Origin of the sequence: Cryobacterium sp. Sr8, from assembly GCF_004403225.1 — a bacterium.
Lineage (GTDB): Bacteria > Actinomycetota > Actinomycetes > Actinomycetales > Microbacteriaceae > Cryobacterium > Cryobacterium psychrotolerans.
The window spans coordinates 1-55,089 of the sequence record NZ_SOHO01000026.1; the positions used below are offsets into that span (position 1 = coordinate 1).

General features: G+C 68.2%; 59 protein-coding genes, 1 pseudogene and 1 riboswitch (1 of these 61 only partly in view). Of the genes and pseudogenes, 37 read left to right on the plus strand and 23 right to left on the minus strand.

The window, feature by feature from the left end; genetic code table 11:
• Nucleotides 1–650: 650 nt before the first annotated feature.
• Nucleotides 651–758: pseudogene (locus tag E3T54_RS03830) on the minus strand (integrase core domain-containing protein); the annotation flags it as partial.
• Between the two features lie 64 nt (nt 759–822).
• The gene (locus tag E3T54_RS03835; protein ID WP_134474646.1) at nt 823–2,028 is read right to left on the minus strand and encodes a winged helix-turn-helix domain-containing protein; all 1,206 of its coding nucleotides are present in this window, start codon (nt 2,026–2,028) and stop codon (nt 823–825) included.
• 176 nt (nt 2,029–2,204) lie between these two features.
• Here E3T54_RS03835 and E3T54_RS03840 point away from each other — a divergent pair, with 176 nt between their 5' ends.
• Genes E3T54_RS03840 through ilvA form a run of 6 tightly spaced genes read left to right on the plus strand, consistent with a single transcriptional unit; the run spans nt 2,205 to nt 8,555 of the window.
• Entirely contained in the window at nt 2,205–3,317 is a 1,113-nt protein-coding gene (locus tag E3T54_RS03840; RefSeq protein WP_092321340.1) for an ABC transporter substrate-binding protein, read from the plus strand.
• A gap of 43 nt (nt 3,318–3,360) precedes the next feature.
• Nucleotides 3,361–4,167: an ABC transporter permease gene (locus E3T54_RS03845; protein ID WP_370254803.1), complete on the plus strand. Its 807-nt coding sequence runs from the start codon at nt 3,361–3,363 to the stop codon at nt 4,165–4,167.
• The gene (locus E3T54_RS03850; RefSeq protein ID WP_134474647.1) at nt 4,164–5,015 is read left to right on the plus strand and encodes an ABC transporter permease; all 852 of its coding nucleotides are present in this window, start codon (nt 4,164–4,166) and stop codon (nt 5,013–5,015) included. Before E3T54_RS03845 ends, E3T54_RS03850 begins: the two co-directional genes overlap by 4 nt.
• The gene (locus E3T54_RS03855) at nt 5,012–6,079 is read left to right on the plus strand and encodes an ABC transporter ATP-binding protein (RefSeq protein ID WP_134474648.1); all 1,068 of its coding nucleotides are present in this window, start codon (nt 5,012–5,014) and stop codon (nt 6,077–6,079) included. The genes E3T54_RS03850 and E3T54_RS03855 overlap by 4 nt, the downstream gene beginning before the upstream one ends.
• Nucleotides 6,076–7,323: an AI-2E family transporter gene (locus E3T54_RS03860; RefSeq protein WP_241977039.1), complete on the plus strand. Its 1,248-nt coding sequence runs from the start codon at nt 6,076–6,078 to the stop codon at nt 7,321–7,323. Before E3T54_RS03855 ends, E3T54_RS03860 begins: the two co-directional genes overlap by 4 nt.
• The gene (gene ilvA / locus E3T54_RS03865; protein ID WP_134474649.1) at nt 7,320–8,555 is read left to right on the plus strand and encodes a threonine ammonia-lyase; all 1,236 of its coding nucleotides are present in this window, start codon (nt 7,320–7,322) and stop codon (nt 8,553–8,555) included. The genes E3T54_RS03860 and ilvA overlap by 4 nt, the downstream gene beginning before the upstream one ends.
• Nucleotides 8,556–8,559: 4 nt before the next feature.
• Here the strand turns inward: ilvA and greA are convergent, their stop codons facing one another.
• Both greA and E3T54_RS03875 read right to left on the minus strand, forming a co-directional pair.
• Nucleotides 8,560–9,051, minus strand: coding sequence for a transcription elongation factor GreA (gene greA, locus E3T54_RS03870; RefSeq protein WP_092321257.1), 492 nt, complete (start codon nt 9,049–9,051; stop codon nt 8,560–8,562).
• A 97-nt stretch (nt 9,052–9,148) separates the two neighbouring features.
• Entirely contained in the window at nt 9,149–9,568 is a 420-nt protein-coding gene (locus E3T54_RS03875; protein ID WP_166804816.1) for a DUF4307 domain-containing protein, read from the minus strand.
• A 69-nt stretch (nt 9,569–9,637) separates the two neighbouring features.
• On the opposite strand from E3T54_RS03875, the gene mca reads away from it, so the two are divergent.
• Together mca and E3T54_RS03885 are read left to right on the plus strand one after the other, a co-directional pair.
• A complete protein-coding gene (gene mca / locus E3T54_RS03880) occupies nt 9,638–10,501 on the plus strand; it encodes a mycothiol conjugate amidase Mca (protein ID WP_174844383.1) in 864 nt (287 codons plus the stop codon).
• Nucleotides 10,498–10,758, plus strand: a complete 261-nt coding sequence (locus E3T54_RS03885) for a hypothetical protein (protein WP_134474652.1) — start codon at nt 10,498–10,500, stop codon at nt 10,756–10,758. The genes mca and E3T54_RS03885 overlap by 4 nt, the downstream gene beginning before the upstream one ends.
• Nucleotides 10,759–10,774: 16 nt before the next feature.
• Here E3T54_RS03885 and E3T54_RS03890 read toward each other — a convergent pair whose 3' ends face one another.
• A complete protein-coding gene (locus E3T54_RS03890; protein WP_134474653.1) occupies nt 10,775–11,542 on the minus strand; it encodes a hemolysin III family protein in 768 nt (255 codons plus the stop codon).
• A gap of 69 nt (nt 11,543–11,611) precedes the next feature.
• Here E3T54_RS03890 and E3T54_RS03895 point away from each other — a divergent pair, with 69 nt between their 5' ends.
• The 3 genes from E3T54_RS03895 (at nt 11,612) to E3T54_RS03905 (ending at nt 15,142) form a co-directional block, all read left to right on the plus strand.
• The gene (locus E3T54_RS03895; RefSeq protein ID WP_134474654.1) at nt 11,612–12,397 is read left to right on the plus strand and encodes an isoprenyl transferase; all 786 of its coding nucleotides are present in this window, start codon (nt 11,612–11,614) and stop codon (nt 12,395–12,397) included.
• A gap of 61 nt (nt 12,398–12,458) precedes the next feature.
• On the plus strand, nt 12,459–13,583 hold the full coding sequence (locus tag E3T54_RS03900; RefSeq protein WP_092321261.1) for an aminotransferase class V-fold PLP-dependent enzyme: 1,125 nt from the start codon (nt 12,459–12,461) through the stop codon (nt 13,581–13,583).
• Between the two features lie 209 nt (nt 13,584–13,792).
• Nucleotides 13,793–15,142, plus strand: coding sequence for a PhoH family protein (locus E3T54_RS03905; RefSeq protein ID WP_370254809.1), 1,350 nt, complete (start codon nt 13,793–13,795; stop codon nt 15,140–15,142).
• An 85-nt stretch (nt 15,143–15,227) separates the two neighbouring features.
• On the opposite strand, the gene E3T54_RS03910 is transcribed toward E3T54_RS03905, so the two are convergent.
• The 5 genes from E3T54_RS03910 to xseA are packed head-to-tail and all read right to left on the minus strand — an operon-like array spanning nt 15,228 to nt 19,418.
• Nucleotides 15,228–16,640 (minus strand): class II fumarate hydratase, encoded by a 1,413-nt coding sequence (locus E3T54_RS03910; RefSeq protein ID WP_370254811.1) that lies wholly within the window; start codon nt 16,638–16,640, stop codon nt 15,228–15,230.
• A gap of 40 nt (nt 16,641–16,680) precedes the next feature.
• Nucleotides 16,681–17,322 (minus strand): carbonic anhydrase, encoded by a 642-nt coding sequence (locus tag E3T54_RS03915; protein WP_134474656.1) that lies wholly within the window; start codon nt 17,320–17,322, stop codon nt 16,681–16,683.
• Complete coding sequence (locus tag E3T54_RS03920) at nt 17,319–17,981, minus strand: DUF4245 domain-containing protein (RefSeq protein WP_134474657.1); 663 nt, start codon at nt 17,979–17,981, stop codon at nt 17,319–17,321. Before E3T54_RS03920 ends, E3T54_RS03915 begins: the two co-directional genes overlap by 4 nt.
• Nucleotides 17,978–18,214: an exodeoxyribonuclease VII small subunit gene (locus E3T54_RS03925; RefSeq protein WP_134474658.1), complete on the minus strand. Its 237-nt coding sequence runs from the start codon at nt 18,212–18,214 to the stop codon at nt 17,978–17,980. Before E3T54_RS03925 ends, E3T54_RS03920 begins: the two co-directional genes overlap by 4 nt.
• A gap of 1 nt (nt 18,215) precedes the next feature.
• Complete coding sequence (gene xseA / locus E3T54_RS03930; protein WP_134474659.1) at nt 18,216–19,418, minus strand: exodeoxyribonuclease VII large subunit; 1,203 nt, start codon at nt 19,416–19,418, stop codon at nt 18,216–18,218.
• Between the two features lie 92 nt (nt 19,419–19,510).
• On the opposite strand from xseA, the gene E3T54_RS03935 reads away from it, so the two are divergent.
• On the plus strand, nt 19,511–20,527 hold the full coding sequence (locus E3T54_RS03935; RefSeq protein WP_092321346.1) for a 4-hydroxy-3-methylbut-2-enyl diphosphate reductase: 1,017 nt from the start codon (nt 19,511–19,513) through the stop codon (nt 20,525–20,527).
• Nucleotides 20,528–20,535: 8 nt separating this feature from the next.
• Here the strand turns inward: E3T54_RS03935 and E3T54_RS03940 are convergent, their stop codons facing one another.
• On the minus strand, nt 20,536–21,093 hold the full coding sequence (locus E3T54_RS03940; protein WP_134474660.1) for a DUF6264 family protein: 558 nt from the start codon (nt 21,091–21,093) through the stop codon (nt 20,536–20,538).
• Between the two features lie 9 nt (nt 21,094–21,102).
• A complete protein-coding gene (gene fbaA, locus E3T54_RS03945; RefSeq protein ID WP_134474661.1) occupies nt 21,103–22,128 on the minus strand; it encodes a class II fructose-bisphosphate aldolase in 1,026 nt (341 codons plus the stop codon).
• Nucleotides 22,129–22,390: 262 nt separating this feature from the next.
• Between fbaA and glpX the strand changes: the two genes are divergently transcribed.
• The gene (glpX, locus tag E3T54_RS03950; RefSeq protein ID WP_134474710.1) at nt 22,391–23,323 is read left to right on the plus strand and encodes a class II fructose-bisphosphatase; all 933 of its coding nucleotides are present in this window, start codon (nt 22,391–22,393) and stop codon (nt 23,321–23,323) included.
• Nucleotides 23,324–23,552: 229 nt separating this feature from the next.
• Here glpX and rmuC read toward each other — a convergent pair whose 3' ends face one another.
• Together rmuC and E3T54_RS03960 are read right to left on the minus strand one after the other, a co-directional pair.
• A complete protein-coding gene (rmuC, locus tag E3T54_RS03955) occupies nt 23,553–24,887 on the minus strand; it encodes a DNA recombination protein RmuC (protein WP_134474662.1) in 1,335 nt (444 codons plus the stop codon).
• A 56-nt stretch (nt 24,888–24,943) separates the two neighbouring features.
• Nucleotides 24,944–25,561, minus strand: coding sequence for an exonuclease domain-containing protein (locus E3T54_RS03960; RefSeq protein WP_134474663.1), 618 nt, complete (start codon nt 25,559–25,561; stop codon nt 24,944–24,946).
• Nucleotides 25,562–25,636: 75 nt separating this feature from the next.
• Between E3T54_RS03960 and ychF the strand changes: the two genes are divergently transcribed.
• Entirely contained in the window at nt 25,637–26,710 is a 1,074-nt protein-coding gene (gene ychF / locus E3T54_RS03965) for a redox-regulated ATPase YchF (RefSeq protein ID WP_092321271.1), read from the plus strand.
• Between the two features lie 162 nt (nt 26,711–26,872).
• A complete protein-coding gene (locus E3T54_RS03970; RefSeq protein ID WP_134474664.1) occupies nt 26,873–27,547 on the plus strand; it encodes an SDR family oxidoreductase in 675 nt (224 codons plus the stop codon).
• A 249-nt stretch (nt 27,548–27,796) separates the two neighbouring features.
• Here E3T54_RS03970 and E3T54_RS03975 read toward each other — a convergent pair whose 3' ends face one another.
• Nucleotides 27,797–28,228 (minus strand): SRPBCC family protein, encoded by a 432-nt coding sequence (locus tag E3T54_RS03975; RefSeq protein ID WP_198414428.1) that lies wholly within the window; start codon nt 28,226–28,228, stop codon nt 27,797–27,799.
• A gap of 236 nt (nt 28,229–28,464) precedes the next feature.
• On the opposite strand from E3T54_RS03975, the gene E3T54_RS03980 reads away from it, so the two are divergent.
• Nucleotides 28,465–29,874, plus strand: coding sequence for an MBL fold metallo-hydrolase (locus tag E3T54_RS03980; RefSeq protein WP_134474666.1), 1,410 nt, complete (start codon nt 28,465–28,467; stop codon nt 29,872–29,874).
• 9 nt (nt 29,875–29,883) lie between these two features.
• On the opposite strand, the gene E3T54_RS03985 is transcribed toward E3T54_RS03980, so the two are convergent.
• Entirely contained in the window at nt 29,884–30,375 is a 492-nt protein-coding gene (locus E3T54_RS03985; RefSeq protein ID WP_134474667.1) for a histidine phosphatase family protein, read from the minus strand.
• A 151-nt stretch (nt 30,376–30,526) separates the two neighbouring features.
• Between E3T54_RS03985 and E3T54_RS03990 the strand changes: the two genes are divergently transcribed.
• The 7 genes from E3T54_RS03990 (at nt 30,527) to E3T54_RS04020 (ending at nt 33,885) form a co-directional block, all read left to right on the plus strand.
• Nucleotides 30,527–31,102, plus strand: coding sequence for an HhH-GPD-type base excision DNA repair protein (locus E3T54_RS03990; protein ID WP_134474668.1), 576 nt, complete (start codon nt 30,527–30,529; stop codon nt 31,100–31,102).
• Nucleotides 31,099–31,320 carry a PLDc N-terminal domain-containing protein gene (locus E3T54_RS03995; RefSeq protein WP_092321277.1) on the plus strand — a complete coding sequence of 74 codons (222 nt, stop codon included), beginning with the start codon at nt 31,099–31,101 and terminating at the stop codon, nt 31,318–31,320. The genes E3T54_RS03990 and E3T54_RS03995 overlap by 4 nt, the downstream gene beginning before the upstream one ends.
• Nucleotides 31,321–31,423: 103 nt before the next feature.
• Nucleotides 31,424–31,834: a VOC family protein gene (locus tag E3T54_RS04000; RefSeq protein ID WP_134474669.1), complete on the plus strand. Its 411-nt coding sequence runs from the start codon at nt 31,424–31,426 to the stop codon at nt 31,832–31,834.
• A gap of 92 nt (nt 31,835–31,926) precedes the next feature.
• On the plus strand, nt 31,927–32,376 hold the full coding sequence (locus tag E3T54_RS04005) for a hypothetical protein (protein WP_134474670.1): 450 nt from the start codon (nt 31,927–31,929) through the stop codon (nt 32,374–32,376).
• Nucleotides 32,377–32,439: 63 nt separating this feature from the next.
• Nucleotides 32,440–33,315, plus strand: a complete 876-nt coding sequence (locus E3T54_RS04010) for a hypothetical protein (protein WP_134474671.1) — start codon at nt 32,440–32,442, stop codon at nt 33,313–33,315.
• Between the two features lie 53 nt (nt 33,316–33,368).
• Nucleotides 33,369–33,635, plus strand: coding sequence for a hypothetical protein (locus tag E3T54_RS04015; RefSeq protein ID WP_174844384.1), 267 nt, complete (start codon nt 33,369–33,371; stop codon nt 33,633–33,635).
• A gap of 70 nt (nt 33,636–33,705) precedes the next feature.
• Complete coding sequence (locus E3T54_RS04020) at nt 33,706–33,885, plus strand: hypothetical protein (protein WP_134474672.1); 180 nt, start codon at nt 33,706–33,708, stop codon at nt 33,883–33,885.
• A gap of 17 nt (nt 33,886–33,902) precedes the next feature.
• On the opposite strand, the gene trxA is transcribed toward E3T54_RS04020, so the two are convergent.
• From trxA to E3T54_RS04035, 3 genes are read right to left on the minus strand one after another with little or no spacing between them, the layout of a single operon-like run.
• Complete coding sequence (gene trxA / locus E3T54_RS04025) at nt 33,903–34,280, minus strand: thioredoxin (RefSeq protein WP_134474673.1); 378 nt, start codon at nt 34,278–34,280, stop codon at nt 33,903–33,905.
• 38 nt (nt 34,281–34,318) lie between these two features.
• Nucleotides 34,319–35,581, minus strand: coding sequence for an MFS transporter (locus E3T54_RS04030; protein ID WP_370254823.1), 1,263 nt, complete (start codon nt 35,579–35,581; stop codon nt 34,319–34,321).
• Nucleotides 35,582–35,606: 25 nt separating this feature from the next.
• On the minus strand, nt 35,607–35,891 hold the full coding sequence (locus E3T54_RS04035) for a metal-sensitive transcriptional regulator (RefSeq protein ID WP_092321283.1): 285 nt from the start codon (nt 35,889–35,891) through the stop codon (nt 35,607–35,609).
• A 211-nt stretch (nt 35,892–36,102) separates the two neighbouring features.
• Here E3T54_RS04035 and E3T54_RS04040 point away from each other — a divergent pair, with 211 nt between their 5' ends.
• From E3T54_RS04040 to E3T54_RS04050, 3 genes are read left to right on the plus strand one after another with little or no spacing between them, the layout of a single operon-like run.
• Nucleotides 36,103–36,705, plus strand: a complete 603-nt coding sequence (locus tag E3T54_RS04040; RefSeq protein WP_174844385.1) for a hypothetical protein — start codon at nt 36,103–36,105, stop codon at nt 36,703–36,705.
• A complete protein-coding gene (locus tag E3T54_RS04045) occupies nt 36,695–37,207 on the plus strand; it encodes a hypothetical protein (protein ID WP_092321284.1) in 513 nt (170 codons plus the stop codon). The genes E3T54_RS04040 and E3T54_RS04045 overlap by 11 nt, the downstream gene beginning before the upstream one ends.
• The gene (locus E3T54_RS04050; RefSeq protein ID WP_092321285.1) at nt 37,204–37,578 is read left to right on the plus strand and encodes a rhodanese-like domain-containing protein; all 375 of its coding nucleotides are present in this window, start codon (nt 37,204–37,206) and stop codon (nt 37,576–37,578) included. Before E3T54_RS04045 ends, E3T54_RS04050 begins: the two co-directional genes overlap by 4 nt.
• Nucleotides 37,579–37,683: 105 nt before the next feature.
• Here E3T54_RS04050 and E3T54_RS04055 read toward each other — a convergent pair whose 3' ends face one another.
• Nucleotides 37,684–38,040 carry a LysR family transcriptional regulator gene (locus E3T54_RS04055; RefSeq protein WP_134474674.1) on the minus strand — a complete coding sequence of 119 codons (357 nt, stop codon included), beginning with the start codon at nt 38,038–38,040 and terminating at the stop codon, nt 37,684–37,686.
• Nucleotides 38,041–38,212: 172 nt separating this feature from the next.
• On the opposite strand from E3T54_RS04055, the gene E3T54_RS04060 reads away from it, so the two are divergent.
• The 3 genes from E3T54_RS04060 to E3T54_RS04070 all read left to right on the plus strand — a co-directional run bounded on the left by E3T54_RS04060 (nt 38,213) and on the right by E3T54_RS04070 (nt 40,962).
• Nucleotides 38,213–38,842 carry an LON peptidase substrate-binding domain-containing protein gene (locus E3T54_RS04060; protein ID WP_241977040.1) on the plus strand — a complete coding sequence of 210 codons (630 nt, stop codon included), beginning with the start codon at nt 38,213–38,215 and terminating at the stop codon, nt 38,840–38,842.
• 12 nt (nt 38,843–38,854) lie between these two features.
• Nucleotides 38,855–40,519: an ABC-F family ATP-binding cassette domain-containing protein gene (locus E3T54_RS04065; RefSeq protein ID WP_134474675.1), complete on the plus strand. Its 1,665-nt coding sequence runs from the start codon at nt 38,855–38,857 to the stop codon at nt 40,517–40,519.
• A 230-nt stretch (nt 40,520–40,749) separates the two neighbouring features.
• Nucleotides 40,750–40,962 carry a hypothetical protein gene (locus tag E3T54_RS04070; protein ID WP_134474676.1) on the plus strand — a complete coding sequence of 71 codons (213 nt, stop codon included), beginning with the start codon at nt 40,750–40,752 and terminating at the stop codon, nt 40,960–40,962.
• Nucleotides 40,963–40,971: 9 nt separating this feature from the next.
• On the opposite strand, the gene E3T54_RS04075 is transcribed toward E3T54_RS04070, so the two are convergent.
• Entirely contained in the window at nt 40,972–41,211 is a 240-nt protein-coding gene (locus E3T54_RS04075; protein ID WP_134474677.1) for a toxin-antitoxin system YwqK family antitoxin, read from the minus strand.
• A gap of 68 nt (nt 41,212–41,279) precedes the next feature.
• Nucleotides 41,280–41,377, plus strand: a riboswitch (glycine riboswitch).
• Nucleotides 41,378–41,553: 176 nt separating this feature from the next.
• On the opposite strand from E3T54_RS04075, the gene gcvT reads away from it, so the two are divergent.
• From gcvT to gcvP, 3 genes are all read left to right on the plus strand, one after another.
• Nucleotides 41,554–42,699: a glycine cleavage system aminomethyltransferase GcvT gene (gene gcvT, locus E3T54_RS04080; RefSeq protein ID WP_241977041.1), complete on the plus strand. Its 1,146-nt coding sequence runs from the start codon at nt 41,554–41,556 to the stop codon at nt 42,697–42,699.
• A 60-nt stretch (nt 42,700–42,759) separates the two neighbouring features.
• Nucleotides 42,760–43,131 (plus strand): glycine cleavage system protein GcvH, encoded by a 372-nt coding sequence (gcvH, locus tag E3T54_RS04085; protein WP_092321289.1) that lies wholly within the window; start codon nt 42,760–42,762, stop codon nt 43,129–43,131.
• Between the two features lie 80 nt (nt 43,132–43,211).
• Nucleotides 43,212–46,097 carry an aminomethyl-transferring glycine dehydrogenase gene (gcvP, locus tag E3T54_RS04090; protein WP_134474678.1) on the plus strand — a complete coding sequence of 962 codons (2,886 nt, stop codon included), beginning with the start codon at nt 43,212–43,214 and terminating at the stop codon, nt 46,095–46,097.
• A gap of 81 nt (nt 46,098–46,178) precedes the next feature.
• Here the strand turns inward: gcvP and E3T54_RS04095 are convergent, their stop codons facing one another.
• Nucleotides 46,179–46,937, minus strand: a complete 759-nt coding sequence (locus tag E3T54_RS04095; protein WP_241977042.1) for a CPBP family intramembrane glutamic endopeptidase — start codon at nt 46,935–46,937, stop codon at nt 46,179–46,181.
• 23 nt (nt 46,938–46,960) lie between these two features.
• Nucleotides 46,961–47,353, minus strand: coding sequence for a thiol-disulfide oxidoreductase DCC family protein (locus tag E3T54_RS04100; RefSeq protein ID WP_092321292.1), 393 nt, complete (start codon nt 47,351–47,353; stop codon nt 46,961–46,963).
• 226 nt (nt 47,354–47,579) lie between these two features.
• Between E3T54_RS04100 and E3T54_RS04105 the strand changes: the two genes are divergently transcribed.
• The 5 genes from E3T54_RS04105 to E3T54_RS04125 form a co-directional block, all read left to right on the plus strand.
• Complete coding sequence (locus E3T54_RS04105) at nt 47,580–49,196, plus strand: ABC transporter substrate-binding protein (RefSeq protein ID WP_134474680.1); 1,617 nt, start codon at nt 47,580–47,582, stop codon at nt 49,194–49,196.
• A 126-nt stretch (nt 49,197–49,322) separates the two neighbouring features.
• Nucleotides 49,323–50,252 (plus strand): ABC transporter permease, encoded by a 930-nt coding sequence (locus E3T54_RS04110; RefSeq protein ID WP_092321294.1) that lies wholly within the window; start codon nt 49,323–49,325, stop codon nt 50,250–50,252.
• A complete protein-coding gene (locus tag E3T54_RS04115; RefSeq protein ID WP_092321295.1) occupies nt 50,242–51,189 on the plus strand; it encodes an ABC transporter permease in 948 nt (315 codons plus the stop codon). The genes E3T54_RS04110 and E3T54_RS04115 overlap by 11 nt, the downstream gene beginning before the upstream one ends.
• A complete protein-coding gene (locus tag E3T54_RS04120; RefSeq protein WP_134474681.1) occupies nt 51,186–52,961 on the plus strand; it encodes an ABC transporter ATP-binding protein in 1,776 nt (591 codons plus the stop codon). The genes E3T54_RS04115 and E3T54_RS04120 overlap by 4 nt, the downstream gene beginning before the upstream one ends.
• A gap of 334 nt (nt 52,962–53,295) precedes the next feature.
• Nucleotides 53,296–55,089, plus strand: partial view of an ABC transporter family substrate-binding protein gene (locus E3T54_RS04125; protein WP_241977043.1) — the 5' portion only. 18 nt of this gene lie beyond the right edge of the window; the window shows 1,794 of its 1,812 coding nt (coding positions 1–1,794); its start codon is at nt 53,296–53,298; the stop codon falls past the right edge of the window.

A 55,089-nucleotide genomic window follows, 5' to 3' on the forward strand; every position in this document is an offset into this window, starting at 1 on the left:
GCTCGAATTTGGTCAACGACCGATTCCGCCCAGAGACCCCACCCTGCTCGACGGCGGGCCACTCGTCCGGGACGTGCTCCGAGGCATCAGGAGCGATCTTGAGGCGTGACCGGGCATGTCGAAGAGGCATTCCGACAGACTGCCGCCACCACACCGTCGCCGTGTTGACCGACGCGCCCACACTGGCGCCCGCTTCTCGCAAACCCACCCCCGCGCACACCAAGTCAACGAACTCATCACGAGCAGCCTGCGGAAACAACTTGACCATAAAACGCTCCATCAATCAGAGCGTTGCTTTGACCCTATGACTTTGCCNCATCAATCAGAGCGTTGCTTTGACCCTATGACTTTGCCCGCTCGGGAAGGTGCCAAACTCACAGTTCGGCGGAGGGGACCAGGGGCCAGGGGGCCAGGGGGCAGGGGGCCAGGGGGCCAGGGTGCCAGGGTGCCAGGGTGCCAGGGTGCCAGGGTGCCAGGGTGCCAGGGTGCCAGGGTGCCAGGGTGCCAGGGCTAGGGCGTGTCTCCCAATTCGTTGGTGTGGGAACGATGCGCTCGTAGTACGCCGCTTCGCGGGCGATGCGCCACCTGCGCAGCGGCGCACCACCCGCGCAGCTCAATTCCGCGCGAAGTCCGGCTTTGGGAGACACGCCCTAGGTGTTGTTCCCACTGACGTTGTGAACGCGGTCGATGGGTGATTTGCCGCCGATGCCGGTATGGGGTCTGTGGTGATTGTAGCTATGGATCCAGCCCTGGTAGGTGTNCCCAACGAAGGTGCCAAACTCACAGTTCGGCGAACCGTCCGGTGGTCGAGATCGTCGAGGGCTAGCGGAGTTCGGCGGCCAGCCCGGGCGCCAGCGTGCCGCGCCGCACGACCTCGATCTCGCCGAGCCCCTGCCAGCGCGCCGCGTCCCGGAGCACCCCGGCCAGGCGCGCGGCCGTGTCGGCCGGCGCGCCCTCCTCGGCCCAGGCCGCCTGCACGCGCAGCACACCGGCCTGGCGGTCGTTCTTCAGGTCGACCCGGCCGACGATGGTGTCGCCGAGCAGCACGGGCAACGAGTAGTACCCGAAGATGCGTTTCGGCTCCGGTGTGTAGATCTCGATCCGGTAGTGGAAGTCGAACAGGCGCAGGGCGCGCGGGCGCTTCCAGACGACCGGGTCGAACGGCGAGAGCACGGCCGCGGCGTCCATGCTGCGGGGCAGCCGCGCGTCCCGGTGCAGCCAGGCGGCGATGGGTTTTCCGGCCCGCGTCCAGCCGGGGACCTCGACCGGGATCAGCTCGCCCGCGTCTTCGAGCTCGCGGATCGCGGCCAGGGTCGGCGGGGTCTTCAACCGGAAGTAGTCCGCGAAGTCCCTGGCCGTGCCGATGCCGTGCGCGCGCGCTGACCGGCTCACCAGCTCGCGGTGCGCGTCGTGGCGGCTCACCTCCCGCCCGAGCAGCGCATCCGGGAACACCTGCTCCGGCAGGCCGTAGATGCGCTCGAAACGCTCGCGGCCGGCGCTCACCACATCGCCCCAGCGGAACAGGGTTTCGAGCCCCGTCTTCACGTCCGACCAGCCCCACCAGGGCCCGCTGCGCTTGTTGGCGTCGTGCTCGATCGCGCTCGCCCGCATGGGACCGTTCTCGGCCAGTTCAGCCAGCAGCCAGTCGAGCATCGGACGGTTGGCCGCCGACCAGGCGTCCGGTGTGCGCGCCGAGAGGTCGCGGTAGGCCTGCATGCGCCACCGGAACAGCGGCCACGACTCGAGCGGCAGGAACGACGCCTCGTGCGCCCAGTACTCGGTGAACCGCGCCTCGCGCCCGGTCGTCAGCCGGTCCAGTTGCTTCTTGTCGTAGACGCCCAGCCGGCTGAACGCGGGCAGGTAGTGGCTGCGCTCGAACACGTTGACCGAGTCGATCTGGAGCAGGCCGAGCCGGTTGACGAGCGCGTCCAGCTGACGGATGCCGGGCGCCTCGCCCGGCGCACGGCCGAAGCCCTGCGCCGCCAGCGCGATGCGGCGAGCAAGGGCGGGGGCGAATGACTGAGGCATCGATTCGAGCGTAGTGCCGCCGCCGGACGTTCACTGCCCGTTCAGGTGGCTCCGCCCGTCCCGTCGCCCGGCGTCCGTATGGTCACCCATGACCGCATTCCGGCACTCAACAGTTCGCCCACCGGCGGGCGGCCGGGCGCGGTCACGACGGAGGATACGTGTTCACCACGCGCACCATGATCGCCGGGATCGCCGCCACCGCGGCACTCGCTCTCACCCTCACGGGCTGCTCGGCAGGCGCAGCGCCCGCCGCCGGCGGCGTCGACGCGGCCACCGCGACGAGCCTGGCCGCGTTCGGCGACCTGGCCGGCCTGGAGAAGGCAGCCAGGGCCGAAGGCGCGCTGAACGTCATCGCCCTGCCCCGCGACTGGGCCAACTACGGCGCCGTGCTCGACAGGTTCGCCGAGAAGTACCCGGAGATCACCCTCACCGAGGCGTCCCCGGACGGTTCGAGCGCCGAGGAAATCCAGGCGGCGGACAACCTCAAGGGCCAGGACACCGCGCCGGACGTCTTCGACCTCGGCCTGCCCGTCGCGCTCTCGAGCACGGATCGCTTCGCGCCGTACAAGGTCGCAACCTGGGCGGACATTCCGGATGCCCTCAAGGAATCGAACGGCCTCTATACCGGCGACTACGGCGGATACATGGCCGTCGGTTACGACCCCGCGGAGGTCCCCGCGCCCACGCAGCTGAGCGACCTCCTCGGCTCGAAATACAAGGGCAAGGTGGCAATCAACGGCGACCCGACCCAGGCCGGCGCCGCCTTCGCCGCGGTCGGGATGGCCAGCGTGCAGAACGACGGATCCGTTGACGACTTCCAGCCGGGCATCGACTTCTTCGAGAAGCTCAATCGGAGCGGGAACTTCCTCAAGGTCGACCCCACGCCCGCCACCATCGCCTCGGGCGAGACGCCCGTCGTGCTCGACTGGGACTACCTCAACGTCGGCTACGGCAAGACGCTGGCGGGCCAGCGCGACTGGAAGGTCGTGGTCTTCCCCGGCACCGGCTACGCCGGCTACTACAACCAGGCCGTGAGCAAGGATGCCCCGCACCCGGCCGCCGCACGCCTGTGGCAGGAGTTCCTCTACAGCGACGAGGCGCAGAACCTGTGGCTCGCCGGGGGAGCCCGCCCCGTACGCGCCGAGGCGATGGCTTCGGCCGGAACCATCGACGCGGCGCTGTTCGACGCGCTCCCGAAGGCACCGGAGACGACGGTCGTCCCGTCCGGCAAGCAGAGCGAAACCGCCGCGAAGCTGCTCGGCGAGAGCTGGGCGGCCGCTGTCCAGTAGGGTCCGCGGAACGGCGGCAGCCTGGGGGCTGCTGCCGTTCGCGGTGTACGTGCTGCTGTTCCTCGCCGTGCCCACCATCATCGCCGTCGGCACGGGCTTCGTCGACGAATCGGGTTCCTTCACCTGGCACACGGTGGCGGCGCTGGGCAGTCCGGAAGTGCTGACCACGTTCGTCAATTCGTTCTGGCTGTCGGCGCTGACCGCGGTGGTCGGCGCCCTGGTCGGCGGACTGGCCTGCTACGCGCTGCTCGGCGCCCGGCCCGACGGGGCCCTCCGTTCCGCGGTCGACTCGCTCAGCGGCGTGCTCGCCCAGTTCGGCGGCGTCATGCTCGCCTTCGCGTTCGTCGCGACCATCGGCATCCAGGGCATGGTGACCCTGTTCCTGCGCGACGCCTTCGGCCTCGACATCTTCGAAGACGGCGTCTGGATCTACGCGATGCCCGGCCTGGTGCTGCCCTACCTGTACTTCCAGGTGCCCCTGATGATCATCACCTTCATGCCGGCGCTCGAGTCGCTGAAACCGGCCTGGGCCGAGGCGAACGCCACCCTCGGCGGCACGGCGGCGAGCTACTGGCAGCGCATCGCCTTCCCGGTACTGGCGCCGTCGTTCTTCGGCAGCCTGTTGCTTTTGTTCGCGAACGCGTTCTCGTCGTACGCCACCGCCGCGGCTCTGATCAGCCAGGGGTCACAGATCGCGCCCCTGCAGATCCGCGCGGCGCTCACCAGCGAAACCATGCTCGGACAGGAGAACCTGGCCGGGGCACTGGCGCTGGGGATGATCCTGGTGATGGCCGTCGTCATGCTCGGCTATTCCGCGCTGGCGTCCCGGGCCGCGAGGTGGCAGCGATGAGCGCCGGCCTCCGCAGGAGCGGCGGAGTGGCGCACGCGCCCGCTCGGGGCATCCGGATTGCCATCCTCGGTGCCATCGGGCTGCTCTTCGCGGTGCCGATCGTCGCCATGGTCGAGTTCACCCTGCGCAGGGGACTGGGCGGAGGCCACGACTTCTCGCGCTGGATCGCCCTGTTCCAGAGCGGGTTCACCGGCCAGTACCGCCCCCTGCTCGTCGCCGCCGGCAACTCGGTCGCCCTGGCGATCGGCACCGTCCTGATCGTGCTCCTGCTGCTCGTTCCGACCATGATCCTGATCCAGCTGCGGTTCCCCCGGTTGCGCCGGCCCATGGAAGTCATCTGCATCCTGCCCGTCAGCATCCCGGCGATCGTCCTGGTCGTCGGCCTCGCCCCGGTGTATTCGATGGTCGCTAGGCTCTTCGGCAGCGGCGTCTGGACCCTGGCCTTCGCGTACGGCGTCACCGTCCTGCCCTACGCCTACCGGGCGATCCAGTCCAACCTGGATGCCGTCGACGCGCGCACGCTCAGCGAGGCCGCCCGCTCGCTCGGGGCGGGCTGGGGAACCGTGCTCCTGCGGGTGCTGCTGCCGGGCTTGCGCCGCGGCATCCTCGCCGGGGCGTTCATCTCGGTCGCGGTCGTGCTCGGCGAGTTCACCATCGCGTCGCTGCTCAACCGGGTCAACCTGCAGACCGCGCTCGTGGTCGTCAGCAAGAGCGACCCGTACACGGCCGTCATCCTGTCCCTCCTCGCCCTCGCGTTCGCCTTCCTGCTGCTGCTGACCATCGGCCGGCTGGGTGCGGCGCGCACGCGTTCCCCGCGGCGGCGTTCCCTCTCGAAAGGCTTGTCATGACCCAGGCACACTCAGGCGCCGGCCCCGGCGCCGTCGTCGAATTCCGCGGCGTGGTCAAGACATTCGCCGGACACCGGGCGCTGGCCGGCCTCGACCTCACCCTGCAGGCCGGAGAATTTGTGGCCCTCCTCGGCCCGAGCGGCAGCGGGAAAACCACGGCCCTCCGTGTGCTCGCCGGGCTCGAATCGACGGATGCCGGCAGCATTCTGCTGAACGGAGCCGACGTCTCGAGGCTGCCGGCGAGCAGACGCGACATGGGGATGGTATTCCAGGCATACTCGCTCTTTCCTCACCTCAGCGCCGGGGAAAACGTGGAGTTCGGTTTACGCATGCGCAAGGTGAACCCGGAGGAGCGCCGGAGCCGCGCGCGTGCCGCTCTGGCCCTCGTCGAGCTGGACGCCCACCACGACCGGTACGCCCACCAGCTGTCCGGGGGGCAGCAGCAGCGCGTTGCGCTGGCCAGGGCCCTCGTCACGCAGCCGCGCGTCCTGCTGCTCGACGAGCCGCTTTCGGCCCTGGACGCCCGGGTGCGTGTGCAGTTGCGCGAGGAGATCCGGCGGATCCAGACCGACCTCGGCATCACCACCTTGTTCGTCACCCACGACCAGGATGAGGCCCTGGCCGTGGCGGACCGGGTCGCGGTCATGCGGGCCGGCAGCATCGAGCAGATCGGTACGCCGGAGGACCTCTACGCCCGGCCGGTCTCCCCGTTCGTGGCCGATTTCGTCGGTCTGAACAATCGCGTGGCCGGCGTCGTGCGGCACGGGTTCGCTCAGGTGCACGGAACGGCGCTGCCCCTGGTCGACCCGTCACAGGCGGACGGAGGCGTGCAGGTCTTCGTGCGCCCCGAAGACGTTGAATTTGCCGCCGCAGGGGTCGCAGGGGTGGTCACCTCGTCCAGCTTCCTCGGGTCGCTCAGGCGCACGGGGGTGCGTTTGGAGGACGGCACGACCCTGGTCACCCAGCACAGCGTGCGCCTGAATCCTGCCCTCGGCGCGCGGGTGCACCTCGCCTTCACCGGTGCGCCGGTAACGGTCGAGACCAGTCCTAGACTGGGTGAGTGAAGGAACCCACGGACAAGCCAGGCCTCGGCGGACTCTTCCGCGGCCGCGTTCGACGCGCTCCCGCCGACCTGCCCCGGCACGTGCCGAGGCACGAGCACAACGGCGTGGACGAGAACATTCCCCCCGGCATCCGGCTCGCAGGGGCGTGGTCGTGGCGCCTGCTGGCCATCGCGGGAGCGGCCGCCGTCCTCATCTTCCTGATCATCCAGCTGCGGCTCATCGTCATCCCGCTGCTGGTCGCCGTGCTGGTCTCGGCCCTCCTGGTTCCGTTCGTGTCCTTCCTGGTCCGCCACCGGTGGCCGAGGGGCCTCTCCGTCGCGCTCGCCCTGCTGGGCACCCTGGCGGTCGTCGGGGGACTCATCGCACTCGCGGCCTCGCAGATCGCCGCCGGGTCCTCTGACCTGACCCAGAGGTTCGAGGCGTCGGTCGAGAAGCTGAAGGCCGCGCTGCTCGCGTCGCCGCTGCAGCTCACCGAGAGCCAGCTCAACGACTACCTCGACCAGGCGAATCAGGCAATCCAGTCCGACAGCCAGGTCTTCATCACCGGCGCGTTGTCCGTGGGGTCCTCGGTCGGGCATCTCGTTGCGGGGTTCCTGTTGGCCCTGTTCAGCCTGCTGTTCATCCTGATCGACGGGAAGGGCATCTGGGACTGGATCGTGCGGATCTTCCCCCGCCGTGCCCGCGCCGCCGTCGACGGGGCCGGCATCGCCGGCTGGTCGACCCTGGGCAACTTCGCCAAGGTGCAGATCCTGGTGGCCTCGATCGACGCGGTCGGAATCGGCGTCGGCGCCGCCCTGCTCGGCGTGCCGTTGGCCGTCCCGATCGGCATCCTCGTCTTCCTCGGCTCGTTCATCCCGATCGTCGGAGCCGTGGCCACCGGAATCGTCGCCGTGATCATCGCCCTCCTTTTCAACGGCCCCGGCTACGCCCTGGCCATGCTCGGCGTCGTTCTGCTCGTCCAGCAGGTCGAAGGGCATGTGCTGCAGCCCCTGATCATGGGAACCGCCGTGAAGGTGCACCCGCTCGCCGTCGTGCTCGCCGTCGGTGCCGGGTCGTTGCTCGCCGGCATCCCGGGCGCACTCTTCGCCGTGCCGGTGGCCGCGGTGCTCAACGTGATGACCAACTACATTCACAGCGGCGTCTGGCGCACCATTCCGCCTCCCGCGGGCGACCTGCTCGGTTCTCCGCTCTGGCAGACTGTGCCGCGCCGCCCAGGATTCCGCCGAACGGAGAACCCGGAATGACCAGTGTTTCCCGCGTGGGGCCCAGCCTGGCCGACTTCGAAGCGGCGCGAGCGGTGGTCGCGCGCGTCGCCGACGTGACGCCGATGGAGAGCTCACGCTACCTCGCGACCATCCTGGGCGCACCGGTGTTCCTCAAGTGTGAGAACCTGCAGCGCACCGGCTCCTACAAGATCCGCGGCGCCTACAACCGGCTCTCCAAGCTCACCGACGAGGAGAAGGCCCGCGGCGTCGTGGCGGCGTCGGCCGGCAACCACGCCCAGGGCGTCGCGTTCGCCGCCAGGGAACTGGGCATCAAGGCGACGATCTTCATGCCGGTCGGCGTGGCCCTGCCGAAGCTCCAGGCCACCCGCGACTACGGCGCCGACGTCATCCTCCGCGGGCACACCGTGGCCGAGCCGCTGATGGCCGCCGCCGCCTACGCCGCCGAGACCGGCGCGATCCTGATCCCGCCCTTCGACCACGTGGATGTCGTGACCGGGCAGGGCACCCTCGGCCTCGAAATCCTCGACCAGGTCCCCGATCTCGCCACGATCATCGTCCCCATCGGCGGGGGCGGACTCATCTCCGGCGTCGCCAGCGCGCTCAAGCAGCGAGCCGCTCAGGACGGGCGCGTCATCCGCGTCATCGGCGTGCAGGCGGCCAACGCGGCGGCCTACCCGGCCTCCCTCGAGGCCGGCGAGGCCGTCGAGGTCACCATCGTGCCGACGATCGCCGACGGGATCGCCGTCGCGAGGCCGGGCCTGCTCAACTTCGAGATCATCCGCGACGTCGTGGACGAGATCGTCACGGTCAGCGAGGACGACATCGCCCGGGCCCTCCTGGTGCTGATGGAACGCGCCAAACTGGTGGTCGAACCGGCCGGGGCCGTCGCGGTGGCGGCCATCCTCGCCGGCAAGGTCACCGCGTCGGGGCCGACCGTCGCCATCCTCTCCGGAGGCAACATCGACCCGCTTCTCATGCAGCGCGTGATCAGCCACGGGCTTGCCGCATCGGGGCGCTACCTCACCCTGCGGATCATGCTGCCCGACCGTCCGGGCCAGCTCGCGCGGATCGCCGAACTGCTCGCCGAGGCGCAGGCCAACGTGATCGAAGTGCTGCACACCCGCCATGGCGTGAGCATGCAGCTGAGTGAGGTGGAACTGGACATCAGCGTCGAGACGCGCGGGCCGGAGCACGGCAAGCACGTCCTCGACCTGCTGCGGTCCGCGGGCTACGACCCCCAGACCGACTGACGGGCTAGTTGCCGGTCCAGGTTTCGACGAGGGAGATCAGCACGGTGATCTCCTTGCCGCTCGGGGTCTCGTAGGTCGTCGACGCGCCGACGCTGAGGCCGATGATCGCCAGGCCCAGCGGGCTCTGCTCGCTGTAGACGTCGAGGTCGCTGTCGCCGGCGATTTCACGGCTGCCGATCAGGAAGCGGCTCTCGTCGCCGGCAATGATCGCGGTGATGACGGTGCCCGGCTCGACGACGCCGTGGCTCTCGGGGGCACTGCCGACCTCGGCCGTGCGCAGCAGCAGGGTGAGGGTGCGGATGCGCGCCTCCATCTTGCCCTGCTCCTCCTTGGCGGCGTGGTAGCCGGCGTTCTCCTTGAGGTCGCCTTCTTCGCGCGCCGATTCGATCTTCTTGGCGATGTCATCGCGGCCGATGGTGCTGAGCGTGTGCAGCTCCGCAGCGAGGCGGTCGTAGGCCTCCTGGGTCAGCCAGGTGACAGTTGTGGGGGTCGTCACGGATGCTCTCCTTCAGTGCACTCGGCCCGCGGAATTGGTCTTCACCGGGGGATATAGGGGTCGCCCCGACGATTACCGTCAGGGCGAATACGTCAGTCTAGGTCAGCCAGCAACGGTAAATCAAACCCGTGTTGCTTAATTCCGTCGTGCGTACAATCTCCGTGACCGCGCGGGTGTAGCGGTCGGAGGGCGGAAGGTCAACGACCTTCCAGCCCACGATGGTGAAGTTTTCGTTCAACGCCTCGACGGCGCAACTGGCCGCGGTTCCCGTCGGCATCGACACCTCGAAGGTCACGCTGACGCTGTGCTCGTCGATGATGCTGTGCGCGGTGTCGCGCGCTTCGATCAGCGGTTTGGTCCCGTCCAGGCCGGCCCAGATGACCCAGGAGCCCAGGACGAGCGCGAAGGCGCCGGCCACGATCCAGAGGATGCGGCGGTCGCGGACGCGCCGGTTCGGCGTGCGCCCGTACCGAGCGTCGAGGCTGGCGTTCACGGCCTCCGGGGACTCCACACTCACGCGACTCCACACTCTTGTTTCAACGATTAGTCTTGTACTCAAGGTTATCCGCCATTCCTGAGGAGTTTTGTGACGCTGCGACTGTTGGCGGTCCACGCCCATCCCGACGACGAGTCGAGCAAGGGCGCGGCGACCTACGCCCATTACCGAAGCCGGGGCGTGCAGGTGCTCATCGTGAGCTGTACCGGGGGCGAGCGGGGCAGCATCCTCAATGAGGCGCTGGTCGGCAATCCGATGGCCGAACGCGACATGGCCGGGCTCCGCCGCGGGGAAATGGCCGAGGCGCAGGCTCACCTCGGCGTGGAGCACCGCTGGCTGGGTTATCAGGATTCCGGCATGAACGATGACGGCTCGGTGCCCGCGCACTCGTTCGCCGACATCCCCGTGCAGATCTCCGCGGAGCCGCTCGTGCACGTGATCCGCGAGTTCCGTCCGCAGGTGCTGATCACCTACGACGAGAACGGCGGCTACCCGCACCCGGACCACATCCGAACCCACGAGGTGTCGCTCGAGGCCTACCGGGCCGCCTCCGACGGGGGCCGGTACCCGGAGGCCGGTGCCCCCTGGCAGATCGACAAGCTCTACTACGACCGCATCTTCAACCTGGAGCGCATAGACGCGATGTTCCTGGAGCTGAGCGTGAAGGAGCCGGACTCCCCGCTTCTCGAGCCGCTCGGTGCGGCCAGGGACTGGATGAAGGATTACCCCAAACTGGCCACGACGCACGTGCCGGTCGGCGACTTCCTCGAGGCCAGGGACGCCGCGTTGAAGTCGCACGCGAGCCAGGTTTCGCCCACCAGCAGCTTCTTCTTCTGGCCCAATGACCTCATCCGCGAGGCCTGGCCGTTCGAGGACTTCCAGCTCGTCGAATCGAAAGTGGACACCGTCATGCCCGAATCCGACCTCTTCTCCGGTGTGAAGGACGTGTCGTGAACGTGCTCTTCGCCCCCCTGCTCGTCGATTTCGTGCTCGCGAGCACCCCTGAGCCGGAATTCAACCCCGACACGGTCACCCCTGGCGCCTGGGGCTTCGCGGCGATCTTCCTCGTCGCCGTCGCCACGCTGCTGCTCGGGCTGGACATGGCCCGCCGAGTCCGGCGCACGACCTACCGCGCGCAGGTGCAGGAAAAGCTGGAAGCCGAGGCGGCGGCCAGGGACGCCGGCGACGGCGACCGCGACCGCCCGGAGTAACCGCGAGCGCCTCGGGTCAGGGGTAGAGCGGGTGCGTGGCGATCATCACGATGGCCACCCAATGGCAGAGGAACGCCAGCACGGTGAGCGTGTGGAAGATCTCGTGGAATCCGAACACGCCCGGAACCGGGTTGGGCTTCTTCAGGCCGTAGACCACGGCGCCGATGCTGTAGAAGATGCCGCCGACCAGGATGAGCGTCATCATGACGGGGTCTGCCCGGAAGAAGTCGCCGATGAAGATCAGCGCGCCGTAGCCCAGCAACAGGTACAGCGGAACGTAGAGCCAGCGTGGCGCAGTGATCCAGAAGACGCGGAACGCGATGCCGAGAATCGCGCCGCTCCACACCAGCCAGAGCAGCAGCGTCGCCTTTTCGGGCGGCAGGGAGAGCACCGTGATCGGGGTGTACGAGCCCGCGATCAGCAGGAAGATGTTGGCGTGGTCGATGCGCTTGAGGATGACCTTCGTGCGCGGCTGCCAGTCGAAGCGGTGGTAGAGCGCCGAGTTGCCGAACAGCAGCATGGAGGTGGCGACGAAGACGGCTGAGCTCCACGTGGCCGCCGGACCCTCGGCGAGCACGAGCAGGATGATCCCGGCGACGATGGTGACCGGGAACGTGCCGGCGTGGATCCAGCCCCGCCAGGTCGGACGGAGATCCTCCGGTCGCGGTTCGTCCTCTTCGAGGAGCGGCAGGTTGGCGATCTCCTGCTCGGCGTCGTGCTCGGCGTCGTCGGGAAGGCCTGCGCCGTCCCGGTGCTGTGCGTCTTCGGAGTGCTCTGCGGCCATGCAGCCAGAATACGGCAGTCGACGGGCCGGGCTTGCCGCTCCCGGAGCGGAGTGGGCTAGCGTGACTGTGTGCAGAATCGGCGAATACCCCTGGGGCGTGACTTCCTCTACAGCGTGTACCAGCGTCGGCTCCGGCGCAGCCTGTCCCCGAGCCAGCTTCCCCGCCACGTGGCCATGATCATCGATGGAAACCGGCGCTGGGCCAAACAGCTGGGCTTCGATTCTGCCGCGCACGGGCACCGGGCCGGCGCCGCCAAGATGCGCGAGTTCCTCGAGTGGTGTGACGACCTGGGCATCTCCGTGGTCACCCTGTACCTCTTGTCGGCCGACAACCTCACCCAGCGGCCCAGCGAGGAACTCGCGGACCTGGTCGAGATCATCGCCGAACTGGCCGAGGAACTCTCCCACTACCGCAACTGGCGCGTGCAGCAGGTTGGCTCCAGGGACAAGCTCCCCGAGCCGCTTGTGGCGGCGCTGGAGGCCGCCGAGGCGCGTACGGTGGGCAACAAGGGGCTGCACATCAACCTGGCCGTCGGCTACGGCGGAAGAACCGAGATCACCGACGCGATGCGGAGCATCGTCGCCACCCACCTCGCGCACGGCGGCACGCTCGAGGACCTGGCCGAGACGCTCACCCCCGAACTCATCGGGCAGCACCTGTACACCGGCGGGCAGCCGGACCCCGAGCTCGTGATCCGCACTTCGGGGGAGCAGCGGCTCAGCGACTTCATGCTCTGGCAGAGCGCGCACAGCGAGTTCTACTTCGTCGAGGCACTCGGGCCCGACCTTCGCGAGGTGGACTTCCTGCGAGCCCTGCGAGATTTCGCGAAGCGGCAGCGCCGTTTCGGAGGCTAGTGCGACAATGACCGTGATCGAGCCGGTCGAGATCCCCCCCAGGCCTCGGAAAGGAACGCAGGTGACCTCGCTTCAGCGCTTCATCGACGGATTCCTCGAGGACCCCGGCTACCTGGACTACGGGCGGGTCGGCCCGTTGGCGTCCGTCGTCGTCGCCGAAACCCTCGGTCAGACCGAGGTGCTCTCGCGCGCCCGGTTCGGCAGCCTCGACCACCTGATCGAGCAGGACGAACGGCTGCGCGCCGCCGTGGCCGCAGCGACCGGCTTCCGGGCCGACCAGGTCGTGTCCCAGCCCAACACGAGCACCGGGCTCATGCAGGCACTCTTCGGCCTGACCGGCGACGTGCTGCTCTCGCCGCACGATTTCCCCAGCCTGCCCTTCGCCGCGGTGCGTGCGGCCGAGGCGCTGCACGTGGTCACCCCGCTCTGGCTCGACGGTGAGCATGAGCGCGTGACGCCCGGCCTGGTCAGGGAACAACTCACCGCCACGACCGCCGCGGTGGCCGTGTGCCTGGTCGATGCCCGCACCGGCTATCGCACCGACCTCGAGGGCATCCGGCAAGTGATCGGAGACCGGCTGCTCATCGTCGATGCGATCCAGGGCTTCGGCGTCACGGATGCCCCGTACGAGGTCGCCGATGTCGTCGCGTCCGGCGGTCAGAAGTGGGCCCGCGCGGGCTGGGGCACCGGCTTCCTCGCGCTCAGCGACCGCGCCGTCGAGATGCTCACCCCGGTGTTTTCCGGGTTCAGCGGCACGGACTCGCCGGACCTGCCCTGGGACGAGGTCCTGCCGCCCGGCTGCGGCGCGGGCGCGTTCCAGATCAGCAACCCGGACAGCTCGGCCCAGGCTCGATTCGCCGCAGCGCTCGAGGAGATCACCGCGGTGGGAGTGGCCGGGATCGAGGCCGCCGTCACCGAGAATGTCACGCGACTGATCGACCTCGCCGATGAATTCTCAGTCCCGCTCGCGTCGTCGCGGGACGAACGCGAACGCGCGGGCATCATCGTGCTCGAGCCAATGGCCGAGCAGCTCACGCTGCTCACCGCGGCGCTGTACAACCACGGTGTGACGGCGACGACGAGGGGCGGCCGGGTGCGGCTGAGCGTGCACGCGGCGCTATCGCCGGAGACCATCGAGATGTTGCGGGCCGCGTTCACGTCCTACTCCACCGCGGCCAGCTACTGACCCTCCCGAGGCGGCGCGGTACCCCCCGAATGTGACCGGTGGATGACGGCAGGCGTGTCGCTCTTCCCTTTGCCGCCCGGGGGACGTAGCGTCGTCCACATCAGGTATGGCGCCTGATCGAGACGGCCACATAAGTACGGCTCGAGAACCGCTCGTGGCCAGCTCGCCAATGGAATCCGCGCCCGTCATGGGCGTGGGGGGGAGTGGTTGTGACCGCTAATCAGACCGACCGGCGCAGTGCAGACCAGCCGGCGTCGCCCGTGAACCAGGCCGAACGCACCTACGTGCTGGACACCTCGGTGCTGTTGTCCGATCCGAAGGCGATCTTCGCCTTCGCCGAACACTCCGTTGTGCTCCCGGTCGTGGTGATCACCGAGCTGGAAGCCAAACGCAACGACCCCGAGATCGGGTACTTCGCGCGCCAGGCGCTCCGCAACCTCGACGAACTGCGGATGAAGTACGAGCGTCTCGACTTCCCGATCCCGGTCGGCGACGGCGGGACCCTCCGCGTCGAGTTGAACCACTCGAACATGTCGGTCCTGCCGTCCGGGCTGCAGCTGGGCGACAACGACTCCCGCATCCTCGCGGTCGCGATGAACCTGTCCAACGATGGGATGAACGTCACCGTCGTCTCGAAGGACCTCCCGCTGCGGGTGAAGGCGTCCTCGCTCGGCCTGGCAGCGGAAGAGTACCGGCACGAACTCGCCGTCGATTCCGGCTGGACCGGGATGGACGAGATCACCCTGAACGGGGCCCAGATCAACGAACTCTACGAGCACGAGGTGATGACGACCCGGCTTGTGCAGGACATGCCCGTCAACACGGGCCTGGTCATCCACTCGGAGCGCGGGTCCGCCCTCGGCCGGGTCACCGGCAGCGGCGAGCTCAAGCTCGTGCGCGGCGACCGCGACGTGTTCGGCCTGCACGGGCGCTCCGCCGAGCAGCGCCTGGCGATCGACCTTCTGCTCGACCCGAGCATCGGCATCCTTTCGCTGGGAGGTCGAGCGGGGACGGGGAAGTCGGCGCTCGCCCTCTGCGCCGGACTCGAGGCGGTGCTCGAGCGCCAGCAGCACCGCAAGATCATGGTGTTCCGGCCGCTCTACGCGGTCGGCGGCCAGGAACTCGGCTACCTGCCCGGCGACGCGAGCGAGAAGATGAACCCCTGGGGACAGGCGGTCTTCGACACGCTCGGAGCCCTCGTCTCGGAGAACGTGCTCGAAGAGGTCGTGGAGCGGGGGATCCTCGAGGTTTTGCCGCTCACGCACATTCGCGGGCGTTCGCTGCACGACGCGTTCGTGATCGTCGACGAGGCCCAGTCCCTGGAGCGGAACGTGCTGCTCACGGTGCTCAGCCGGATCGGGCAGAACTCGCGGGTGATCCTCACCCACGACGTCGCCCAGCGGGACAACCTTCGGGTGGGCCGCTTCGACGGTGTCGCGTCCGTGATCGAGACGCTCAAGGGGCATCCGCTCTTCGCCCACATGACGCTGACCCGCTCGGAGCGCAGCGCCATCGCGGCCCTGGTCACCGAGATGCTCGAGGGCAACGGCCCTTCCTGACCGCCGAAATTGACAGTTCCGGTCGAGTTTGCCCCGCGGAACAGGGCAACTCGACCGGAACTGTCAAACTCGAGGGCTGGGCGGGCTACCTGGCCTGGGGCGGGCGGGTCATGCTCAGCACGTCCAGGGCCACGTCGAGCTGCTCGAGGGTGACCTCGCCGCGCTCCACGAAGCCGAGGGCGATGACGGATTCGCGCACGGTCAGCGCCTCGGACACGGCGTGCTTGGCGACCTTCGCGGCCGCCTCGTAGCCGATCACCCGGTTGAGCGGGGTGACGATGGCGGGGGAGGACTCGGCGAGGGCGCGGGCGCGCTCCAGGTTGGCCTCGAGGCCGTCGACGGTCTTGTCGGCGAGCACGCGGCTCGCGTTCGTGAGCAGCCGGATCGACTCGAGCAGCGCGGTCCCCATCACCGGGATGGCGACGTTGAGCTCGAACGAGCCCGAGGCGCCGGACCAGGCGATCGTCGCGTCGTTACCGATGACCCGCGAGCAGACCATGAGCACGGCCTCCGGGATGACCGGGTTGACCTTGCCGGGCATGATCGAGGACCCCGGCTGAAGGTCGGGGATGTGCAGCTCGCCGATGCCGGCGTTGGGGCCGGAGCCCATCCAGCGGAGGTCGTTGCAGATCTTGGTCAGGCTGACCGCGATCGTGCGCAGGGCGCCGGATGCGTCGACCAGGCCGTCGCGGTTGGCCTGGGCCTCGAAGTGGTCCCTGGCCTCGGTGATCGGGAGTTCGGTCTCGGAGCAGAGCAGCTCGATCACGAGCTGCGGGAAGCCGGCGGGCGTGTTGATGCCGGTACCGACCGCGGTTCCGCCGAGCGGGACCTCGGCGACACGGGGGAGCGCGGAGCGCACGCGCTCGATGCCGAGGCGCATCTGGCGGGCATAGCCGCCGAACTCCTGGCCGAGGGTGACGGGCGTGGCATCCATCAGGTGCGTGCGCCCGGCCTTGACGGCGCCGGCCCACAGCTCGGCCTTGGCCTCGAGGGACACGGCGAGGTGGTCGAGTGCGGGGATGAGGTCGTCGATGAGCGCGCTCGTGACGGCGATGTGCACCGAGGTGGGGAACACGTCGTTTGAGGACTGCGACGCGTTGACGTGGTCGTTCGGGTGCACCGGGCGGCCGAGGGAGCGGGTGGCGAGGGTCGCAATGACCTCGTTCATGTTCATGTTCGAGGAGGTCCCGCTGCCGGTCTGGTAGACGTCGATCGGGAACTGGCCGTCGTAGCGGCCGGTGATGACCTCGTCCGCGGCATCGGCGATGGCGGTCGCGATGGCGCCGTCGAGCACGCCGAGCCGTGCGTTGGCAAGCGCCGCGGACTTCTTGATCCGGGCGAGGGCCGCGATCTGCGCCGACTCGAGCACGGAGCCCGAGATCGGGAAGTTCTCGACGGCACGCTGCGTCTGGGCGCCGTAGAGCGCATCCCGGGGCACGCGCACCTCGCCCATCGTGTCGCGTTCGATCCGGTAGCCGGCGTCTGCGGAGTTGTCCACCACTGTGTGTTCCCTTTCGGTTTTTGTGTGCGCGGGCGCGCTAAACAATGCCCACGACGATGTCGGGGTCAGCGCGCCCTTCGAGGAGGCTGTAATTCGCTCCGACGATAGCCAATGTACCTTCTGCGACGGCGGCGCTGATCATCTCGGAGCGTTCGAGCAGTTCGGCGACCGTGTCGCGAAGATGTTCCCGTCCGACCGCCAGCTCGTCGATCGTGTCCCGGTCGATTGGCACGTCCGCGGCCAGCCCGCTCACCCGGCGGACGGCCGGCACGATCTTTTGGATGATCGAATTGATGTGGGGAGGCAGGGGGATGGCGTCTTCGGCCTGGGACTCAATGGCCGCGCGCACGGCCCCGCAACGGTCGTGGCCGAGCACGAGGATGAGGTGCACGTGCAGGATTTCCACGGCGTATTCGAGCGAGCCCAGCACGGAATCCGAGATGACCTGCCCCGCGTTGCGCACGACGAACAGGTCGCCGAGGCCCTTGTCGAAGATGATCTCGGCGGCCAGGCGCGAGTCGCTGCACCCGAACAGTGCCGCGACCGGGGCCTGGGTGAAGGCGATCTCGGCGCGCCGGTCGACGTCCTGGCGCGGGTGGCTCGGCTCGCCGTTGACGAAGCGTTCGTTGCCCCGGCGGAGCTCGTTCCAGACCTTCGAGGGAGACGATGCCGGGCTCATCCCTGGTCTCCGTTCGTGTTCCGCGCGATGGTGTCGGTCAGCGCGCCGGCGAGCACCGTGAATTCGGCCTCGGCGGCCGTGCCGATGAGCAGGAAGGTGCTTGTCCCGGCGGTCGTCACGAGGGCATAGTCGAAGTTTCCGCGCTCGTCCTCCGGCGCGGTGTTGCGATAGACATCCCACTGGATGCCGTCGAGGGTGACGGTTTCGGCGGCGGGGGAGCCCTGCAACTGCTCGCTCACCCAGCTGGGGTTGGCGTCGATGCCCTGGTTGAGGCCGATGTAGGCGTCGGCGGGGGTGAGCAGGCCGATGTACCAGGAGGCGACCTTGTCGCTGCCGCCGGAACGCCAGGTCGCGGCGTTCGCGCGCCAGCCGTCCGGCAGGCGGGGGCTGGCCAGCGGCTCCTCGACGCCGGGCTGCACCTGGCCGGCAACGGCGCGGTAGTCGACGGTTCGGTCGATGGGCGTGTCGCTGCGCGGGACGATCATGACCAGTACCACCACGGCTGCGACGGTGACCAGGAGGGACAGGACCAGGTTGTTGACGGTCTTCCGGGCCCGGTATGCGCGGGTGTTCTCGGCCTTGCGGGCGGCCGTCTCCTCCGGGGTTTCCGGTCGTCCGAGCTCGGCGACGATCCGGGGCTCGCGCCTGGCGGCGCTCATGCGTCGGATGCGGCGACCTGGCCGGCGCGGGCGGCGTCCAGCCGCGCCTTCGCGCCGATCAGCCACTCTTCGCAGCGGCGCGCGAGCGCCTCCCCGCGTTCCCACAGGGCGAGCGACTGCTCCAGGGTGGACGATCCCTGCTCGAGTTCGTTGACCACCCGAATGAGTTCGTCGCGGGCCTGCTCGTAGCTGAGGGCGCTGATATCGTCTGCGGGCTGGGTCATGACATCCATTCTATTTCGACACGGCCCTCAGGGATCCGCGGGCGAGGGTGAGGCGCAGCTCCGTGCCGCCGGGCGCCTGGTCCGGGGCGCGCACGACGTGCCCGTCCGGCAGTTGCACGATGGCGTAGCCGCGGTCGAGGGTGCCCTGCGGGGAGAGGGCGCGCAGCTGGGAGCGCAGGTCGACGACGGCGGCGTCGGCTCGTTCGACCACCCGGCCGACGAGCTCTGAGCCGCGAGCGACATACCGGGTCAGGTCTTCGGACCGGGAGTCGACGATCCAGGTTGCCGAGCTCAGCGCCGGGCGGGAGCGGAGCTGCCCGATCCGGTCAACCTCCGAAGAAAGGATGCCGGTGAGCCGGGTGCTGAGGCGGGCGCGGGCCTGCTGCACCCGGTTGAGCTCGTCCGCGACATCCGGGACCACCCGCTTGGCCGCATCGGTCGGTGTGGAGGCGCGGAGGTCGGCGACCTCGTCGAGCAGGGGGCGGTCGGCTTCATGGCCGATCGCACTGACGAGAGGGGTCCGGCAGGCGGCGGCCGCGCGGACGAGCCCTTCGTCGCTGAAGCCGAGGAGGTTCTGGAAATCGCCGCCGCCTCGGGCGACGATGATCACGTCGACCTCGGGGTCGGCGTCCAGCCGCTTGATCGCCGCCGTCACCTCGGACACCATGCGGTCCCCCTGGACGGCCGCGTGCACGACCCGGAACGTGACGGCGGGCCAGCGCAGCTGGGCGTTGCGAAGCACGTCCTTCTCGGCATCGGAATCCTTGCCGGTGACGAGGCCGATGCAGTGGGGGAGGAACGGCAGGCGGATCTTGCGCGAGGCGTCGAAGAGTCCCTCGCCGGCGAGTTGCTTGCGCAGCCGCTCCAGCCGCTCGAGCATGTCGCCGAGGCCGACGTGGCGAAGTTCGAACACCTGCATGGTGAGCGTGCCGCCCTTGACCCAGTAGTTGGGTTTGACCAGCGCGATGACCCGGTCGCCCTGCTTGAAGTCGTTGGTGAGTTTCGCGCGGACGGACGACCAGACCGTGAAGCTGACCGTGGCGTCCTCGGTGAGATCCTTGAGCTTGCCGTAGACGTTGCCGCCGCTCTGGCCCCACTGGGTGATCTCCCCCTCGATCCAGACGGTCCCGAGGCGGTCGATGTAGTCGCGGATCTTGCCGGAGAGCATCGCGACCGGCCAGGGGGTCTCGACGGTGGTGGGGCCCTGGGTCATTGCTGGTCTCCTCCCACGGAACCCGTCCAGGGGGGCGCGCCTAGAATGGGTCCGTGACCATCAGTACTAATTCGCCCGTGATCGGCCTTGGCATGCCTCGGATACTGAGTGCGCCGGGCAGGCTCAAGGATACCCCGGTGGCGGGGGGCAAACGGGTGCTGCTGGCCGCCCCGCGCGGATACTGCGCCGGGGTCGACCGTGCCGTCATCGCCGTGGAGAAGGCCCTGGAGCACTACGGCGCCCCGGTTTACGTGCGCAAGCAGATCGTGCACAACACCCATGTCGTGGCCGAACTGGAGCACAAGGGCGCCGTCTTCGTCGACGAGGTCGACGAGGTGCCGACCGGGTCACACATCGTTTTCAGCGCGCATGGAGTCTCGCCGGCCGTGGTCAATGCCGCCGCGGAACGCGGACTCCAGGCCATCGATGCGACCTGCCCGCTCGTCACCAAGGTGCACCGCGAGGCGGTGCGCTTCGCCCGCGACGACTTCGAAATCCTCCTGATCGGCCATGAAGGCCACGAAGAGGTCGAAGGCACCGCCGGGGAGGCGCCGGAGAACACCACCCTGGTCGGCAGCCCCGACGACGCCGACATCGTCGAGGTGCGGAATCCGGCCAGGGTCGTTTGGTTGTCCCAGACGACCCTGAGCGTGGACGAAACCATGGAAACCGTGCGCCGCCTGCGCAAGCGGTTCCCGCTGCTGCAGGATCCACCGAGCGACGACATTTGCTACGCCACCCAGAACCGCCAGGTCGCCATCAAGAAGGTTGCCGCCGATTCCGACCTCGTCATCGTCGTCGGCTCAGCGAACTCGTCCAACTCCGTGCGCCTGGTCGAGGTGGCCCTCGAGTACGGCGCCACGGCCGCCTACCGGATCGACTACGCCAGCGAAGTGAAGCAGGAGTGGCTCGACGGGGTGAACACCGTGGGCGTCACGAGCGGGGCATCCGTTCCGGAGGAACTCGTCGACGAGCTGCTCTCCGCCCTCGCGGATGCCGGCTACGCCGACGTCATTCCGGTCAAGACGGCCGAGGAAGACCTGATCTTCTCCCTGCCCAAGGAACTGCGCGGCAACCTCAAGGGCAGCCGGGCCGCACAACCGGAGTAGCGCGCCGGCTACGGCTGGCCGTACAGCTCGAGCAGGGTTGGATCGGCAGTCACGACGACCCCAATGAACACGAAGATCACCACGACCGAGACGGCGCCGCCGATCAGCGGAACGTAGAAGGCGCGGCGGCCGCGAGTCAGCAGCAGGATCGACAGCACGGTCGTCACGATCCAGATTCCGGCTTCGACGATGCGACCGGCCGTGATCAGGCCGGCGACCGAGGCGGCCGGGGTGTAGGTGCCGAGGTCTTCCTGCGTGTACAGCACCTGCATGGCCTGGGGCAGCGAGCCCAGGACCGAGACCATCAAGAACGTCGCCAGGAGCCCGAAGATGAGCAGGGCGAGCGTGACCGGTCGGTCCCAAGCGGGCGTGCGGGACGCCCCGGGCGCCGTGGCGGCCGCCGGGACCGATGCGGCGTCGGGCGCGACGGGAATGGCCGGGGCGGCGGAGTCATCCTTCGGCGGCGTCCAGCTCCAGCCTTCCGGCGCGAGCTCGCCGAATTGCGGCCGGGGACGGGTGTCCTCCGGGCGGTTCGGCTCGGAAGAATTCGGGTCGGGAATCGTCATGCGCCGGAGCTAGCTGTTCGAGTGGCCGGCCGAGCCCAGCTGACGGGTCGAGTCGACGACGCGGGCGGCCATGGCCGCCTCGGCCACCTTGCCCCACGCGCGGGGGTCGTAGACCTTCTTGTTGCCCACTTCGCCGTCGACCTTGAGCACGCTGTCGTAGTTCTTGAGCATGTAGTCGGCGATCGCCCGGGTGAAGGCGTACTGGGTGTCCGTGTCGATGTTCATTTTGATGACGCCGTTGGCGACCGCCTCGGCGATTTCCGCGTCGGTCGAGCCGGAGCCGCCGTGGAAGACGAGGTCGAGCGGCTTGGGGCCGGTTCCGTACTTCTCGGCCAGGCCCTCCTGAATGCCCTTGAGCAGTTCCGGGCGCAGCTTGACGTTGCCGGGCTTGTACACGCCGTGCACATTGCCGAAGGTGAGCGCCGACATGTAGCGACCCTGCTCGCCCAGGCCGAGGGCTTCGACCAGCGCGATGGCGTCATCGAGGCTGGTGTAGAGCTTCTCGTTGATGTCGTGGCTGACGCCATCCTCTTCGCCGCCGACGACGCCGATCTCAACTTCGAGGATCGCGTTAATCGCGCGGGTGCGCGCCAGCATGTCCTTGGCGATCTCGAGGTTCTCGCCGAGCGGCACGGAGGATCCGTCCCACATGTGGGACTGGAAGATCGGGTTGCGGCCGGCCTTGACCTCGTCCTCGGAGGCCGCGATCAGCGGCATGACGAAGTCGTCGAGGGCGCCCTTCGGGCAGTGGTCGGTGTGCAGCGCGACGGTGATCGGGTAGTTGTCGGCGACCGAGTGCACGAAGCGGGCGAAGGCGAGGGCGCCGGATGCGCGGTTCTTCACGGTGTGGCCGGCGAAGTAGTCCGCGCCGCCCGTGGTGACCTGGATGATGCCGTCGGAGCCGGCCTCGGTGAGGCCCTGCAGCACCGCGTTGATGGTCTGGGACGAAGAGACGTTGAATGCGGGGTAGGCGAATCCCTTGTCCTTGGCCTTGTTCAGCATCTCGGCGTACTGGTCTGGGGTGGCGATAGGCATGGCGTCTCCTGAGGAAGTATCCGGCTGGGTGGCTCAATACTACCGAGACTGCCCATAGGCCGGGGCGCATATGTCGACCCGCCGCCGCACCCCCAGCGGCGCGACGCTAAGCTGGCGGAGGTGGCTCTGGCCTACCTGCGCCGGCCCGCTGACGGGCTTCGCCACTGCAACACGCTTCGTCCGGGAAGGACCATTTGTGAACAGCACTGACCCCATCGTCACTGACCCCATCGTGTACGCGCACCCCGATCGCAACCTGGCCATGGAGTTGGTGCGCGCGACCGAGGCAGCCGCGATTCGCGCCGTGCCGTTCATCGGCCGCGGCGACAAGTATGCCGCCGACAAGGCCGCCGTCGACGCCATGCGCGCGTTCCTCGGCACCGTCAACTTCGACGGCCTCATCGTGATCGGCGAGGGCGAGAAGGACGAGGCGCCGATGCTCTTCAACGGGGAACGTGTCGGCACCGGCCGTGGCCCCGCCTGCGACATCGCCGTCGACCCGATCGACGGCACGAGCCTCACGGCCGCGGGCCGCCAGAACGCCATCTCCGTGATCGCCGTCTCCGACCGCGGCACGATGCTGGACGCGTCATCCGTGTTCTACATGGACAAGATCGTCACCGGCGCCGCCGGCCGCGGCGTCGTGAGCCTCGACCAGTCGATCGGCGACAACATCCGCGAGCTGTCGAAGGCCATCGGCAAGCCGGTCGGCGACATGACCATTGCCGTCCTCGACCGTCCCCGCCACGCGGGACTCATCGACGCCATTCGCAGCGCGGGTGCCGGCACCCGCCTCATGCTCGACGGCGATGTGGCCGGCGGCATCAACGCCGCCCGTTACGAGACTCGCATCGACATGTGCGTCGGCATCGGCGGCAGCCCCGAGGGCATCACCACGGCCTGCGCGCTCAAGGCGCTGGGCGGTTACATGCAGGGCCGCCTCGCGCCCAAGGACGACGCCGAGCGGGCCAGGGGCGTCGCGGCCGGCCTGGACATCGACAAACTGCTCGAAATCGACGACATGGTCAGCGGCGACAACACGTTCTTCGTGGCCACCGGGGTCACCGACGGCGGACTCGTCGACGGCGTGCGCCGCAAGGGCCCGATGATCCGCACCGAGAGCATTGTGCTCCGGTCGCGTTCGGGCACCGCCCGCCGCGTCGTCGCCGAGCACCTCGCCGAGAAGTGGCTCTAAGGCCCTGACTTCCCTCGCCGAACTGTGAGTTTGGCACCTTCGGCGCGCTCGTGAAGGTGCCGAACTCACAGTTCGGCGCGCTCGCGCAGCACATGTGCTGGGCGGTTCTTCCTGTCCCCTTCAGGCCCGTCCCGGTTGAGTTGCGGAGAAAGTACCTTCGTCGCAAAGTTGAAGGTACTTTGTCCGCAGTTCAACTTCGCGGGCCGCGTGGAGGATTGCTCGCGAGCGGTCAGTCGGCGGCGCGGATGACGGCGGCCTCGAGTTCGGCCGTCTCGAGCTCGGCCACGAATTCGAACGCGGCCAGCTCGCGCGGCGTCTCCTCGATGCCCACCAGCGGCGCGAGGACCTTCGACTCGTCCAGGGCGTTGAGCTTGCGCGCCGTGGGGAGCACCTGGCGTTCCATCGAGCCGACGAAGCCGTTGTAGTCCTTCACGGTGCGTTCGATCGAGCGGCCCAGCTTCTCGATGTGCGTCGCCGTCGTGGCCAGGCGCGAGTAAAGCTCCCGGCTGAGGTCGAAGAGAACCTTGGCATCCTGGGTGAGCACATCCTGCTGCCAGCTGAACGCGACCGTCTTGAGCACCGACCAGAGCGTCACCGGCGAGGCGAGCGCGACGCGCTTGCCGAAGGCGAACTCCATGATCGTCGGGTCGGCTTCCATGGCCGATAAGACGAGCGATTCGCTCGGGATGAACGCGATCACGATCTCCGGCGACGCCTCGAGTCCCTGCCAATAGGCTTTGCTGCCGAGGGCCGTGATGTGGTCGCGGACCGCCTTCACGTGCGCCTTCATGTAGGTCTCCCGCCGGGCGCCTTCCGCGCCGGTGGCGGTGGCGGGGATCTGGCTCGCCTCGAGGAAGGCGTTGAACGGCACCTTAGCGTCGACGGCGATGTTCTTGCCCCCGGGCAGGTGCACGACCATGTCGGGGCGCCCCGCGCCGGCATCCGAGGTGATGCTGGACTGCATGTCGAAGTCGACCCGCTCGATCAGGCCCGCGGCCTCGACCACGCTGCGCAGCTGTGTCTCGCCCCAGACCCCGCGGGTGCTGTTGGAGCGCAGGGCGGAGGCCAGCGATTCCGCGGTGCTGCGCAGGCGCTCCTCGGACTCGGTGGCCGAACGAAGCTGCTGGCTGAGTTCGCCGTGCTGCAGGCTGCGCTGTGCCTCGAGCTCGGACACCTTCTTCTGCATGTCCTGCAAGCTCTCCCGCACCGGGGCCAGGGCCTGGAGCACCTTGCTTTCCTGGCGTTCCCGCTCCGACCGGGCCTCCTGGTCGGTGCGCTGGCGGTCGATCAGCTCGCGGTACTGCTGCTGGGCGTCGAGGATCTGGCCGCGCATGCCCTCGGCGGTGGCCTGCATCGCCGCGAGTTCCTCGCGCAGGAGGGACTGCACGGCCGCGTCGGCCGCCCGGGTCTCGGCCAGCGCCACCTGGTGCCGCGCCTCGACCACGGCCGGGTCTTCGGCCGCGGGCTGGGCCGAGCGGCGGCGCTGCAGCACGACGACCGCCAGGAGTGCGCCGAGGAGCACGCCGATGACGATTCCGAGGATGAGGCTGAGCAGTGGGTCCATGTGTCAAGTGTGCCAGTGGCCACCGACAGAGCCCGTGAAGCGCGGGAGGTGCGCTGTTAGTTCAGCGCCATCGGACCGTGCGTGGCGGAGTGTTCGCGGGTGGCGACGGGGCCGATCACACCGATCTTGACGCCGGTGATGTGCGCGAGCTGCTCGAGCGTGTCGGCCTCGTGCCGCTGCGCAGCGTGGATCATGATCGCGGCGCACGCCTCGGCATCGGCCAGCGCGTCGTGGTGGGCGAAGTCCTCGAACCCGGCGGCCATCGCGGCGACCGGGAGCCGGTAGGAGTCGAGGTGGTAGGTGCGCCGGGCCACCTGCAGGCTGCAGACGTACGCGAAGTCGGGGATCGCCAGGCCGGCGACGGTCGACGAGGTCGAGATGACGCCGAGGTCGAAGCCGGCGTTGTGTGCGACGAGGTGGTCGCCGTCGGCGAAGGCAACCAGGTCGGGGAGCTGGGCCGCCCAGCCGGCGGCACCGGCGACATCCGACGGCCGGATGCCGTGGATCTTGATATTCCACTCCTGGAATGCGTCGTGGCCGACCGGGGGCCGGATGAACCAGCCCACACGCTCGACGACCTTGCCGTCCCTGACCTTCACCATGCCGACCGAGCAGGCCGAAGCGGCGGAGGAGTTGGCGGTCTCGAAGTCGATGGCGGTGAAGTTGAGGGGCACGTCCTCATCGTCTCACGCGCCGCTGACAGGGCCCGTCAAGGAAGGGCCGGGCGCGAGCCGGTACGATTGAGTCTCGTGGCTCTAACTATTGCAATCGTCGGACTGCCCAATGTCGGCAAGTCCACCCTCTTCAACGCCCTGACCAAGAACAACGTGCTCGCGGCGAACTACCCGTTCGCGACGATCGAGCCGAACGTCGGGGTCGTCAACCTGCCCGACGCGCGCCTGGCGAAGCTCGCGACGATCTTCGGCAGCGAGCGCCTCCTGCCTGCCCCGGTGTCGTTCGTCGACATCGCCGGAATCGTGCGCGGCGCCAGCGAGGGCGAGGGCCTGGGCAACAAGTTCCTCGCCAACATCCGTGAAGCCGACGCCATCGCGCAGGTCATCCGAGGCTTCGCCGACCCCGACGTCGTGCATGTCGACGGCGCGGTCGACCCGGCCGGCGACATGGAGACCATCAACACCGAGCTGATCCTGGCCGACCTGCAGACCCTCGAGAAGGCGGTCACCCGCTTCGAGAAGGACACCAAGGGCCGCAAGCTCGACCCGGCCGTGCTGCAGACGGCCCTGGCCGCCCAGGCCTTCCTCGACGCCGGCAAGCCGCTGTCCGCCTCGACGATCGACCTCGAGCCGATCCGCGAACTCGGCCTGCTCACGGCCAAGCCGTTCATCTACGTCTTCAACGTCGACGAGGAGGTGCTGCAGGATGCCGAGAAGCTCGCCACCCTCGCCGCCCTCGTCGCCCCGGCCAAGGCCGTGTTCCTCGACGCCAAGCTCGAGTCGGAACTTCTGGAACTGGACGAAGAGGATGCCGCCGAGATGCTGGCCTCCACCGGCCAGGAGGAGAGCGGCCTCAACCAGCTCGCCCGCATCGGCTTCGACACGCTCGGCCTGCAGACCTACCTGACCGCCGGGCCCAAGGAAACGCGCGCCTGGACGATCCACAAGGGGTGGACCGCGCCGCAGGCCGCCGGGGTCATCCACACCGACTTCCAGAAGGGCTTCATCAAGGCCGAGGTCTTCTCGTTCGACGACCTCGTCGCCGCCGGCTCGGTGGCCGAGGCCCGCGCCAAGGGCAAGGCCCGCATCGAAGGCAAGGACTACGTCATGCAGGATGGCGACGTGGTGGAGTTCCGCTTCAACGTCTAGGCTCGGGCAGGTCGGAAGGGGCCCGAGCGTACCGCTCGCAGCAGAAGCTCTCAGTATTTGCTTCGCCTAAGCGAACTTGCTCAGGTGCGTGATCCCGAAGAACTGTCGTCCAATCTGACCTCACTCTAGACACCACACCATCATCATTCGGAGGAAACCACCGTGCCTGTCATCGCCATCATCGGAGCTGGACCGGGACTCGGAGCAGCAGTTGCGCGAAGGTTCGGGCGCGAGGGCTTCTCAATCGCCCTGATCTCGAGGAACCAGTCGAAGCTGGACTCCATGGCTGCGGAGCTCACTGCTGCCGGCTTCACCGTGGGTGGTTACGCTGCGGATGTACGGGTACCGGCGACGCTTGAAGATGCACTGGCGCGTGCCGCGGCAGAGCTGGGACCCATCTCCACGTTGCAGTACAGTCCGCTCCCGTCGCGTGATTATCTGAAGCCGGTGCTTGAAATGACTCCGGAGCTGGCTTTGGAGGCATTGCAGTTCTCGGCTCTCGGGCTCATTCACGCGGTGCGTACGGTGCTCCCGGCAATGCGGCAGGCAGGAAGCGGCAGCATCATCTTGATCAACGGCGGAACCTCGGTGAAGGCCCGCGCTGACTTCGCAGGCACATCGGTCGCCTTCCCGGCTGAGAGCGCCTACGGTGAGATGCTCCACGACGCACTCGAGGGTGAGGGAGTCCGTGTCAGCCAACTCGTGATCCCGGGAGGCATTCCTCAGCTCCAGCTTGTCAACGGCATCGACGGCGTCGCCGATCGCATTTGGGACCTCCACGCCGTTGCCGGTCCATTTCGAACGATGCTCATCCCGCTTGAGGACGGCAGGGAGTAGGGGAGTCACTGCGCTGCTGGCAGCGACGATGCGGAGATAGCCAGGATGGCGCGAAACGTGGCTCTAAAGGTTGCTCGGCGATGCCACTCGGTGGAGTTCCGCTTCAACGTCTGACTCGCTCGCCGCTCGCGTCGCTGCCCGCGGTGCGTTCCGCCGAGATTGACGGTTCCGGTCGAGTTCCCCTGGTGTGCCTGTCAATGTCGACCGGAACAGGCGAACTCGGCCGACAACGCCGTCTTCACCGCGGACTCAGGCCAGGGCCTCGATCTCGACCTTGTAGGTGGCAAGGGCGCGCTCAATGTCCTTGTCTCCGTGGAAGAAGACCGCGTCGAGCATCTTCATCAGCGTGGAGGCGTCCCAGCTGGCTGTGAGCGTCGTTCCGCTGTCGTCGGCCTCGACGGAGAAGGTGAAGATTGGGCCCAGGGAGGAATGGTCGACGATGCGCTCGTTGACCACATACTCCTCCCTTGTGAAGACACCGGTCAGGTGCATGCCGAGTTCGCGGTACTTGACCTCGTAGGTGGACACAGTCCCTTCGGGCGACCGGTTCACGGCACCCAGGGTGATGTTGGATTCCTCCGGCATCGCGGCGACGAAGTGCGCGGGGTCCTCGATGTAGTGGAAGACCTTCTCCACGGGCGCGTCGATGTGGATGCTGTGTGTGTGCTTATCAGAGGGCATGATGCTCCGCTTCCTTGCTACGACGGTGATCCAAACGGATCGTGCGGTACGCGCTTATGAGGGGAATGTGCCCTCGGCCGCATGGTTTGACAAGCAAGAGGGACTGGGCGGCCAACCGCTCGAACCGACCGCACGGGGGCTTGCCTTATACCCCCCCGGGTATTACTCTGGAGTAGAGACGAACGGAAGGACCCCTCTGGGACCTCCGCCGCACTGTCTACGAAGGAGACCCCCACATGCTTATTGAGCGCATTTATGACGAGGACCTTGCCCAGGCCAGCTTCCTGATCGGCTGCCAGCGCAAGGGCGAGGCGGTCGTGGTCGACCCCCGCCGCGACATTGCCGTCTATCAGGCCGTCGCCGCAGCGAACGGAATGAAGATCGTCGCCGTCACCGAGACCCACATCCACGCCGACTACCTCTCCGGCACCCGCGAACTGGCCGCAGCCACCGGCGCGACCATCTACGTGTCCGGCGAGGGCGGAGAGGACTGGCAGTACCGATTCGAGGGCGAGCGGCTGTACGACGGTGACGCGATCACCATCGGCAACATCACCGTCCAGGCCGTGCACACTCCGGGCCACACCCCCGAGCACCTCTCCTACCTCGTCACCGATGGCGCGTTCAGCGACAAGCCCGGCTACCTGCTCTCCGGCGACTTCGTCTTCTCCGGCGACCTGGGACGTCCGGACCTGCTGGATGAGGCAGCCGGCGGCGTCGACACCCGGTTCGCCGGGGCGAAGCAGATGTTCGCCAGCCTCCGGGACAAGTTCCTGACCCTGCCCGACTACGTGCAGGTGCACCCTGGCCACGGCGCCGGCAGCGCCTGCGGCAAGGCCCTCGGCGCGGTCCCGTCCTCGACGGTCGGCTACGAGCGGCTCTACGCCTGGTGGGGCCCCTACCTCGTCGCGGGCGACGAAGAAGGCTTCATCAACGAACTCCTCGACGGCCAGCCCGACGCACCGGCCTACTTCGGGCGGATGAAGCGCGAGAACCGTCAGGGTCCGGCCATCATGGGCGAGCGTGCTCCGCTGGAAGAACTGTCCGCCGAAACCGTCGCCAAGGACCTCGCCGAGAACACGGTGACGTTCGTTGACACCCGCCACAACACCGAGGTGCATGAAGGCACCGTGCAGGGCTCGCTGAACATCCCGGCCGGCAAGAGCGTGGCGACCTACGCCGCGTGGGCCGTGGACCCGGAGCGGGATTCCCGCCCGCTCGTGCTCCTGGCCGCCGACCAGGACCAGGCCCAGGAATACTGGGACCACCTCGTGCGCGTCGGCATCGACAAGGTGAGCGGCTATGTCACCGGGTTCGAAGGCCTGCCGCTGAGCACCCCGCGGCTGGTCCAGCCCGAGGAGCTGGACGGCTTCGAGTCGGCACTGCTGCTCGACGTCCGCGCCAAGAGCGAGCACGACGCCGGTCACATCCCGGGCTCACCGCAGTTGCACGGCGGTCGCGTGCTCTGGAACCTGGACCAGCTCCCGGCCGAGGGCACCATCGTGACCTACTGCCAGAGTGGCGTCCGCAGTTCGGTCGTGGCCAGCGCGCTGCGCCACGAGGGCTATAACGTGGTCGAGCTCGACGGCAGCTACATCGGCTGGGTCGCCCAGCAGGAGTCCCTGGAGTCGACCTCCGCCCGCTGACCCGGGCAGTTACCGCGACGCTGCGGGTGGCCTGCCGCCCGCCCGCAGCGTCGCTTGCGTTCGGCCGGCGTTCGACCACGAGCCGGCCAGCCCGATCACCGCCAGAGCCGAGGTGGGCATCGGCACCGAGTCGCCCGTGAGAATCGAGACAAGGTCTTCGATCCCGGGGTTGTGGCCCACCAACACGACGGTGTCGACCTCGTCCGGCAGGGCGCGCACCACGCCGAGCAACTGACTCGTGGACGCGGCGTACAGTCGCTCGTCGATCCGGCTCGGCGGCCGGCTCGCCAGCTCTGCCGAGGCGAGTTCCCAGGTGCTGCGAGCCCGCCTCGCGGGTGACACGACGGCGAGATCGATGCGGTCGATGCTCACGGCCAGCCATCGGCCGGCCTCCGGTGCCTGCCGCAGGCCGCGATCGGCCAGCGGCCGGTCGACGTCGGCCTCCTCGCCCGACCAGTCCGACTTGGCATGCCGCAGCAGGATGAGGGTGCGCTCAGGCATCCGACGCCCCCGGCGCCAGGGGGCGCCGACCACACAGGTACGCACTCGGAACGGCTTCATGCGCCGAGCGTATCCGGGCCGCCCCGCACCTGTCGCCATTTCGGCTGCACTGGGGTGCGCGGATGCACGCGCCCGGTGCCAGACTGGGCGGATGACGCTGCACCTCACCGGCGACTCCGCCGCCGACACCCTCCTCAGCGAGGATCCGTTCGCCCTCCTGCTCGGGATGCTTCTCGACCAGCAGATCGCGATGGAGACCGCCTTCGCCGGACCGGCCAAGATCCGAGACCGGATCGGCACCCTCGACCCCGCGACGCTCGCCGGGTACGACGCGGATGCCTTCGTCGAGGTCTTCCGGCAGACGCCGGCGGTGCATCGGTTCCCCGGCTCGATGGCCGCGCGGGTACAGACCGTGGCCGGCGTCGTCGCCACGGACTGGGCTGGAGACGCGTCCGCCATCTGGACCTCCGGATCCCCGGACGGCGCCGAGATCCTCCGCCGGCTGAAGGGGCTCCCGGGCTTCGGCGAACAGAAGGCGAAGATCTTCCTGGCCCTGCTCGGCAAGAGGCTCGGGATCACGGCAGCGGGCTGGCGTGAAGCGTCCGCCCCGTACGGCGAAGAGGGGTCGTTCCGCTCGGTCGCCGACATCGTCGACGCCGACACCCTGACACGCGTGCGGGAGACAAAGCGGGCGGCGAAGGCCGCCGCGAAAAAGCCCGGCGCATGAGCGCGCGCAGCTGGAGTGAGCTGACCGAGCGGCAGCAAACGGCGATTCTGGTGGGGGCTTCGGTGCAGCTCTCCCTGGCCGCGACCGCATGGGCCGACCTCGCGAAGCGCCCGCCGGCGCTCGTCCACGGACGCAAGGGCGTCTGGGCGGCGATCATCGGAGTGAATTTCCTCGGCCCGATCTCCTACTTCATCCTGGGTAGACGCCCGCGCCGGTAGCCGCACCCCGGGCCGTTAACCGCCGGACCGGCCGGACGCGCAGGCATCCGCAGGGACGCCGCACGCATGGCGGTCACCGCCACAGCCGCCTAACGTGGGCCGCATGACCATCTCACTCCAGTACTCAACCATCACCGTCAGTGACGTGGACGAGTCGCTCGCCTTCTACCGGGACGCGCTCGGACTCGAGGTTCAGAGCGATGTGGCTTCGGGCGCCTTCCGCTGGGTCACCCTGGTCAGCCCGGCCCAGCCGGACCTCGGGATCGTGCTCTCCGAGCCCCACGCCGGCCGGTCCCAGGCCGACGGCGACACCCTCCGGAAACTGCTGACGAAGGGCGCCCTGCCGATCATCGTCTTCCGCACGGACGACCTCGATGCGACCTTCGAGACGATCCGCGCATCCGGCGCCGAGGTGGTGCAGGAGCCCATCGACCAGCCCTGGGGCCCGCGCGACTGCGCATTCCGTGACCCGTCGGGCAACACGGTGCGGATCTCCCAGGCGCCGAAGCCGTAACGGGGCCGACACTCGGCGACCGCATCCGGCCCGCGCGGGCCGCGGGGGAAGGGTCTACTCTCGGTACCGCCCGACCTGTGACGGAGGCCAGAATGACCAGCACCGCTTCTCCCCGCACGACGAGCAGCGCCTCCAGACGGGTCGGCTACGCGGTCTCCGTCGCCATCAATGGGGTGCTGCTGTACCTCGTCAACGTGTGGCCGGGCTGGCAGATCATTCCGTTCCTCACCGAGGACTTCCGCGATGTGCTGGGCCTGGTGAACGCGTCGCTGATCGCCGGGATGGTCGTCAACCTTTTCAACCTGCTCCTCGACTGGCGATCGGTGCGGGCGCTTGGTGACCTCGTCACGCTTGCAATCGGGCTGGCCGGGCTCGTGCTGTTCTGGCAGGTGTTTCCGTTCGACTTCCCGGACGGCTTCGACTGGTCCCTGCTCGTGCGGATCGTGATCGTCCTGGCCATGGTCGGCACGGTCATCGGCATCATCGTGCAGGTCGTGACGCTGATCCGCAGCCTGGCTGGTTCCGGCGACGCAGACAAGTAGGCTGGCGGCAACCAGGGGGGGGGGTGGCCATGAACGGCACCATCAGCAGACCGGGGGCGTTCGGTGGCGCGTGAGCCGATCGAGGATGCGTATTCCCGGGCTCGGCGCGATCCGGGCTTCCTCGAGGCCGTGCGCCGCGACTACCGCGGACGCCACGACGCGCTCCATGCCCTGTGGTGGCTGGTACATCCGACGGAGCCCGCACCCGACGGCACGCCGTCCCCGCTGCAGGAGCTGCGCGACCTGCAGCGCCGGGTCTTCTCCGCGGACGGCGGTTCCCTGGGCGACTCGGACGCCACCCGCTCGATCAGTGAGCTCCAGGCGGAGGCATCCGTGGAGCGCGAAGCGATAGAGGATGCCGTGGCCGCCGCGTCGGAGGGACGCGCACCCGGGCTCGAGTCGCTGTTCCCCGCGGAAGGTCCCCTGGGCGGGGCTGTCGATAGCCCCGGTGCGGCGTCCGCGGGTGCCTCGAAACGGACGCGGAAGGTCGTCGTGCTCGTCGGCATCGTGGCGGCGGCCGCCGGCGTGGTCGCCGGGACCCAGTTCGCGGGCGCACGCGTGGAGGCGGCGCCGCCGGCCTCGCCCACGCCTGCCGTCACGGCGAAAGTGACCTGCGACCAGATGACCGACGTCGTGACCATCCTCATGAACGCGGCGATTTCGCGCGCCGAGACCCGAACGACCGAGCAGGAGTGGCAGGGTGCAGCCGCGCTCGCCGCGCGAGTGCTTGACCGCGTGGACACCGCGGAAGGCACGACCCTGGCCAGGCGCATTGCCGAGCTGAGGGTCGTCATGTCCACCGTCGACCCGACCGAGGTGACGCCGGACGGGCTGAGTTTCCGGGAGTCGTCAACGTGGAACCTCGCGCTCCACGGGGTGTTCACAGCCTGCGACGCGGCCGGAGCCCCGTTCGTGGTGCAGTCCTGGGCGGTCGGCTAGGTGCCTTTGTGCAGCGGCTCTCCGCCGCGATGCGGCCTCGGCCCGGACAGCGGATGATTAACGCCTGCTTCAATCGGATCTACTGGAAACACGATGCGTTCGCCGAGGGAGGCGGGCTCCTGGCCGGCATGAGCCGGATCTCGCACCTGCCCGGCGTGCTGATTCACGGCAGGCTCGACGTGAGCTCACCGCTGTCGACAGCGTGGAACCTGCACCAGGCCTGGCCCGGCAGCGAACTCATCGTGATCGACGATGAGGGGCATGGCGGTGACGCGATGATCAACGAACTCACGGGCGCGGTCGCCCGCTTCGCACCCTAGACGGGCGCCGGTATCGGGCTTAGCCTCGGTGCAGGGAAGTGTTCGCTGCAACGAAGCGCGGAGGTTCAGGATGAGCGACGAGAAGACCAACCCATCGGCCAAGCCGGGTGCCGAATCCCCGGTCGGGGACATGACGGAGCAGGGCGAGACCGAGGTGGGTCCGCACCCCTCGCTCACGAACCTCGAGAACTGGGATGAATCCGACATTGAATCGGCTGCGGGGGACGAGGCGGAGGAGCAGCCCGAGTAGGGCCGCCCCTCGCTCGGTCAGGCTGCCTGGGGACCCGTGCCGCGCGCCGCGATGCTGGCGCGGACCTCGTCCATGTTCAGGTTCTGAACGCCCGTGATGAGTTCCTCCAGGCTGCTCGCGTTGAGTGCGCCGGGCTGGGAGAACACCAGCACGGAGTCTCTGAAGACCATCAGGGTCGGGATAGACCGGATGCCGGCGGCCGCGGCCAGACCCTGCTCGGCCTCGGTGTCGACCTTCGCGAAGGTGATCTCGGGGTGCTTGTCGGAAGCCGTCGTGAAGGTGGGGGCGAACATGCGGCAGGGGCCGCACCATTCGGCCCAGAAGTCGACCAGCACGATGCCGTTGCCGGCGATGGTCTCGTCGAAGGTTTTCTCAGTGATGTCAATGGTTGCCATGACACCAGAATATACCCCTAGGGGTAATTTGTATACCCCTAGGGGTATCGAAGTCGCAGGGCGGACCACGCCATCACGACGGCGACCATGGCCATGGCGGCGAGCCCCAGCCCGGAGTAGCCCGCCACCGCGAGGATGGGGCCGGCCAGTGCCCCGCCGAGCGCCCCGGCCGCGTTCATCGACAGGTCCGAGAACCCTTGCAGCGGCGAGCGGTCGTGCACGTCGACCGCCTCGGCCACGAGAGCGGAGCCGGCGACCACGGATGCCGACCAGCCCAGGCCGAGGAAGATGAGGCAGATCGTCATGGCGGTCTGGGAGCCGTCGCCGAGCCAGGCGATGGTCAACGCCGTGAGCAGCATCGCCTGGCCGCCGAGGATGACCGGCAGCCGTCCGACGCGGTCGGAGAGCCAGCCGAAGACGGGGGAGAGGGCGTACATTCCGGCCACGTGCAGGCTGATCGTCAGGCCGACGATGGTCAGTGTTGCCCCGTGGTCTCGCAGGTGCACCGGGGCCATCGACATCAGCGCGACCATCGTGGCGTGGCTGAGGGCGATCACGGCCACGGCGTAGCGCGCCGGCGAGTTGGTGCGGATGATGGCCAGGCCGCCCCGGCGCAGCCGAGGGGTGAGGCTGATGGCGCGGCCTGCGAGTGCGGTGAGGAGGGGGTCGGGCCGCAGTCCGAGCGCGTAGACGACGGAGGCGGCGACCGTGGCCAGGAGCGAGAAGGCGAAGGCGCCGGTCATGGCCGGAAGCCCGACCACGGCGCCGAGGGCCTCGCCCGGTCCGAACAGGTTCGGACCCAGCACGGCGCCGATCGTCGTTGACCAGACCACGAGGGACAGGTCCCGGGCTCGGAATCGGGAGCCGGCGAGGTCGGTCGCGGCGAAGCGCGCCTGGAGGTTCGTGGCCGATCCGGCTCCCAGAAGCATGAGGGCCAGGAGGAGGAGCGGGAAGAGATCGAGGGCGGCCGCGCTGATCGCGAGCACGGCTCCGCTGCCCGCGATGAGGGATCCGGTCGCCAGGGATACCCGTCGGCCCCTGGCCTGGGCCAGACGGGCGAGAGGCACGGCGACGAAGGCCGCGCCGAGGGTGCTCATGGTCGCGGCCATGCCGGACCAGGCGCTCGAACCCGACAGGTCCGCGGCGAGCAGGGCGCCGAGCGACAGGGTCGCCCCCATGCCGATTCCGCCGAGGATCTGCCCGGCGACGAGCACCCGGACGACCCGCTTTTGGAGCACGGAGTCCCGCTCGCCGTCGACGGGGGGCACGCCGACGAGGGGAGGGCGCTCGTCATTGCTCACAGATGGACTCACAGATGAACGCGGATCAGGCGAGGGAGAGGAAGAGCTTCTCGAGTTCGTTGACGTTGAGCTGCTTGGCCTCGCCGTCGGATCCGGTGTCGATCAGGCAATCCTTCATGGCGGTGGAAATGATGGTGAAGCCGGCGCGATCGATGGCACTGGAAACAGCGGCCAGCTGGGTGACCACGGCTCGGCAGTCGGCGCCGGATTCGACGGCCGCGATGACGGCGCCGAGTTGTCCCTGAGCGCGCTTGAGGCGATTGAGTGTCTTGCGAATGTCGTCACTGGGGTGAGTTGCTGCTGCAGCCATAATCACGCCACCATACCCTTTCGGATGCCATCGTCGGGCCGGGAAAGCGTCTTGCCGGGTAATCCCAGCCGCTTGACGCTCTAATCCGTGCCGTGCGCGCCGCGGGCTTGCCTTGCGCCGATATACCCCTTAGGGTATCAGAATACCCGTCGGGGTATCAAGCAACAGGGGCCATCAGTCGGCCTCCGCAACAAGGATGAGGTCCAGGCGAATGCAGAGCGCTCCAGCGAAGCCATCCCCTGGCATCGCGGCCCGACTCAACGGAGTCGCCCGCGGGCTCGGCGTCGCCGGCGGAGAGCTTCGGCGCTGGCCTGCTCGTCGCTGGTGGGTGGCCCTCGGCACTGCGGCGTTCACCGTCGTCTTCATCGCGATTCCGACCGACCTGATCGATACGCCCTTCTTCGCGCGTGAGGTCCCGCCGACCGTGTGGTCCTGGCCCGTTCTGCTCGTCAGCGCGGTGCTGGCCGGCCTCGTCACGGCCACCTACATCGCCCACCCTGACGGCGCCGCGCCGAGCCGCGCCGTGGGGCGCCTGGGAATGACCGGCTGGGTTGTGACCTTCTTCGCGGTGGGCTGCCCGGTCTGCAACAAGCTCGTGCTCCTGGCGCTGGGCACGACCGGCGCGATGCAGTTCTTCGAACCGGTGCAGCCCTACCTCGCGGCCGCCTCCATCATCCTGCTCGGCTGGGCACTGTACGCCCGGCTCACCCGCGAAAACTCCTGCCGGCTGCCCGCCCGCCGGGCAGCGGACGCAGCGATCCCGGCCGACGCCGCCGTCACCGGCCGCACGGAGGCAACCGATCGTGTTCGCTGACCTCATCCTGTGGCCGAGGCGACGCCGGCTGATCGCCGCCGGCGCCGCCGCTGCGGCTTTTGTGGTCATCGCGCTCGCCTCCGGCCTGCTCGGCATCGGCGTCGCCGGACCCTGGTGGTCGTACGCGTTCGCGGCGATCGGATCCGGCCTGATCGGCCTGGTTGTCGCCAGCTACTTCGGAGCCCCGATCGGCGCCGAGGCGACCCTGTGCGACACCCGCTGGCCCGTTCTCGGCCTGGTCGCGCTGTACCTGGCGACGGATGTCGCATCCCTCGAGCCCGTGCTGACCGGCGCCGTTCGCCCCGTGGTGGCACTCGCCGCCCTTGCCCTGCTCGTCTGGGCCCTGCGCGAACGGCTCGAGAGCGAGCGCGAGGCGAACGCGGCAGAGCCCGGCGCCGACGGCGTCGTGTGCACCACCTGCCGGCCACTGTTTCCCCGATCGTCCGCCACCTCAGGCGGTCTTCCCCGCGCCACCCCCACGACCGAAGAGAGTTCCAGATGAAGAAAACCCTTGCCGCCCTCGCCCTCGCCTTGACCGCCGTCTTCGGGCTGGCCGCCTGCTCAGCGCCGGCGGCAGAACCGACCATCGCGGTGACCGCCGACACGGTCGTCGTCGATGTCCGCACCAGCGACGAGTACAACGCGGGCCACCTCGAGGGTGCCGTCAACATCGACGTGCAGGCGCCCGACTTCGACAGCCTCGTCTCCGAGCTTCCGGCCGACGGCGAGTACGTCGTCTACTGCGCTTCCGGGAACCGGTCGTCGGCTGCGGTCGCGCGCATGGAAGGCCTCGGCTTCACGAACGTCACCGACGCCGGAGGCATCTCCGAGGCCGGCGGGTCGACCGGGCTCGAGACGGTCACGACCCCGTAACCGGCTCGCCGGATGTCCGTCGAGTTTGGCGGTTTCGGCCGAGCTTGACCGGTGCGCCTGCCAAACTCGACCGGAACGGTCAAACTCGGCGCCGGCGGCCGGCTGCTAGCGCGACTGGCGGCGCTTCCCGGGGCGGGTCTGGCCCTTGACGTCGGGCGTGCGCCCCTTGCCCTTGGACGCCTTCGCCTTGCCCCCGGCCTTCTGCACCGGCGGCGCTTGGGCCGGCGCCGGGGCGGGGGCGGCGGCAATTTCCCGCCGGGCGGTGGCCAGGAACGCCACGCCCTCGTCGGTGAGCGTGGTGGTCTCCGCCGTGCGGTCGAAGAGGGGATAGCCGAGTTCGGCTTCCAGCGCCCGGACCGACGCGCTCACCGTCATCCGCGAGACATCGAGGGTCTCCGCGGCGCGAGCGAAGTGCTTCTCCTCGGCGGCGGCGGCGAAGAGCCGGAGTAGGGAGATGTCCACGGAGCGCCTTTCGTAAAGCCCGCGGGATTCGCGGTCGACTCCTCAGGGTACGCGCCGCGGCGGCCGCCCGCGAAGCGTGCTGGCTCCGGCCCGTGGAGTTCCAGCCCGTGGAGTTCCAGCCCGTGGAGCTCCAGCCCTTGGAGTTCCGGCTCGAGCGTGGTTCGCTGGGCAGGTGACCACGCTGCCGATGTTCCCGCTGGGATCCGTGCTGTTTCCGCACATGCCGCTGCAGCTGCGCGTGTTCGAGGACCGTTACCTGGTCATGTTGTCCCGGATCCTCGAATCGGACCCGGCCGAGTTCGGCGTCGTCCTGATCGAACGGGGCCAGGAAACGGGCGGCGGGGAACAACGGTTCCGCCACGGAACCCTGGCCCGGCTCGTGCAGATGGTGGCGCCGGAAGGATTCGTCGGCCTCGTCGCGCAGGGAGGGCGCCGGTTCGAGGTGATCGACTGGCTGGAGGAAGATCCGTACCCCCAGGCCGAGGTGCAGGAGCTGGCCGAGCTCGCCTGGGACGATCGGCTGCTGCCGCTGCGGGAACGCGCCGAGCGGGAGGTGCGGCGCGCCCTGGCCAGGGCGAGCGAGTTCAGCGACCAGCTGTGGCCTCCGGACGTGGAGCTCTCCGGCGACCCGGCCGCGGCCGCATGGCAGCTCGCGGGGATCGCACCACTGGGTCCCCTGGACCAGGTCTCGCTGCTGCGCTCGGCGACGATGGAGCAGCTCCTGGATTCGGTGATCGAATACACCGCCGCGCTGGGCGAGGCCTTTCCGGACGAGTGGCCGGAGGAGGACGACGACCAGTGAGAACATTGGAGGATGACCGCAACACTCGTGGCCAAGGGCCTGGCCGGCGGGTACGCGCACCGCACGCTCTTTGAGTCGCTCGACCTCACGGTCGCCCCCGGCGACGTCGTTGGCGTCGTCGGCGTCAACGGGTCCGGCAAGTCCACCCTGCTCCGGCTGCTCGGCCGAATCCTCGACCCGCAGGCGGGCACGGTCAGCCTCTCCCCGGCCGATGCGTTCATCGGCTGGCTGCCGCAGGAGCACGAACGCGTCGCCGGCGAGAGCATCGCCGGCTACATCGCCCGACGCACCGGATGCGCCGCAGCCACGCTCGAGATGGACGCGGCGGCATCCGCCCTCGGTGACGCCGACCCGCGAGCCGACGGCCCTGACCCCGCCGATGTGTACTCGAGCGCCCTCGATCGCTGGCTCGCCAGCGGCGCCGCGGACCTCGACGAACGGCTGCCGATCGTGCTCGCCGAACTCGGGCTGGAACTGGGAGGGCACCTCGCCGCGGACGCCCTGATGACGTCGCTGTCCGGCGGACAGGCCGCCCGCGTCGGCCTCGCCGCCCTGCTGCTCTCCCGATTCGACATCGTTCTGCTCGACGAGCCGACCAACGACCTCGACCTCGACGGGCTCGAGCGGCTCGAGGCCTTCGTGCGCGGACTCCGTGGCGGCGTCGTGCTCGTCAGCCACGACCGCGAGTTCCTGGCCCGCTGCGTGACCCGCGTGCTCGAACTCGACCTGGCCCAGGGTGCGAATCGGCTGTTCGGCGGCGGGTACGACTCCTACCTGGCGGAGCGTGAAACCGAGCGTCGTCACAAACGGGAGCACTACGACGAGTTCGCCGAGAAGAAGGCCGACCTCGTCGGCCGGGCGCGGACCCAGCGGGAATGGTCCAGCCAGGGCGTTCGGAATGCCATGAAGAAGGCGCCGGACAACGACAAGATCCGACGCAAGGCATCCGCCGAGTCCAGTGAGAAGCAAGCGCAGAAGGTGCGCCAGATGGAAAGCCGCATCGCCCGGCTGGAGGAGGTCGACGAGCCGCGCAAGGAATGGCAGCTGGAGTTCACCATCGGCGCGGCCCCTCGCTCGAGCGCCGTGGTTTCCACCCTCGGCCACGCCGTGCTGCGCCAGGGCGGCTTCACACTCGGCCCCGTGACGGTGCAGGTCAACGCGGGGGAGCGCATCGGGATCACCGGCCCCAACGGGGCGGGCAAGTCGACCCTGCTGCGCGCCCTCCTCGGCCGGCAGGTGCCGGACGAAGGCACCGCGAGTCTCGGCGCCAACGTCGCGATCGGCGAGATCGACCAGGCCCGCACCCTCCTCGCCGGGGCCCGGCCGCTCGCGGAGACCTTCGAGGGCCTCGTGCCCGACCTGTCCTCGGCCGAGGCCCGCACGCTGCTGGCCAAGTTCGGGCTGAAGGCCGACCACGTCAATCGCCCCGTCGACGAGCTGTCGCCGGGGGAGCGCACCCGCGCCGCGCTGGCCCTGCTGCAGGCGCGGGGCGTCAACCTGCTGGTCCTCGACGAACCCACGAACCACCTCGACCTGGCCGCCATCGAGCAGCTCGAACAGGCCCTCGCCTCCTACGAGGGCACGCTGCTACTGGTCACTCACGACCGTCGGATGCTCGAAAACGTCAGCATCGACCGCCGCTGGAGCGTCGAGGCGGGCCGCCTGAGCGGGTCGTAGCGCCGACTGCCGCCCATCCGGAACCGCAACACATGCTCGGCACCGCCGACGTCACGCACGGCCCGATGAGAGCCTGCTTTCCTGATTTTGCGTCAGGTTTTCGTCCGGACTGCAAGATTCCTCTCCCCATTGACAGTGCATACATTCTCTCTAGGATTGGGAAGAATGATCGTTCTTATGAAGGGCCCAGGAACCGGTCACCCCCACTCACAACGAGAGCGAGAGCCGGCATGAGCTACACCGAATTGCGCTTCGACGACGAGGGCGCCCCGCACCGAACCGAGTACGCGCAGGCCTTTCCGCCCCTGAGGCTTCTCGACGACAGCGAGGTCCCCGCCGGCGGGGAATTGCACTCGGCCCCGCCGTGCGTCGGCTGTTTCCACAAGATGGCCCCGGTCGGGGCCAGCGGCTGGTGGTGCGCCCCGTGCCAGGAGTACCAGTAGCCGGGTCCGTTATGTGTCGGGATTCGCCGGAAGGATCGTTTCCTTGACCAGGCGTCCCGCGCGGCCCCAGGTGCGCCAGACGCCTACCTGCTGACCGCGGGTGAACTCGCCGGAGCTCATGAGCGATCCGTCCTGGCGAAACCACTGCCACGATCCGTGGAGTTCGCCGTCCAGCTCGAAACCGTGCGCCTTCACCGAGCCGTCCCGATAGAGGCCGGCGCGGGGAACCGGAGCTGTGGATGCCGTCATGACACCAGCATGCACCCGGCGAGCGGTAAGCTGGGACCGCACAAGCCACAACCGAATACCGGGCCAACACGGTCGATGCGGAAGAGTTCGACGTCGCCAGACGCGCGAACACCGAAGGAGCAATCCTCCCCGACAATCTCTCAGGTACGCGTACCGCATCGAACTGGCCACTCTGAAAAGTAGCCGCGGCACATACGCGGCTCGCCCACGGTGAAAGTCACACCCCGCTCGAGGTGCGACGAAGCTCTCAGGCCGGATGACAGAGGGGGAGTTCCCAGCTGGGGTCATCGTCGACCCCAGCGATTCTCGCTCGGCCATGCGGCCGACCAATCTGGAGAACTCATGACCTCGGCAGACATGTCAGCACCCGCCACGCGCACCCGGTACTCCCCGCTGCACCAGGCTCACGTCGACGCCGGTGCCAGCTTCACCGATTTCGCCGGCTGGCAGATGCCGGTCCGCTACTCGAGCGACCTCGCCGAGCACCGCGCCGTGCGCAGCGCAGCAGGAATCTTCGACCTCTCGCACATGGCCGAGATCGTCGTCGCCGGGCCCGACGCCGGGGCCTTCCTCGACTACGCCCTCGCCGGCAAGCTCTCCGCGATCGACCTGCTGCAGGCCAAGTACAGCCTCATCCTGAACGAAGCCGGCGGCATCATCGACGACATCGTCGTCTACCGCACGAACGAAAACGAGTACCTCGTCGTCGCCAACGCCGGCAACCGTTTGCAGGCCTTCGAGGCGCTCTCCGCGCGGTCCGCCCGCTTCGACGTGTCCGTCCTCGACCGGAGCGACGACGTCGCACTGATCGCAGTGCAGGGACCCGACTCTCGCGCCATTCTGGAAGCAACGGAGGGCCTCGCGGTCGACGGCGACCTGGCGGCGCTCAAGTACTACCGGGCCCTCGGCGGCACCTACCGAGACGGCACCGTGTTGATCGCCCGCACCGGGTACACCGGCGAAGACGGCTTCGAGCTGTACGTTGACGTGCCCGATGCCGCAGCCCTCTGGGACGCCCTCGTCGTTGCCGGCAAGACCCACGGCCTCGTCCCGGCGGGCCTGGCCAGCCGCGACACCCTCCGCCTCGAAGCGGGCATGCCGCTCTACGGCCACGAGCTGAACACGTCGACCTACCCGGCCCAGGCGGGCCTCGGCCGCGTGGTCAGCCTCGCCAAGGAGACCGACTTCATCGGCCGTGCCGCGAGCGAGGAAGGCCCCAGCGCCGACGCGCGCGTGCTGGTCGGACTCGTCTCGGCGGGCAAGCGAGCCGGTCGCGCAGACTACGAGATCTTCCCGAGCACCGACGCGACCGAGGCATCCGGCGTCATCACCAGCGGCGCCCTGTCGCCGACCCTCGGCTACCCCATCGCCATGGCCTACGTGGCGCCGGCCCTGGCCCGGCTGGGCACCGAAGTCTTCGTCGACGTGCGGGGGAGCCGGATCCCGGCCACCGTCACCTCGCTCCCGTTCTACAAGCGTCAGAAGTAGTCAGCACCAGCTCCACCAGCAGTGCGCACAGCAGCATCCACCCCCGCGAGAGGAATTCCCATGGCAGACAAGTCTGAATTGCAGTACACGGCCGAGCACGAGTGGGTGCTGGTCGACGGCGACACGGCGACCATCGGCATCACCGCGTACGCCGCGGAGAAGCTCGGCGACGTCGTCTTCGTCGAGCTGCCCGCCGTCGGCAGCGACGTCGCGAGCGGCACCGTCGTCGGCGAGATCGAGTCGACCAAGTCGGTCGGCGAGCTCTTCGCTCCGATCAACGGCACCGTCACCGAGATCAACGACGCCGTCGTCGACAGCCCGGAGCTCGTCAACAGCGACCCGTTCGGAGAGGGCTGGCTGATCAAGGTCTCCTTCACCGAGCTGCCCAGTTTCCTCAGCTACGCCGAGTACTCCGCCCTCGTCGGCGAGTAGCACCGGCTAACAGGCCCCACCCAGCACCCGTTTCCCCCGGCGACCAGCCACACAACCAGAACGCGCAGGTTCAAGCACACATGTCACAGCCCTTCACCCAGCGTCACATCGGAACGGATGCGGCGGCGCAGTCCCACATGCTCGCCGCCCTCGGCTACGACTCGGTCGAGTCGCTCGTGGACTCCGCGATCCCTCCGTCGATCCACGTGGACCAGTTCCGCCAGGCCGACGACAGCGTGCTGCCGCCGGCCGCCACGGAGCGCGAGGCCATCCTGGAGCTCCGCGCCCTGGCCGACCAGAACACGGTCAAGCGGTCGATGATCGGGCTGGGCTATTACGACACGATCACCCCCGCGGTGATCAAGCGGAACATCCTGGAGAACCCGAGCTGGTACACGGCCTACACGCCCTACCAGCCCGAGATCTCCCAGGGCCGGCTGGAAGCGCTGATCAACTTCCAGACCATGGTCGCCGACCTGACCGGGCTGAACACCGCCAACGCGTCGATGCTCGACGAATCGACGGCCGTCGTGGAGGGCATGCTCCTCGCCCGCCGGGCCTCGAAATCAAAGTCGGCCCGGTTCATCGTCGACTCGGATGCCCTGCCGCAGACTCAGGCGCTCCTCGCCAGCCGCGCCCACGCGCTGGGCATCGAGCTCGCCGTCATCGACCTCGACGAGGCCACGGCAGCCGGCGACCTCGGCGAGCACTTCGGCGCCTTCGTGCAGTACCCCGGCGCATCCGGTCGGGTCTGGAACCCGGCCGGCGTCATCGCCGCCTCGCAGGCGCAGGGCGGCCTCGCCGTCGTCGCGGCCGACCTGCTCGCGCTCACCCTGGTCACCTCACCGGGCGAGCTCGGCGCGGACGTCGCCGTCGGCACCAGCCAGCGCTTCGGCGTGCCGATGGGCTTCGGCGGTCCGCACGCGGGCTACATGGCCGTGCGCAAGGGCCTCGAACGCCAGCTTCCCGGCCGTCTCGTCGGCGTCAGCGTCGACGCGGCCGGCCACCCCGCCTACCGCCTGTCGCTGCAGGTGCGCGAGCAGCACATCCGCCGGGACAAGGCCACGTCGAACATCTGCACCGCCCAGGTGCTGCTCGCGGTCATGGCCGGCATGTACGCCGTCTACCACGGTCCGGGCGGACTCAAGGCGATCGCGACCGAGGTGCACGACCGCGCCGGCCGCCTGGTCGCCGCGCTCCGCGCCGCCGGGGCCGACGTGCAGGGTGACTCGTTCTTCGACACCGTCCGGGTCTCCGTTCCCGCCCGCGCCGCCGAGGTTGTGGCGCGCGCCGCCGGAGCCGGCGTCAACCTGCACCTCGTCGACGCCGACACCGTGGGGGTGTCCGTCGACGAGACGACGACGCCCTCCGACCTTTCCAACGTCGTCGGCGCCTTCGGCGGCCGCGACGCGTTCGGTCACGTGGACTTCTCCGCCGTGACCGAGGGGCTCCCGGCCGGCCTCGGTCGCACGAGCGAGTACCTCACCCACGCCGTGTTCAACACTCACCGCTCGGAGACGAGCATGATGCGCTACCTCAAGCGCCTCGCCGACTACGACTACGCGCTGGACCGGGGCATGATCCCGCTCGGCTCGTGCACCATGAAACTCAACGCGGCCACCGAGATGGAGGCCGTCAGCTGGCCCGAATTCGGCGGCATCCACCCGTTCGCGCCGCGCACCGACGTCGAAGGCTACCTGGCCCTCATCCACCAGCTGGAAACGTGGCTGACGGATGTCACCGGCTACGACTCCGTGTCGCTGCAGCCCAACGCGGGCAGCCAGGGCGAACTGGCCGGCCTGCTCGCCATCCGCGGGTTCCACCTCGCCAACGGCGATGCGCAGCGCACCGTCTGCCTGATCCCCTCCAGCGCGCACGGCACGAACGCGGCATCCGCCGTGCTGGCGGGCATGAAGGTCGTCGTCGTGGCCTGTGACGACCTCGGCAACGTCGACCTGGACGACCTGCGCGCCAAGATCGCGGAGCACGCCGAGAACCTTTCCGCGCTGATGATCACCTACCCGTCCACGCACGGCGTGTACGAGCACGAGGTGGGCGCGATCTGCCAGGCCGTGCACGACGCGGGCGGCCAGGTCTACGTCGACGGCGCCAACCTCAACGCCCTGCTCGGCTTCGCCCGCTTCGGCGACTTCGGCGGCGACGTGTCGCACCTCAACCTGCACAAGACGTTCTGCATCCCGCACGGTGGCGGCGGACCGGGCGTCGGCCCGGTCGCGGCCAAGGCGCACCTCGCGCCGTTCCTGCCCGGGCACCCGCTCGCCCAGAGCGAGGACCACTACCTGCTCGGCGGCAGCGTTCGGCACGAGGGCGGCCCGGTCTCCGCCGCGCCGTACGGCAGCCCGAGCATCCTGCCGATCACCTGGGCGTACGTGCGCATGATGGGCATGGACGGACTCAAGCAGGCCACGGGGGCCGCAGTGCTCGCCGCCAACTACGTGGCGAAGAGCCTGGAAGCGCACTACCCGGTGCTGTACTCGGGCGACAACGGCCTGGTCGCGCACGAGTGCATCCTCGACCTCCGCCCGCTCACCGCGGCGACCGGGGTGACCGTCGACGACGTGGCCAAGCGCCTCGTCGACTACGGCTTCCACGCGCCGACGATGAGCTTCCCGGTCTCGGGAACGCTCATGATCGAGCCCACCGAGAGCGAGGACCTGGGCGAGATCGACCGGTTCATCGAAGCGATGATCGCGATCAAGGCCGAAGCGGATGCCGTCGCCGCCGGAACCTGGCCCGCCGACGACAACCCGCTGTGCAACGCGCCGCACACCGCGCAGTCGGTCATCGAGGGGGAGTGGGAGCACGCCTACGACCGCGCGACCGCGGTCTACCCGCTGCGTTCGCTCATCCGCAACAAGTACTGGGCGCCGGTGCGCCGCATCGACAACGCGTTCGGCGACCGCAACCTCGTCTGCGCCTGCCCGCCGCCCGAAGCCTTCGAGTAGCCCTTCCCCCTCCCGCGAAACCGAAGTTGTGCGCGCTAAAACGTCGTTTTAGCGCGCACAACTTCGGTTTCGCGGTGGGGGCTAGGCGGCGGGAGCGACCAGGGCGGGCCACCAGGCGAGCGCGAGGGGATAGCCGACGAACGAGACGATGTCCAGGATCCAGTGGGCAACGACCAGCGGCATCGTGCGTCCCCAGCGGGTGTAGCACCAGCCGAAGAGCACGCCCATGGCGACGTTGCCGAAGAACGGCCCGACTCCCTGGTACAGGTGGTAGGTGCCCCGCAGCACGGCGGATGACAGGATGACCGTCCACGTCGACCAGCCGAACTCGCGCAGGCGGGTGAACAGGTAGCCGACCACGATGAGTTCCTCGGAGAGCGCGGCGCCCAGCGCGGCGAAGACGAGGATCGGAATGGTCCACCAGTAGGTGTCGAGCGGGTTGGTTGTCACGGCGACCGTGAGCCCCAGGGCGCGACCGAGAAGGTAGAAGGCCAGGCCCGGAATGCCGATCACCACAACCAGGCCGACTCCGCGGACGAGGTCGCGCCCCGGTTGGCTGAGGTCGAAGCCGATCCGGCCGAACGCGCTCTTCCCGGGCAGCCAGAGCAGGTAGAGCACCAGGGCTACGGCGAACAGCTGGAAGAAGATGCCCAGGAATTGATAGGTGAAGTCGAGCCACTCGCGCTCCGACTGGGAGGCGTTCAGCGCCGCCGACTGCTCTGAGAGCGGCTTGCCCCTCGTGAGCCTGGCCACGATCGCGACCACCGAATACACTGCGGATGCCCCGAGCGAGAGCCCGAGCACGATCGCAACTTCCCAGACCAGCCGGGTTCCGCTCATGCGGGGACGGAGATCGGGACGGCTCATGTTTCGGCCGGCATCCTGCAGGCGGGAGTGCCACCCGGCAGCCGGTGGCGGTACCGGGCGACGAGCCGGTAGCCGAGCTCGGCGAGCCAGGACAGCGGCGGAAGGGTGCCGATCCAGCCGATCATCCGGAGCACCGGGTTCGGCTGGTGGCGCAGCAGGGCGGCCACGGCCGCGGCGCCGCCGTAACGTCGCCCGCCGGTGACGAGCCAGACCCGTGACCGGCCGTCGGCAGCGGTGAGGCCGTAGGCGGCAAGATCCGTCCACTGGTACGGCTCGACAGGCGGCCTGGCCGGCAGCACGCGGCCCAGCCAGAGCACGGCGCTCGTGCAGAAGGCACAGTCCCCGTCGAAGATCAGAACCGTCGTTTTCGCACCAGGAAGGCTCGCCATGGCTCCATCATCTCACCCCGGCGTTCCCACCGAACGCACAGTTAGCCGCGGGAATGATGCGCATAAAGATCAATCCCTGCGGCTATCGACCTCGCAGGTTGCTCATCGGTAACGGTTCCCCTCAGGTTTTGCGCTATCGACGCCCTCGATCTAGGGTCTTTGTTTATCGCGCGCGTTTCGCCGGCCACAAGCCGAGGAACGCGCCCACTTTTGCACTGGAGGAAAATTGAAGATCAACAGACTTGGCATTGTTGCCATTTCTCTCGCCGCCGTGGGAGCGCTTACGCTCTCGGGCTGTGCTGCCGGCACTGAAAAGGCCGCGGCCCCCAAGGGCGACTCGAAGGCCATCATCACCACGAACGGGTCCGAACCGCAGAACCCGCTGATCCCCACCAACACCGCCGAGACCGGCGGCGGCAAGGTTGTCACCTCGGTGTTCGCCGGACTGGTGTCCTACACGGCGAAGGGCGAGCTCGAGAACGAGGTCGCCAAGTCGATCGAGTCCGATGACGCCCAGAACTGGACCGTCACGCTCGAGGACGGCTGGAAGTTCAGCAACGACGAGCCCGTCACCGCCAAGTCGTTCGTTGACGCCTGGAACTACGGCGCGCTCTTCAGCAACGCGCAGGGCTCCTCCTACTTCTTCGACGACATCGCCGGCTTCAGCTACGACGCCGACTCCGAACTGACCGGCCTCAAGGTCGTCGACGAGAAGACCTTCACGGTCGAGCTCGTCGCGCCCGAGGCCGACTGGCCGCTGCGCCTGGGCTACTCGGCCTACTCGCCGCTGCCCGAGGTCGCGTTCGAGGACATGGCGGCCTTCGGCGAGAACCCGATCGGCAACGGCCCGTACATGCTCAAGGGCGAAGGCGCCTGGGAGCACGACGTCAAGATCGACCTCGTCACCAACCCGGCCTACGACGGCGTGCGCAAGCCCGCCAACGGCGGCCTGAGCATCGTCTTCTACGACTCGCAGGATGCCGCCTACGCGGATGTCCAGGGTGGAAACCTCGACGTTCTGGATGCAATTCCGGACGCCGCGTTCGAGACCTACGAGTCCGACTTCCCGGAGCGTTCGGTGAACCAGCCGGCCGCGGTCTTCCAGGCGCTCAACATGCCGTACTACCTCGAGCACTGGAGTGGCAAGGAAGGCGAGCTTCGCCGCGCGGCCATCTCCATGTCGATCAACCGTGATGAGATCACCGACGTGATCTTCCAGGGAACCCGCACGCCGGCCACCGACTTCACGTCGCCGGTCATCGACGGCTACTCGGACAAGCTCAAGGGCGCCGACGTTCTCGAGTACAACGAGAAGGAAGCCAAGAAGCTGTGGGCCGAGGCCGACGCAATCGCGCCGTACACCGGTACCTTCGACATCGCCTACAACTCCGACGGTGGCCACCAGGCCTGGGTTGACGCTGTTGCCAACAGCATCAAGAACACGCTGGGCATCAAGGCCGTCGGCAAGGCGTACCCCACGTTCGCCGCAGCACTGGACGACCGTGACGCCAAGAAGCTGACCGGTGCCACGCGCGCCGGATGGCAGGCCGACTACCCGTCGCTGTTCAACTTCCTCGCTCCGCTGTACCAGACCGGTGCCGGCTCGAACAAGGAAGGCTACAGCAGCAAGGAGTTCGACGGGCTCCTCAAGGAGGGTGCAGCCGCATCGTCCGTCGAGGAAGCCACCGCAAAGTACCAGGAAGCACAGGAAGTCCTGCTGAAGGACCTCCCGACGCTCCCGCTCTGGTACTCGAACGTCACCGGTGTGTGGGCTGAGACCGTCGACAACGTTGTCTTCGGCTGGGACTCCGTCCCGATGTACACCGACATCACCAAGAAGTAACACCCGCACGTTATCCATCACAGTGGAATGCCCGGGGGGGTCGCTTGACCGCCCCGGGCATTGCACTGACCAGACTCACCCAGTGATTGCGACTGTTATGCCCATTTGTTCCAACGAGGGAACCTGATGCTCTGGTACACGGGCAAGCGCCTGCTCCAGATGATCCCGGTGTTTTTCGGCGCCACGTTCCTCATCTACTTCATGGTGTTCTCCCTCCCCGGAGACCCCATCGCCGCTCTCTACGGAGACCGCACGCCTTCCCCCGGCGTGATCGCCCAGATCCGCGCCCAGTATTACCTCGACCAGCCGCTGCTGGTGCAGTACTTCCACTACATGGTCGGCTTCTTCCAGGGCGATCTCGGCACGACCTACTCGGGCCGTCCGGTCTCCGAGGTCATGGCGTCGGCCTTCCCGGTCACCGCCCGACTCGCCATGCTCGCGCTGATCTTCGAGGCGTTCGCGGGAGTCCTCGTCGGACTCATCGCCGGCCTGCGCAAAGGCAAGCTGTTCGATGCAAGCGCGCTCGTGGTCAGCCTGCTGCTGATCTCGGTCCCGACCTTCGTCATCGGCTTCGTGCTGCAGTTCGTCTTCGGCGTGCAGCTCGGCTGGGCCCGCACAACGGTGAGCGGAGAGGCGCCGCTGAACGAGCTGATCCTGCCGGCTCTCGTGCTGGCATCCGTGTCGTTCGCCTACATCGTGCGGCTCACCCGCGCCAGCGTGTCGGACAACCTCAATGCAGACTTCGTGCGCACCGCGACCGCGAAGGGGCTGTCCCGACCGCGCGTCGTCACCGTGCACGTGCTGCGCAACTCGCTGGTTCCCGTCGTCACCTTCCTCGGCGTCGACCTGGGTTCGCTGATGGTCGGCGCGATCGTCACGGAGGGCATCTTCAACATCAACGGTGTCGGTGGCACCGTCTACAAGGCGATCAAGCTCGGTGAGGGCCCGACAGTGGTGTCGTTCATCGCCGTGATGGTCGTCATCTTCGTGCTGGCCAACCTGCTCGTCGACCTGCTGTACGCAGCCCTTGACCCAAGGATTCGTTATGCCAAGTAATAGCCCGAGTGGGCAGACCCACTACGTCGCGGAACTGGAGGACACTCCCGTCGCCGCGGTCGACCGCCTCGACGAATCGCAGAAGGCGCGCAGCACCTGGGCGGATGCCTGGGACTCGATGCGTCGTCGGCCCTCGTTCTGGATCTCCTCCGTGCTGATCCTGCTGATCGTGGTCGTGGCACTGTTCCCGAGCCTGTTCGCCCAGACCGCACCTGACGCCTGCGACCTGGGAAACAGCAACGACGGACCCGCGGCCGGACATCCCCTCGGCTTCACGCGCCAGGGCTGTGACGTCTACTCGAGGATCGTCTTCGGAACACAGGCTTCGATCACCGTAGGACTGCTGGCGACCATGCTGGTGACGCTCTTCGGAGTCATCATCGGCGCCCTGGCCGGGTTCTACGGCGGACTTCTGGACGCCCTCGTGTCCCGCATCGGCGACATCTTCTTCGCCGTTCCCACCGTGCTCGGTGCCATCGTGCTGATGTCGGTCCTGCCGGTGCGCACCCCGGTGACGATCGCGGTCGTGCTCTCGATCTTCGCCTGGCCGCAGATCGCCCGCATCATGCGTGGCGCCGTGCTGTCGGCGCGGAACTCCGACTACGTGACCGCCTCGATCGCCCTGGGAGTGTCGAACTCCAAGATCCTGCTGCGCCACGTGATCCCGAACTCGCTCGCGCCGGTCATCGTCATCGCGACGGTGTCGCTGGGAACGTTCATCGTGGCCGAGGCGACGCTGTCGTTCCTGGGCATCGGCCTGGGCTCGGACGTCATGTCCTGGGGCAATGACATCGGTCAGGCCCAGACGTCCATCCGTACGAGTCCACAGGTTCTGTTGTATCCCGCGGCGGCCCTGTCGATCACCGTGCTTTCCTTCCTTATGCTCGGCGACGTTCTCCGCGACGCACTCGACCCGGCTGCGAGGGCCCGACGATGACCCAGATAGCGAACGACGACGTGTTCCAGACCCTTCCGGCGTCCCCGACGACGACGGATACGGCATCCCGGCAACCGCTGCTGCAGATCCGTGACCTCGAGGTCGGCTTCCAGACCCAGCACGGGCTCGTCCCCGCCGTGCGCGGCGTCAGCCTCACCCTGTACGAGGGCCAGACCCTGGCGATCGTGGGTGAGTCCGGCTCGGGCAAGACCACGACCGCCCAGGCCATCATCAACCTGCTCGCCGGCACGGGAAAGGTCACGGCCGGGGAGATCCTCTTCGAGGGCCGCGACCTGACGAAACTGTCGGCGAAGGAGATTCAGGATGTTCGCGGCCGCCTGATCGGCTACGTCCCGCAGGACCCGATGTCCAACCTCAACCCGGTCTGGAACATCGGTTACCAGGTCGAGGAAGCCATCAAGGCCAACAACGTCGCCCAGGGCAAGAAGGAGGTCAGGAAGCGCACCATCGAGGTGCTGCAGGAGGCCGGCCTGAGTGACGCTGCCGACCGGCTCAAGCAGTATCCGCACCAGTTCTCCGGGGGCATGCGTCAGCGCGTGCTCATCGGAATCGGCCTGTCGGCCAGACCGAAGCTCCTCATCGCCGACGAGCCGACCTCGGCCCTCGACGTGACGGTGCAGCGGCAGATCCTCGATCACCTGGGCACGCTGACCCGTGACTACGGCACCTCGGTGCTGTTCATCACCCACGACCTCGGCCTGGCCGCGGAGCGGGCCGAGCAGCTCGTCGTGATGTACAAGGGCAAGGTCGTCGAATCGGGGCCCTCCAGGGAGATCCTCGCCAACCCCCGGCACCCGTACACCCAGCGGCTCGTCGCAGCGGCGCCGAGCCTGGCCTCCCGGCGGATCCAGGCGAAGAAGAACCCCCAGGCGGATGCCGAGAAGATCTACTCAGAGGGATCGCTCGACACCGGCTTGATCGCACGGGCGACGAAGCGTGAGAACGCGGCTCCCGACCGGGACCTCATCTCCGTGCAAGGCGTCACCAAGGTCTACCGCATCCGCAAGGGCGGGTTCCGCAGCGACGAACTGCTCGCCGTGAACGATGTCTCCTTCGGCGTCAAGAAGGGCACCACCACGGCCATCGTGGGGGAGTCCGGCTCCGGCAAATCAACGGTGGCCAAGCTCATCCTGCAGCTCGAGGGAATCACCAAGGGCAGGATCGAGTTCGACGGCCAGGATGTCGCCGGCCTCAAGGGCGCGGAGCTGCTGAAGTTCCGTCGCCGCGTGCAGCCGGTCTTCCAGGACCCGTACGGCTCCCTGGACCCGCAGTACAACGTGGGCAACACGATCGCCGAGCCGCTGCTCGCGCACAAGGTGGGCACGGCCAGGGAACGGCAGGCCCGCGTGCTGGAACTGCTCGACCAGGTGTCGCTGCCGTCGTCCACGCGATTCCGGTATCCGAGCGAGCTCTCCGGCGGTCAGCGGCAGCGCATCGCCGTCGCCAGGGCGCTCGCGCTCAAGCCGGACGTGCTCGTGCTCGACGAGGCCGTTTCGGCCCTCGACGTGCTCGTGCAGGGCCAGATCCTGAACCTGCTGACCGAGCTGCAGGCCGAGCTGGACCTGACCTACCTCTTCATCACCCACGACCTCGCGGTCGTGCGGCTGGTCGCCGACAATGTCTGCGTCATGAAGAAGGGGCAGATCGTCGAGGCCGCGACAACGGACGAGGTGTTCGACAACCCCCGCGAGCTGTACACGCAGGAACTGCTCTCCGCCATCCCCGGCGGCAACTTCGAGTTCGGTCGCTGACCTAACCCGTTCCGCCAATTCGACGGAGATTCTGCCCGAAAGGGATGCTGTGAGGCTCATGTGAGCGCCGCGGCACGGAGTCTCCGTCGAATTCGTTAACGGCGGAAGTCTGCCTTTCGGGGGCCCTAGCGCACTATCTGGTCAATATGTCCGGTTGGCCACGCAATTTTCGTGCGGAAAATGAGATCTTCGTGGCTCCTGATTACCAATGTGTAACGTTTTCCCGTGTCGCGCGCGGTGGGCGCGTCGACCTCTCTAGGGTCAGTAGCAACCAGCACGGCGTCGAGGCCCGCACGGAGTCCCTGCCGCTTGCACACATTGCACAGGAGGAACAATGAGAATCAGACGCATCGGGGCAGCAGTTGCTGCCGTTGGCGTCGTCGCTCTCGTCATGTCAGGATGCGCGGCCCCCACGGCCGAATCCGGACTCGACAAGGGCACGTCGGTCAACGTCGCGTGGAACCAGCCGTTTTATTCGTATAACGGCATGACCTCGTTCGGCAACGCCACGGCGAACGCCAACATCATCTACATGACGATGGACTGGTTCAACCTGTACGACAACGAGCCCAAGCTCGTGAAGAACACCGAGTTCGGCTCGTACGAGAAGGTCTCCGAAGACCCGCTGACCGTCAAGTACACCATCAAGGATGGCGTCAAGTGGTCTGACGGCACCGCCGTCGACGCCGCCGACATGCTGCTCAACTGGGCCGCCAACTCGCGCTCGCTCGACACCCCGGACTTCGACCCGGCAGAGTTCACCGACCCTGACACGGGCGAGTTCACCGACGCCTTCCCGAAGGACATCGTCTTCTTCGACTCCGGCGCAACGCCCGACTCCGGCCTCGGCCTGGTGCACGACGTGCCGAAGATCGGCGATGACGGCCGCTCCATCACGATGGTGTACGAAACCCCGTACGTGGACTGGGAGCTCGCTTTCCCGAGCGCTCTTCCGGCGCACGTTGTCGGCAAGAACGCCCTCGACCTGACGGACAACAAGAAGGCCAAGGATGCCGTCATCAAGGCCATCCAGGACAAGGACGACAAGTCGCTGGCCTCGCTGTCCAGCTTCTGGAACTCGGGCTTCAACTTCACCGAGCTGCCCAAGGACCCTGAGCTGTACCTGAGCACCGGCCCGTACACGATCTCGTCGTTCAAGGCCGACCAGTTCATCACCCTCAAGGCCAACCCCGACTACACCGGCGCCCACAAGCCGACGATCGAAGAGGTCACCATCCGCTTCATCGGCGACCCGCTGGCCGCAGTGCAGGCGCTCCAGAACGGCGACGTCGACGTCATCTCGCCCCAGGCGACCGCTGACATCACGACCGCCCTCGACGGCGTCAAGAACGTCACGGTGATCAAGGGTGCCGAGGGCACGTACGAGCACATCGACCTTCAGATCGACAAGTCGAAGAACGGCACGTTCAGCGACCCGAAGGTGCGCGAGGCCTTCATGAAGGTCATCCCGCGCCAGGAGATCATCGACAAGCTGATCAAGCCGATCGTCGGCGAGGACGCCACGCTGCGTGACTCGCAGATCTTCGTCCCCGGCGCCGAAGGCTATGACGACTCCGTCAAGGCCAACGGTTCGGCCGCATACGCCGAGGTTGACGTCGAGGGCGCCAAGGCGCTGCTCGCCGAGGCCGGCGTGACCAGCCCCAAGGTCTGCTTCCTCTACAGCTCGACCAACCCGCGCCGCGTCAACGAGTTCCAGCTGATCCAGACGTCGGCGGCACTTGCCGGCTTCGTCGTTGAGGACTGTGGCAACGAGAACTGGGGTGGCCTCCTCGGTACCCCCGGTGCCTACGACGCCTCGCTGTTCGGCTGGCAGTCCACGAGCCTCGGCGTGACCAGCTCCGGCCCGACTTTCGAGACGGGCGGCATCAACAACATGACGTTCTTCTCGAACGCCGAGGCTGACAAGGTCATCAAGAAGCTGAACGGCGAGTTCGACCCGGAGAAGCAGATCGAACTGCAGAAGCAGCTCGACAAGCTCATCTGGGACAGCTACTACGGCGTCACCGTCTTCCAGTTCCCCGGTGTCACGGCATACAACAACAAGATCGAAGGCGTTGACCCGTCGATCCTGTCGCCGACCATCTTCTGGAACATCTGGGACTGGAAG

Bases quoted from the DNA above. Each gene is read 5' to 3' on its own strand.
- E3T54_RS03835 (WP_134474646.1), bottom strand. From the start codon at position 2,028: ATGCCTCAGTCATTCGCCCCCGCCCTTGCTCGCCGCATCGCGCTGGCG.
- E3T54_RS03840 (WP_092321340.1), top strand. From the start codon at position 2,205: ATGATCGCCGGGATCGCCGCCACCGCGGCACTCGCTCTCACCCTCACG.
- E3T54_RS03850 (WP_134474647.1), top strand. From the start codon at position 4,164: ATGAGCGCCGGCCTCCGCAGGAGCGGCGGAGTGGCGCACGCGCCCGCT.
- E3T54_RS03855 (WP_134474648.1), top strand. From the start codon at position 5,012: ATGACCCAGGCACACTCAGGCGCCGGCCCCGGCGCCGTCGTCGAATTC.
- ilvA (WP_134474649.1), top strand. From the start codon at position 7,320: ATGACCAGTGTTTCCCGCGTGGGGCCCAGCCTGGCCGACTTCGAAGCG.
- E3T54_RS03890 (WP_134474653.1), bottom strand. From the start codon at position 11,542: ATGGCCGCAGAGCACTCCGAAGACGCACAGCACCGGGACGGCGCAGGC.
- E3T54_RS03915 (WP_134474656.1), bottom strand. From the start codon at position 17,322: ATGAGCCCGGCATCGTCTCCCTCGAAGGTCTGGAACGAGCTCCGCCGG.
- E3T54_RS03920 (WP_134474657.1), bottom strand. From the start codon at position 17,981: ATGAGCGCCGCCAGGCGCGAGCCCCGGATCGTCGCCGAGCTCGGACGA.
- E3T54_RS03925 (WP_134474658.1), bottom strand. From the start codon at position 18,214: ATGGATGTCATGACCCAGCCCGCAGACGATATCAGCGCCCTCAGCTAC.
- xseA (WP_134474659.1), bottom strand. From the start codon at position 19,418: ATGACCCAGGGCCCCACCACCGTCGAGACCCCCTGGCCGGTCGCGATG.
- E3T54_RS03935 (WP_092321346.1), top strand. From the start codon at position 19,511: ATGCCTCGGATACTGAGTGCGCCGGGCAGGCTCAAGGATACCCCGGTG.
- E3T54_RS03940 (WP_134474660.1), bottom strand. From the start codon at position 21,093: ATGACGATTCCCGACCCGAATTCTTCCGAGCCGAACCGCCCGGAGGAC.
- fbaA (WP_134474661.1), bottom strand. From the start codon at position 22,128: ATGCCTATCGCCACCCCAGACCAGTACGCCGAGATGCTGAACAAGGCC.
- glpX (WP_134474710.1), top strand. From the start codon at position 22,391: ATGGAGTTGGTGCGCGCGACCGAGGCAGCCGCGATTCGCGCCGTGCCG.
- rmuC (WP_134474662.1), bottom strand. From the start codon at position 24,887: ATGGACCCACTGCTCAGCCTCATCCTCGGAATCGTCATCGGCGTGCTC.
- E3T54_RS03975 (WP_198414428.1), bottom strand. From the start codon at position 28,228: ATGCCCTCTGATAAGCACACACACAGCATCCACATCGACGCGCCCGTG.
- E3T54_RS03980 (WP_134474666.1), top strand. From the start codon at position 28,465: ATGCTTATTGAGCGCATTTATGACGAGGACCTTGCCCAGGCCAGCTTC.
- E3T54_RS03985 (WP_134474667.1), bottom strand. From the start codon at position 30,375: ATGCCTGAGCGCACCCTCATCCTGCTGCGGCATGCCAAGTCGGACTGG.
- E3T54_RS03990 (WP_134474668.1), top strand. From the start codon at position 30,527: ATGACGCTGCACCTCACCGGCGACTCCGCCGCCGACACCCTCCTCAGC.
- E3T54_RS03995 (WP_092321277.1), top strand. From the start codon at position 31,099: ATGAGCGCGCGCAGCTGGAGTGAGCTGACCGAGCGGCAGCAAACGGCG.
- E3T54_RS04000 (WP_134474669.1), top strand. From the start codon at position 31,424: ATGACCATCTCACTCCAGTACTCAACCATCACCGTCAGTGACGTGGAC.
- E3T54_RS04005 (WP_134474670.1), top strand. From the start codon at position 31,927: ATGACCAGCACCGCTTCTCCCCGCACGACGAGCAGCGCCTCCAGACGG.
- E3T54_RS04015 (WP_174844384.1), top strand. From the start codon at position 33,369: ATGATTAACGCCTGCTTCAATCGGATCTACTGGAAACACGATGCGTTC.
- E3T54_RS04020 (WP_134474672.1), top strand. From the start codon at position 33,706: ATGAGCGACGAGAAGACCAACCCATCGGCCAAGCCGGGTGCCGAATCC.
- trxA (WP_134474673.1), bottom strand. From the start codon at position 34,280: ATGGCAACCATTGACATCACTGAGAAAACCTTCGACGAGACCATCGCC.
- E3T54_RS04035 (WP_092321283.1), bottom strand. From the start codon at position 35,891: ATGGCTGCAGCAGCAACTCACCCCAGTGACGACATTCGCAAGACACTC.
- E3T54_RS04040 (WP_174844385.1), top strand. From the start codon at position 36,103: ATGCAGAGCGCTCCAGCGAAGCCATCCCCTGGCATCGCGGCCCGACTC.
- E3T54_RS04050 (WP_092321285.1), top strand. From the start codon at position 37,204: ATGAAGAAAACCCTTGCCGCCCTCGCCCTCGCCTTGACCGCCGTCTTC.
- E3T54_RS04065 (WP_134474675.1), top strand. From the start codon at position 38,855: ATGACCGCAACACTCGTGGCCAAGGGCCTGGCCGGCGGGTACGCGCAC.
- E3T54_RS04070 (WP_134474676.1), top strand. From the start codon at position 40,750: ATGAGCTACACCGAATTGCGCTTCGACGACGAGGGCGCCCCGCACCGA.
- E3T54_RS04075 (WP_134474677.1), bottom strand. From the start codon at position 41,211: ATGACGGCATCCACAGCTCCGGTTCCCCGCGCCGGCCTCTATCGGGAC.
- gcvT (WP_241977041.1), top strand. From the start codon at position 41,554: ATGACCTCGGCAGACATGTCAGCACCCGCCACGCGCACCCGGTACTCC.
- gcvH (WP_092321289.1), top strand. From the start codon at position 42,760: ATGGCAGACAAGTCTGAATTGCAGTACACGGCCGAGCACGAGTGGGTG.
- gcvP (WP_134474678.1), top strand. From the start codon at position 43,212: ATGTCACAGCCCTTCACCCAGCGTCACATCGGAACGGATGCGGCGGCG.
- E3T54_RS04095 (WP_241977042.1), bottom strand. From the start codon at position 46,937: ATGAGCGGAACCCGGCTGGTCTGGGAAGTTGCGATCGTGCTCGGGCTC.
- E3T54_RS04100 (WP_092321292.1), bottom strand. From the start codon at position 47,353: ATGGCGAGCCTTCCTGGTGCGAAAACGACGGTTCTGATCTTCGACGGG.
- E3T54_RS04110 (WP_092321294.1), top strand. From the start codon at position 49,323: ATGCTCTGGTACACGGGCAAGCGCCTGCTCCAGATGATCCCGGTGTTT.
- E3T54_RS04115 (WP_092321295.1), top strand. From the start codon at position 50,242: ATGCCAAGTAATAGCCCGAGTGGGCAGACCCACTACGTCGCGGAACTG.
- E3T54_RS04120 (WP_134474681.1), top strand. From the start codon at position 51,186: ATGACCCAGATAGCGAACGACGACGTGTTCCAGACCCTTCCGGCGTCC.